This window comes from Vibrio sp. 2-Bac 85 (genome assembly GCF_037546705.1).
In the GTDB taxonomy this organism is placed as follows: domain Bacteria; phylum Pseudomonadota; class Gammaproteobacteria; order Enterobacterales; family Psychromonadaceae; genus Psychromonas.
The window spans coordinates 1-45088 of sequence record NZ_JALAAB010000023.1 but is presented as its reverse complement, the minus strand read 5'-3'; the positions used below and the strand labels follow the sequence as shown (position 1 = coordinate 45088).

Sequence of the window (45088 nt, the reverse complement as noted above, 5' to 3'; positions counted from 1 at the left end):
AATTAAGGTTTTTTATGAAAATTTTTCTGAAAGCTTATTTAATAAACAGATTGATTAAATAAGCACAATTTTGCGATGTTATTTTGTACTGATCAACTTACTAATACTGTTATTAGGGTAGAGCTTAGATGACACAGCTTTAGCGATAAGTGTACCAATAAATAATGAAAGTAATGAAATAGCGATCACGAGGGGCTCATTGTTGGTGAACAAGTAACTAATTGAGCAACCAGAAACAAATAACAGTAGAGGAATGATATAGACAATCATTGAACTTTTAACGATATCTTTATTTTCAATGAATAATTCTATTGACTCTTTAATTTCCATTCCTTGTTTATAGGGCATCGATAGATGATGAGCTCTATTTGTTAGCCCTTTCGCCACAACGCCAACCCCACAGTTGTCGTTACTACTACAAGATTTGCATGCAGACTTTGAAATACACTCTACAACTACTGTTTTTTCACCATTAATTTCTTTGATGTCAATAATGCGTCCAGTTTCTTGAATCATTATTTTACAGCCTTAATTGAAGATGCAATCTTTTCCGCTGTGAGCAACGGAATTTCGCCGATCACGTTAACTTCAACATTTCCCTGTTGTTTTGTATACAGCAAGGTCCCACCACGTTGAATAATATTTTGTTGCTTTGTCAGGTTGGTCATTTTGGTTGATATGTAAATAGACACTGAAACAATGCCATCATTAAGCATAATATATGAAATAGGATCAGTATCATGGACCATCAGTTTATGTTGGTCATCTTTTATAATTTTAAAGCCTGGAGGCAACCAAGTTAACTCCCATGGAGCCACATCTTTTACTGTAGTTTTAGGTAAATGCAGTACGTCAGGTGCTTTCTGATCACTCATCCTTTTAATCCAAGGATTAATTGACTCAGTGACATTCAATGAAACAACCATAGTTTGTTCAAGTATCAGGTTAGATTTGTTAATTGTTTCCAAACGCAGTGGTAAATAACTACCTAGATCCAACCAAATAATATAACTATAACGGTACATATCTTTGCTTGTCATTCTAATAGCAATAGATTTTTTACCTGCAATTCTGCTTTTTCCTAAAATAAGATATTCATAGTTTTTATTGCCGCTATCAAAATCAAAATTAGCAATATTGGCAAACACACTGTGGTCTCGATTTGTGACTAAGCTATAGGCTTGATTACCCTGTTGGTAATAGCTTATTTTACCATCAAATTGTAAGGACTCACGTATCCCGCCATTTAGATAACTAAAATATGCAATACGTTGTCCATCAAGAACACCATGAATAAGTTGTTTAGGCTCTATTTGATTTTGTGCTGTATTAAGATAGAGCAGCTCATAATTTAATTCTTTATAAGCTTGCTTCATCTTTTTTAAATAAGTTAACGCTGATGGTTGAACTTGTTTTGTTATGGTTTGTTGTGACGTTTCTTCTTGACTCGCAAGTAATTGCGGCGAAACTAAGAATACAATTACTGAAAATAGTACAACTAAAAATGATCGATGTTTCATCGTTAACCTTAAGGCTGTACTTGCAACTGTAGCTGATGATCTTTAAGCAGCGCTTCTAAATGTTCATTACGCTCTTTGATACCACTTTTAGTTTGTACGGGTGTAGCTTGTAAACTGACTGGTGCAGCAGCGCCACCAAAAGGTACAGTATTAAGTACAGGTGTCACACTTGGGTCTGTTACTGCATTTTGATTGATCATTAAACTACTGACCACTACAACGCCAGCCACTGAAGCTGCAATTGCATATTGCCCAAAGCGCTTCATAAAAGGCACAACATTACTTTCTACCTTTTCAGGTGTAGCAATCGGTACAATTTTATTATCTTGGGTTTCATTAACAATGGCCGCCATTACGCTGTCGGTAATATCAATTCGTAAATCCAAGCCTTCGCTTTCGTCACGCATTACATCGCCGATTAATTGATATCTTGAAAACTGTTTCTGTGACTCAGTATCATCAAGAATATGTTTAATCACCATGTCATCATGCAACTCATTATCAATGAGTGTTGATATATCTTGTGAGTATTCTTTCATTATTAATTCCAATTAATTTTCTAATAAAGGTTTTAACTGTTTATCTATCGCTTCACGTGCTCTGAAAATACGAGATCTAACGGTACCAATTGGGCAATTTTCAATTTGCGCAATTTCGTCATAACTCATGCCTTCTAGTTCACGTAATGTAATTGCTGACTTTAACTCGTCAGGCAAATCTCCAATCACTTTTAAGATCACTTGCTTTACTTCCTGAGAATGTAAAATAGCCTCAGGGTTTGCATCATCTTTTAAAGCTCCACTGCCATCATAGCTATCTGCCTCTTCTGCATCGATGTCTGATGCTGGCGGGCGGCGGCTTTGACTTGTTAAATAGTTCTTAGCTGTATTCACTGTTATTCGAAACAACCAAGTATAAAAAGCACTATCACCTCGAAAGTTGGGTAATGACTTATACACTTTAATAAACACTTCTTGTGATACATCTGGTATATCACCAGAGCTGCGCACGTAACGTGTTAATATATTGGACACACGCGTCTGGTACTTACGTACTAATAATGCAAATGCTTGTTGCTCACCATTTTGTATACGCTGTATTAATTGTAAATCTAATTCACGCTCATTCATTGAGCTTTTCTACCTATATTTATAGTGAGCTATCGATTCTCACAGTTATGACTTTTATAAAAAAAGAAAGTTCCAAATAAATTCAAAACAAAGGGATTTTTGGATAAACTCCATGAGTACTCGGAATTGTTAGTTAATCATTTTATCCAAAATAGAGCATATAATGCCATGGCAGAAAATAAAACAACAACTGAACATCAATATACTTGTGACGTTTTAATTATCGGAGCAGGCGCAGCCGGTTTATCTTTAGCATTAAAAATAGCCACTCACAGCGATGTGAGAGTATTAAGTAAAGGTAAACTTTCAGAAGGTTCAACCTACTATGCACAAGGAGGTGTTGCTGCTGTTTTCTCAGATGATGACAGTACCGACTCGCATTTTGAAGATACGCTTGTTGCCGGTGCAGGTTTGTGCGACGAAGACGCAGTTCGTTTCACAGTCAATAATGCTAAAGCAAGCATGCAATGGTTAATTGATACCGGCGTTAATTTTGATACTGAAGTTAATGACCAAGAAGAAACACAATACCACCTTACTCGTGAAGGTGGTCACTCTCACCGTAGAATCTTACACGCTGCAGATGCAACGGGTCGAGAAATTGAAGAATCATTACTGTCTGCAGTCAAAAAACATCCTAGAATTACTTTAATGGAAGGCTTTAATGCCATTGACTTAATCACCACTCGAAAATTAAATCTCCCTGCTAATAGAGTATTAGGTGCTTACGTTTGGAACCGAACAGCTGAACGTGTCGAAACGATCAAAGCACACTTTGTGACACTAGCAACCGGTGGGGCGAGTAAAGTATATCAATATACTAGTAACCCTGATGTTTCTAGCGGTGATGGTGTTGCATTAGCTTGGCGTAGCGGTTGTCGCGTAGCCAATATGGAATTTAATCAATTTCATCCAACTTGTTTATATCATGCTGACGCTAAGAACTTCTTATTAACAGAAGCATTACGCGGCGAAGGAGCGCTGTTATTACGCCCCGATGGCACTCGATTTATGCCGGATTTCGATGAACGTGGCGAATTAGCACCGCGAGATATTGTTGCACGTGCAATAGACTACGAAATGAAGCGTTTAGGTGTTGATTGTATGTACCTAGATATTAGCCATAGACCTAAAGAATTTATTGTTAAACACTTTCCGACAATATATCGCCGCTGCCTACTACTTGGCCTTGATATTGCTCACCAACCAATGCCAATTGTTCCAGCTGCGCATTATACCTGTGGCGGTGTCATGATTGATCATCATGGGCAAACTGATATCGATGGCCTATATGCCATTGGAGAAGTAACCTATACCGGCTTACATGGAGCAAATCGATTGGCTTCAAACTCACTGTTAGAATGTATTGTATACGCACATGCTTGTGCCAAAGATATTCTTAATCGTATCCCTTTTTATGAGAATAGAAAGTTTGCAACCATTCCAGATTGGGATGATAGCCAGGTTGAAAATTCAGATGAACAAGTAGTTATTCAACATAACTGGCACGAATTACGTTTATTTATGTGGGATTATGTTGGAATTGTACGTACCGATAAACGCTTACAAAGAGCATTACATCGCGTTGAACTTTTACAAAGCGAAATATCTGAATATTATAGTAACTTTAAAGTTGGTAACAATTTACTCGAACTAAGAAATTTAGTTCAAGTAGCTGAATTGATTATAAAAAGCGCCATACAAAGAAAGGAAAGTCGTGGTCTACATTATAACTTAGATTATCCTGAGCAAAATGGTGATCCAAAACCAACTATTTTAAATCCAGATAAAAACTAGTGTTAACTGGTGCTGTTGATGAGCCGCGCAAGTAACCGATACTCGCTATCAGTAACACTATCATGAAACACAATAAACCACTTCCTAGGTTTATTGTGTTTATGTTTGTTGTGCTTATCGCTCACGAATAATGCATGGTTCACTTCTACACATAAGAATAAGACCCAGCCATTATAAAATGAGCGCGCACTGATATCGCCAGTAACCTTAATGGGTTGATTAATTTCAATCTCACCGCTTTCGGATAATCGACTTGAAAAAGGCAAAAAGGGTAAGGAGTAAACAATATAGAAGGCCGTACTCAAATAAGCCAGTAGACATAAAAGACTAACCCACCCTATTCCCCATAACAGGACGAACAAAAAAGCGATGGCCAAGAAAAAGAACATCGCCAAAGCTTTGGCGATGAACGAGGGTTTATTGTGAATATTATATTTTAACGCGCTTGAGGATGACATCTACAATTTCTGCAAGTTCAGGATCAGGACAAACTTCATGCCCCATAAACCAAGCAAATAATTCAGGATCTTCACATGTTAATAAACGGCGAAAATATAATTTATGTTGATCACTTAACTCGCTATAGGCCTCTTTTACAAAAGGCATGAACAATACATCAAGCTCTAACATACCACGACGACAAGCCCATAATAAACGAGAAAGAGAAAACTCTTCTGGCATGACTGATACTTCCTTTTAAAAATATGAAAAAATGGAGGAATTTTATATAAAGTGCACAACATCATAACAACAACATTTTATTAACAGCAACTACTGACAAAATAGGTTGTGAGCTATAACATTGTAAAAAACAAATTCGTCCAATAATGAGGCCAAACATGCTAACACTTAGTCAACTTGAGAACATTAGCCAACTACCCGACTTAGTTCTTTGCCCACTTAATAGCTGGGATTTAATCAGTGTAACAGGCGAAGACCGTGTTGCCTTTTTACAAGGCCAATTAACCTGTGATTTAGAAAAATTAATTCCCGGTGAACAAACTTTAGCTGCCCATTGTAATCCTCAAGGTAAAGCATGGAGTGTTGCACGGGTTATTATTTTAGAAGATCGTATTTTATTAGTTCAACCCAGCTCTGTATCAACGGTGCAATTACCGGAATTAAAAAAATACGCCGCTTTCTCAAAAGTAACCATACAAAAAGAAACAGAGTACCAAGCATTTGGTTTAGCGGGATGTAAATCTGCACAATATATCGCAGAGCAAGTAGATACTGCTGCGACTCATGATAATAGTCGATTACTTGAGACTGGAACAGTACTAATAAAGCAACCTTACCCTTCATTACGCTATTTAGTGATCATGAAAAATGAAGCTGCCGAAGAATTATTACTCGACTTAAAAGATAAAGCTGATGTCTTCGATGATAGCTTATGGAATGCCATGAACATTGCTGCAGGCACAGGTTTTATTCAAGCAGAAACCTCTGCACAATTTGTTCCGCAAATGCTTAACCTACAAGCACTAAACGCGATTAGCTTTACAAAGGGCTGTTATATCGGCCAAGAAACTGTTGCACGAGCTAAATACAGGGGAGCGAATAAACGCGCCTTATTTATTTTGACAGGACGCTCACCAGTAAGCCCAAAAACAGGACAAACAATCGAAGTATTATTAAATAATAACTGGAAACGAGTCGGCACTATTATTTCTGCATGCCAATATGGAGATGGTCATATTGAGCTTTTAGCCGTTCTACCAAAAGACACCAATCCTGCAGATATTTTTCAAGTAAAAGAGATTGAAGGCTCTACTCTTTATTATGCTCCACTTCCTTATCAAATTACTGAAGATTAAAAATAAAATGGCCTCTGGTATTCTAGGGGCTGTCTTTATTTTCTGATACTTTCAAGTTATCAAACCATACCTGTTACCGCTCCAAATGCATTATTTTTTTATACCGGAGTGCTAACGGGTATATATTTCCAACAACATGAATTAATGCTATTATGGTCACACTTTTTTTATGGTGAAGTGTGATAAACACCAGTATTAATGGAACATAGCTTGAATCAAGAAATCATCCAATTACGTGACAAATCAGACGAGTTTTCTCGGCTACGCGTAAGATCTGCTTTAGCGTTAATGAAAAAAGATGAAGCGGATGTTTTTCAAAGTTTTCCATTATTACTCCACTTTAATACCCCTTCAATGCCCGGTTATATCGAAGGCGATGTGCCGACCGGTATTTGTCAGTTTAGCCCAACCAAAAAACACCAACTATTAGCTCAACAATTATTTGCTACCGAATTACCTGATAATGAAGCGACACATTGTGAAATTATTGGTTTATATGCAATGGGTAGTACGTCATCTATTGGGCAGTGCTCTGAAAGTGATTTTGATGTTTGGATTTGTTATTCACATACTCTTGACAGCAAACGCGTTGCGTTGCTTCATAATAAAGCATGGGAAATAACTTACTGGGCGGAAAGCTTAGGTGTCGAATTAAACTTCTTCCTCATCCCTGATAATAAGTTTCGCGTTAACAATCAATCAGAACTAAGTAATGAGTCTTGCGGTACCTCGCAACATATGTTGCTCTTGGATGAGTTTTATCGCACCTCTTTGCGTGTCGCCGGTCGACGCATTTTATGGCGTCAAATCCCGCACCAACATGAACAAGATTATGATGAGTATGTAAAAATGCTACATCAGACAGGTCAAATCAATATTGACGATTGGTTAGATTTAGGTGGGTTGCATTGCGTGCCCGCGGAAGAGTTATTTGGTGCCACGTTATGGCAATTGTACAAAGGTATTGATAACCCTTATAAAGCAACATTAAAAACTATTTTAATGGAGGCTTATTCTTGGGAATACCCAAATACTGAACTAATTTCAACCTCCTACAAAAAAAGCTTTCAAGAACAAGATTCCTATGATGAAGAGTTAGATCCTTATTGCTTAATGTTAAAGAAAGTGAGCGATTATTTAATCAGTATTAATGATTTACAACGCCTAGAATTAGTTCGAGTCTGTTTTTATTTTAAAACAGAAGAGATGATATCTAAGCCTTCTTGTAATGATAATAGCGCTTGGCGCCGAACTATATTAAACAAGCTGATTAAAGAATGGGGTTGGACTGATAATCAAATAGCAGACCTAGATAATCGTAATAATTGGAAAATTCGAGAAGTACAACAAGCCAATGATTTACTACTCGACTCGCTAATGCTCAGTTACAGCAATCTGATTAAATTTGCACGTGACAACAATATTAGTGAATCAATTAGCGCCGAAGATATTGGGATTTTATCACGTAAGCTTTATGCCGCACATGAAACGTTACCAGGTAAAGTCGCTATAATTAACCCTAATATTTCGCCTAACTTGATGGAAAATAACCTCAGCTTAATCCAAATTCCAGAACACCGAAAAAATAAAGCGGGTTGGTACTTATTTAACAGTACGTTAGATACCTTTGAGTTAGCCACTACTCCTTGTATTGGTTATTCTCCGTATTTGTCAAAATTAGTAGCTTGGAGTTATGTAAATGGACTTTATGATGAAGATACAATGCTGCATTTATATAACCAAGGTTCTGATTTAGTAGATAAAAACCTTAACCAATTTGCAAAAGATTTATATGCAGTTTTTCCTATCTATGAACCTAAAGCAAGTGATAAAGCATTAAGTGCCCCCTGTGCGATTAAACATTTATCAATATTCTTAAATGTAGAAAAAGACCCGACACGACACTGGCAAGATACTGAAGAAAGTGAGCTAAACCAAATTGATAATGTAATGGCCTATGGCGAGCACAAAGAAAGTTTGATAGGTAGTATCGACTTTATCTACCGGAATTCATGGAATGAAGTGCGTACCTTACACTTTAATAGTCAATTCTCAGTCGTTGAAGCATTGAATACCATTCTTTCAAAAATGCATCAAGATGCATCACCGCCTAACCAAATTGATTTATTTTGTTATAGCAGACATTTTAGTGAACAAATATGTCAATCTTTTGGAAGTAAGTTGAATGAGTTTATTCAATTGCGCTTACATACTGTTCATACCCGCTCCGTACAAACATTATGGACCGGTGGTAGAAAATTTGGCTTTTACTTTGAACGTAAAGGCGTTTCACTACAGCACTTAGAAAGTGCAGTAGATATCTATAGCCATATTTCTAAAAAGAAACTATCGGCGAGCACTGTAAATTTAAAGAATACACACTTTGATCAAACAGCCAATGTGATCGAATCCCATATCAGTGAAGGTCTGATTCAGTTCTTCTTTGAAAACTATAGCAGTGGGTTTAATGTTTATATTGCCAATGCAGAAAATGATATTGAGACATTTTTAAACTTTGCAGGATCTAAAAATGAGTTTGTACAGAACGTAAATCGTTTTTATGCTTCCAACAGCCATGTTTCCAGTCAACAAGATGATCAAATTAACTTTAACTTGCCACAGTTTTATGACATTACTCTAAATGAAGATAAAACCTTATCTTTAAATCCATTTAAAAGCGTAACACTTACCACTTCTAGTGAAGATTTACTGTCTGCACTTAGTAGCCAATAGCCCCACTGTAAAATTAAGCATTTACTTCAGCTCAAATTAAAAAAAGTAAGCATTAGATTGCTAGACTTCTAGCCCTCTTTACGTTCAGATTGCTATGTTAAAAGTCTCAGGGTAAAATGAAGCATATTTTTTAAAAGGTTATTATTATGTCAACAAAATGGAATGGTGAATATATTAGCCCTTATGCTGAACACGGCAAAAAGAGTGAACAAGTAAAGAAAGTGACGGTATCTATCCCTACTAAAGTCCTTAAAATATTGACCGATGAGCGCACTAGACGTCAAGTTAATAACCTACGTCACGCGACTAATAGCGAATTATTATGTGAAGCATTTTTACATGCATACACAGGGCAACCGCTGCCTGAGGATGATGAGCTAGATAAAACGCAAACAGCGCTGACAACGGACACACTAGAGAAAGAATAAATACTCCATTAGTAGCAAAAAATGCACTAGCATACTGCTTCTTTGTTGTAGGCGCCCACTGATCTTTAATTATCAATATATGATATGACAGTGTAAATTTAACGCTCGCCACCTTGCCGAAAACTGGCGAGAAGCTTTATAATAAAAAATATCAACCTCAAATTGATCTCTTCACATGCACTAAAATAATTTACCCATTATAATTTTTGTTAACTACAATTATTGATGATAATTCAGGCCATAGTCGTTGGCCGTAATGAGAGCCGTAAATATATTCTATGATTATGAATTATTTCATCGATTAACGGATTAATTGAAGAGAGGCATGAATAGTCCTATTCAATTAACAGGCATGCTTTAAATGGGGGTAATAGTGCAAGATTTTATTCAGTATATTATTTTTGGAGGTGGTTTATTTGCCGCTCTCTCTCTTTATTATTTTACATTTCATCAATCACCTAATGTAGAAAATTGGCAAGATCTGCCTTATTTGGAAGATTATTTAAAAATCCATCCTGATTGTGAAATCAAAGGGAAAAAAAATGTTAAATGTTGCTACTGCCATTCAGATAAGGTGCAATATAAAGCAGCAAAATCAAATAAAGAACATCATTATCTACACTTTTGTAGTGCTTGCAAAAAAAACTTATTTAGAAGCCGTACGTTAAACCCTAGATTCGCATAAAAAGTGCAATTTATAATACTGAAAAAAAAGCCTCGATTAAATCAATAATCAAGGCTTTGTTTATAAAAGTCAGTAGTAAGTAATTAAGCTAGAGATGCAACTGCTTCTTTAACTAATTCAGCAATTTTATCCCACTCACGATTATCAACTAAATTCGCAGGAACCATCCAAGTACCACCACATGCTATTACTGCATCAATATCTAAGTAGTTATTGATATTAGATGGTGAAACACCGCCAGTAGGCATAATGTTTACTGGGTAAACAGCGGTTAGTGATTTCAACATTGCAACACCACCAGAAGGTTCAGCAGGGAAGAATTTAACGGTATCTAATCCCATTTCCATTGCTTGCTCAACTAAAGATGGGCTATTTATACCAGGAATAATTGGCATATTACGTTGTTGACAGTATTTAACCGTTGTTGGATTAAAACCAGGGCTAACCACAAAATCAACACCGGCATCAATTGCAGCATCAACCGTTGCAGTGTTTAATACAGTACCAGCACCGATTAACATATCAGGAAATGCTTCACGCATATTTTTAATTGCTTGTGCAGCAGCAGGCGTACGGAATGTGATTTCTGCACAGGGCATACCATTTTCAACTAATACTTTACCTAGTGGTACCGCATCGTCAGCATCTTTAATTGCAATAACAGGGATAACTTTTAGAGCTTGTAGTTTTTCATTTAATGTTGTCATTTTTAATCCTATTGAATATTTTAATAAACTTTAATCGACAAAAGGTGCTGTATATTGCACATCAATTAACGCACCTTTATGCTGAATAACTGTACCTGCTAACTGGTGACCTTTTTCAGCCGCAACAATACTTGACTCACCTAATATACGTTTTGACATATAACCTGCAGCAAAAGAGTCACCAGCAGCCGTTGTATCAATTACATTTTCAGGAGATATTTTAGTCGCAGCAACACTGGTAGACTGATCACCTGTAACAATTAAACACTCACTGCCACCCTGCTTAATTACAATCTCTTGCACACCTAAAGCGCGCGTACGGGCAAGGCAATCTTCAATACAAGTATCACCAAAAAGTGCTTGTTCATCATCAAAAGTTAACAAACCTGTATGAGTAACAGAGAGAATTCGTTTAAAACTTTCGGCGGCTTGCTCTGCAGAATCCCACAATTTAGGTCGGTAATTGTTATCGAAATAAACTTTACCACCATTCGATTTATAACGACTCAATAGATCATAAAGTTTTTCGCGACTCTGGAGCGGTAAAATTGCGAGACTAATACCAGATAAATAAATTGCATCCTGAGCTAGCAATTTTTCAATAAGTTCATCACTCGCTGTTTCAAGCCAATATTTTGCAGCGGCATCATCGCGCCAGTATAAAAAGCTACGTTCGCCAGTTTCATCTGTTTCAACCATATATAAACCAGGTTGCTTAGTAGCAGAGCGTTGTACAAACTGAGCATTAATACCTTCTAAAGACCAACTATCAATCATTTCTTGACTTATTTTATCCTGACCTAATGCAGTAACGTAACTAACATTAACGGCTTTACCTTCGCTTAAGCGCGATAAATAAACAGCGGTATTTAATGTGTCACCGCCGAAGCTTTTACGCCAAACACCATTAATTTCTTGCAATTCAATCATACATTCGCCGATTAAAGCGATATTTAGCTCACCCATTAGTCACCTCTTTTATAAAAAATGGAACCATTACTACCCTCTACTCATTAAAATTATTACTCATCTCAGAGTTATTTCTGGTTTTATTTATAAAATCAGCAGTTTATTTTTAATAATGTAAAAGCATTTTATGCACAAGTTACTTCACTGTGCTTATCCATATTATGGTATTGGTTGGAGTAAACTGTTTTCAATTGCTTAACTCAACCTTATCTCTGTTTGTTTCCGTTCTTTAAATAGGGTTTAAATTGTACATTACGCATGCCATTTTGTAATACAAAAAGACACTATGTGTGATCCAGATCATCAGCGAATATAACAATCAAAATAAACACTTTAAGATCAAAAAGATAAAATAGACCAAATTATAAAAGTTTAATCTATCAATTAAACATATCTCTAAAATTTATAACCAACCCATTGAAAATAAGCAGCTAAAAAATTAAAAAAGAGGAAATAAATAATAATTTAATAGTGAGTGTTATACATTTAAAAGTATAAAAATAGAGATCTCATTCTTAAAAATAAAAAAAACTTATGATTTAAAGCCTTATTTGTATTACTTTATAACATGAATCTTTTACTTAAATATGCAATGAGGTAATAATGTCTAGCAACGTCAACGCAGTGCTTATGGACCAACAAGAAATCAAAGCAATCCAACAACAACTTGGTAAGCAAAGTTTAATGGGGCGCAGCCTTGATGCACTTATTATCGATACAGATAACTACCTTTCTTTAGTCATTGATGTACCAGGTCACAGCCCTGCAGGCGGTTATGCACATAATAAACATCAACAAAATTATAAATATATTGATCAAGCAGGTCGTTTATTTTTAATCACTGGTGAAGAAAAGTATGCACAATTTGCAGCAGATCTATTAACTCAATATGCAGATAAATATTTAGCACTAGGGTTTCAAGTACAAAGAAACACTAATCCACCAGGGCGTTTGTTTCACCAAATGTTAAATGAACATGTTTGGTTATTATATTCGAGCTTAGGTTATAGCTGTATTAAACACTGGTTAACTGAGACACAGCGCAAACACATTATTGAACAATTATTTGAACCCATGTTAGAAGTAGCAACGGTCAAATATGACTTTGATTTTGATCGCATTCATAACCACGGTGTGTGGGCAGTTGCGGCAACAGCGGCATGTGGAGCAGCAATTGAACAAGAGAAATATATTGATTTAGCGTTACATGGTTTAGCTGGTGATGACATACAAGGTGGCTTTCTTGCACAACTAAGCAATTTATTTGCGCCTTCAGGTTATTACATTGAAGGGCCTTATTACCACCGTTATGCGATTCGTCCTTTATGTTTATTAGCGGAGCTAACTCAACGATACCGTCCAGAGTTAGATATATTTAACTTTAAAGGCCAAGTGATTGGTAAAACAATTCAATCTTTATTATTTACTGCTTACCCGAACGGTGTATTCCCATCATTAAACGATGCTTCAAAAAGCATGGATATTAAAGATGAAGGTGTAGTGATTGCCGTGAGTTTATATGCAAAACATTATCCTGAAGATACAAACTTATTTGGTATTGTTAAAATTCAACAACAAATTTGGATCAGTGGTTGTGGCGTTGCTTTATCACAAGCTTACCAAGCACAAGACTCAGTTGAAACTCCTTGCTTACCAAGTGTTGAGTTAAGCGAAGGTCCTAATGGTGACAAAGGTGCACAAGGCTTTATTCGCATGCAAAATACAAAGGGTGATATTAGCCAACTCGTGATGAACTATGGTCAACATGGTATGGGACACGGCCACTTCGATACATTAGGGATGACTTACTTTAATAACAATCAAGAAGTATTACGTGATTACGGGTTTGGGCGTTGGGTGAACATAGAACCTAAATTTGGTGGTCGTTATCTTGATGAAAATAAATCTTATGCGCGCCAAACTATCGCACATAACTTAGTATCTGTTGATGCTAGCTGTCAAAACAACTTTGATGTTGATACAGCTGATAGTAAACACGGCACGCCGCACTTCTTTGTTGGTCACGGTAAAACACAAGCAATGAGCGCTTATGCTGTTGGCTTTTATCCTGGTGTTGACCAACAACGCTCACTTATTTTAATTGAGCATGAGCAATTAGAAAAACCACTGTTGATTGATTTATTCCGATTAATCAGTGAAGAAACACATCAATACGACTACTCCCTACAGTATCAAGGTCAAATCATTCGTACCAATGTTGAGCACAAACAACACGCAATATTAAATCCAATGGGTGATGATGCAGGTTACCAACACTTATGGAACGAAAGTGAAGGCCCAGCAGCAAAAGGCACAAATTTGGTCAGTTGGTTACAAGGTAGCAGTTATTACACATGGTTAAGTGCATCCTCTTCTGACGATACTTTATTCTTCACTCGTACTGGTGCTAACGATCCATCATTTAACTTACGTAGCGAAACCAGTTTAATTTTACGTCGCGAAGCTAAAAATGCACTATTTGCTAATGTGATAGAAACGCATGGTTACTTTAATGAAGCGATTGAAGCTAGCTTAGATGCACGCGGTAAAATTCATTCAATTAATATTGTTGGTTTTAACGACGATGCAACCGTTGTCGATCTTGTAGGTGACGGTATTGCACTCACAGTGATGGTTAATAATGACCGTAATGCAACAGCTGACAGTCAAACAACTATCGAATTTAATAATCAATCGTACAGCTTCCAAGGTTTTGTTGCTGTAGAAAGTAAAGAGGTTTAATCATGAGTTACCAACCATTACTAATGAGCTATGAACAAGCAGCTGACTTACGTCAATACGTAGGCACTGACTCACTAATTGGTCGCTCTATTGCTGAAGAAATTGAAGCACTTGAAGCTTACATGCCAATGGGTATTGAAATTCCAGGGCATGGTGAAGCAGGCGGTTACGAACATAACCGTCATAAGCAAAACTATATTCATTTAGACTTAGCGGGTCGTTTGTACTTAATCACTGAAGATAAACGTTACCTAGACTACGCAACAACCATGTTAGTTGAATATGCAAAGGTTTATAAGCATCGCGAGTTGAACATTAGCCGTGACTCGAATAAACCAGGTCGTTTATTTCACCAAACATTAAACGAAAATATGTGGATGCTATATTCATCGTGCGCTTACTCTTGTATTCGCCATGAGTTAACAGAAGATCAACAACAACTTATAGAAAATGACTTGTTTAAAGTCATGCTTGAAATGTTTGTTGTCACCTATGCCGAGAACTTCGATATTATCCATAACCACGGTTTATGGTCAGTAGCCAGTGCAGGTATTTGTGCTTACGCTATCAATGATCAAGCTACAGTCGACAAAGCAATCTATGGCCTAAAAGGTGACAGTGTTTCTGGTGGTTTTATTGCACAATTAACGCAATTATTCTCGCCAGATGGTTACTACATGGAAGGTCCGTACTACCACCGTTTCTCACTACGACCAATCTTCCTGTTCGCTGAAACCATTGAACGTCGTCAACCAGAGGTCGGCATCTACCAATTAAAAGATGAAGTGATTAAAACAACTGCATACGCAGTCATGTCCACAGCATTCCCTAATGGTACGTTACCCGCATTAAATGACTCATCTCGTACAATGGACATTAAAGATCTAGGTATTTTATTAGCGACTAACATCTGTTTCGACCGTTACGAGCAAAATGAAACATTATTAGCGATGGCTAAACACCAAGACCATGTTTGGGTTCATAACACTGGCGCAGCCCTATCTAATGCATTAGATAGCAATGCCGAAGTAGCAAACTTTAACTGGGGCAGCTTAAGTCTCACAGATGGCGCTGAAGGCGAGTGTGGGGGAGTAACGATTCTTCGTCATCGTGATGCCAAATCAGACGATAGCATGGCGCTACTTTGGTACGGTCAGCATGGTAGTGATGCAAAACTTCACTCGGCATTAGATCATGGTCATTTTGATGGTTTGCATTTAAGCCTATTTAATAATAACCAAGAATTCATTAATGATTACGGTTATGGTCGTTGGGTTAACATCGAGCCTAAGTTTGGTGGTCGTTACATTCCTGAAAACAAAAGCTACTGTAAACAAACTATTGCGCACAACACCGTTGTGGTTGATCAAATTAGCCAAAACCAAGGTAGTACAGCGATTGCACAACAGCATAATGGCGAAAAGCATTTCACTCTATTAGGTAATGAAACAAGTGATAGGAAACTACAAGTAATGAGTGCATTTGCTCGTGATTACTATGCTGGAGTTGACCAACAACGTACGGTTATCATGCTTGAGTCTGAAGAGTTTGAAAAACCATTGATTATTGACCTATTCCGCATCATCAGTGAAGAAGAGCATAGCTACGATTATCCTGTTCATTACAAAGGCCAAATCATTCGTACTAACTTTGAATATCAAGCACATAAAAGCTTAAGCACAGTAGGTGATGACCATGGTTACCAACACCTTTGGAATCTTGGTCAAGGTAAAGTAGAGGGTTCATCACTAACAACTTGGTTAATGGGAAATAGTTACTATTCATTGATCAGCAGTGCAAATAAAGACAGTGAAGTTATCTTTGCTCGTACTGGTGCGAATGATCCTGACTTCAACTTACGTAATGAGCCAATGTTCATTCTTCGCCAAAAAGCAGCCAACCATTTATTTGCTAACGTATATGAAACACACGGTTACTTTAATGAAGCGATAGAAGCGAGCTTAAATGCACGAGGACAAGTTGATTCAGTTACCGTGTTACATGCAGATGATACCGCTTCTGTTATTAGCCTTAATCTAATGGATAACAAGCAAATTAAAATCTGTGTAAGTAACCTTATCGATGTAGATAAACATACTCAAAATAGTGTACTCATTAAAGATGAAGTGATTACTTGGACTGGGCCTATTGCAATATTTAATGATTCGATGGCAAAGCATTAATAGCCATCTGTAATAGATAACGTTTAATAGAGAATGTGTAATGAATAGTAGGCATTTATTACCATTGTGAAGTACCTTAATAAAAGTGAAAAACCGCTGTTAGTCATAAACTAACAGCGGTTTTTTTCAATCTTAGCCTGCTACCAATACTTGTTAAGTAATCACTAGCTAAGCAATAATTAAGTAATATTAATTGCTAGTAGGAAGACGATGATTAGTGTTTTTCAATAAAATCGCATTTGCTTCGCGCGCTTTATCTGCATCACCAGCCATAATGGCGGAATAAATGGCACGATGTTCACCAATACAAGTACCGCCCTTCTCTGAAGAATGGCTGATGAAACTTCTAAACATGGTGCATAAGACGTTGGCAAACGGTAAATAAAAGCTATTACCCGTTGATAAAAAAACAAGGCGATGAAACTCCATATCAACTTCCATCCATTTTTGCGCATCGAAGTTTTTAGAAATATAATCCATTTGTTGAAAAGTCGCAGATAACAAAATTCTTTGTTGTGCCGTTGCGTTTTTTGCAGCAAGAGCCGCAGCTTCAGGTTCAATGGCTTTTCTTAATGCTAAAAACTCTTGGTAAACGACTTCGTTATCACCAAGATCAATAACCCAATCCAGTAATTGAGCATCTAAAAAATTCCAATTTTCTCTACTTTTAACACGCGTACCAACTTTAGGTTTAGATTCTAATAAACCCTTTGAAGTTAATAATTTAATGGCTTCACGCAAAGCTGTACGACTAACACTAAATTGCTCACATAAGACCATTTCACTAGGAATAATCTCATTTTGAGCCGCTTCACCAGATAAAATTTTACGTGCAATTTCACGTGCAACTTGAACATGTAGGCTGCGTTTTGATCCTGCAATCTGTATGAATGGGTTATGCATAATTTCTCTTTTCATTTAACAATCAAGGTTTATTATAGGATAAATATAAATGGTTAGATATAATTAACTAAGCCAACAACTGTAAGCGATTAATGTTATACCTAGTCAATTTTTATCTCATTATTTAATGACTGATATTATCTATTGACGGATTATCTATTGATGATTTCGCTATTGATTAATTAGCTACTGCAGATACTACACCACTTCTCTATTCACAACATATTTTTTGTGGGCTTTAACCTTGATTCAGAGAATCATGGTTAAAGAGTGTAGGCGAGATCAAACTTATATGCTCATTACTTCTCAAAATGAATTGTTTTCAAAGATTACAGATCACGATATAAGTCCTTAAATATGGCAAGTTTCTAATTGTAAAACACTAAAAATAATTACAAACAAATAAATAGACACTGCCAAAAATAAAAAACCAGCTTAAAAAGCTGGTTTTTTATTCTGGTAATAGTGATGCACTACTTATCCATATGCACATCCATTTGTGGAAATGGTATTTCAATTCCGGCTTCATCTAAAGCATTTTTAATCGCTTCCATTAATTCAAAGCGAACAGGCCAATAATCAGGTCCGTTAACCCATGGACGAACCACCAAGTTCACACTTGAGTCGCCTAACTCCGCGACTGCAACTTGTGGTTCAGGAGACTTTAAAACAGCATCATTGGCTTTAATAACAGCTTCTAACACAGCTTTTGTCTTTGCTAAATCTGCGTTATAGCTCACTCCGATAATTAAATCGATACGACGCGTAGGTTTACGAGAATAATTGATTATATTACCACCTAAAATGGCTGAATTAGGCACTACAACATATTTATTATCGGCCGTAGTTAATGTTGTTGAAAATATCTGAACAGACTCGACAACTCCCGCTGTGCCTGCAGCTTCAATATATTCCCCAGCTTTAAATGGGCGCAAAGCAATAATCAAAACACCCGATGCAAAGTTAGATAAAGAACCCTGCAATGCTAAACCAACAGCTAAACCAGCAGCACCAATAATCGCTACAAAGGAGGTAGTTTCAACGCCAATTCGCCCTAATGCAGCAATAACAACAAATGCAATAATGACATAACGTACCATATGTGAAACAAAATCAACGATCGTACTATCTAACTTACGCTTAGTTAGAATCTTATGTAATGTGCCAGCGATAAAACGAGCAACCATCAGGCCCAAAACAAGTGTTGCAATGGCAAAAACAATATTCATACAATAAGCAATAATAAGTTCTTGATTATCTGCTATCCACTCTACGCTATTGTTTAATACGTCCACATTTTGTTCAATCGTATTGGCAACTGCATCAACTGCCGATGCAACACTTCCTTCCTGTGACATTATATGACTCCTCTAATTAATTAACTTTGTAATAACTGCTTATGAAAAAACAGCCATTGACTTTTAAAATGCTGAGTTGGTTTTTGTTTGAATTGAGAACGAACGAATTGATTAATACGCCCTTCTATATAGGCCAATAACAAATTAGCTAAGACACCTTCATCCATATCAAATTTTTGACCATCTGATGTAGGACGCTCGCGCAGCGTTTGTTTTAATTGGGTTTCAAGTTTAGAAAAAACATGTTCGATACGGTGTTGTAATCGTTCATTTTCCCCTAACAATGCATCACCACTTAAAATACGTGTAATGCCGGGATTTTGCTCTGCAAAGCCCAATAAAAAATGCACAATATGTTCAATTCTCACAAAGGTATCTTTCTTTTGCTCTTTGATAAGGTTGATCTGACTAAAAATAGCGCTTTCTGTAAAGTCAATCAAACCCTCAAACATGCGCGCTTTACTTGGAAAATGACGATATAAAGCGGCCTCTGATACTCCCACTTCTGCAGCTAATTTAGCCGTTGTGATACGTTGACCAGGTTTTCCTTCAAGCATAATAGCTAGCGCACTTAAAATATCATCCTTTCGGTTTGCTTTTTTATTATTGTTTTTTGCAACCATCTTAATAACTTCCTTTGTTATCTTTACTTATCTTTTTATTTTTATTGTCATTATTTTTTTTGTAACTATTTATCTGAATGCACAACGCCACTTTTACCACGATCTGTTTCCTCAAAAATACTCACCACGTCACTACTATTTTTATAGTGATTGAAAATTAACCGCCTCATCATTTAGTGATCATTAGGTTGAACGCTAATTAACTATCGGTGCAACAACAAGGCATCAATATTCATTAACACCTTCATAACCCCCCCATAAAATCAATTATTTTACGCTATTTTCATGATCAAACCACTAAAAGCACATTAGCGATGATTAGTGCAGGGGCAGCTATATGAATTGCAATCTTTGTCTAACTCAACAATGTTGAAATACAACTTAGTCTCTATTACAGTAAAACTAAAAAAGCGCATAACTTGCTTTAGCAATAAGTGAGTTTAATTTGTGTCGTTACTAGGGCCTTGAGAAGCAGATTTAAACTGCTCACTAATAACTTTAAGTAGCTGAATAGCAACTTCTTTCTTGCTACTTAATGCAATATCAAAACGCTGTTTTTTAGAAAAAACAGTCAATGCATTATTATCGCTATTAAACCCTTGATCACTTATTGAAACATCATTTGCAGCAATTAAGTCTAAATTTTTACGTTGTAGTTTCCCTAATGCATAAGCCTCTACATCATTTGTTTCAGCAGCAAAGCCCACGCAAAAAGGACGATTAACTGACTTCGCCACATCGGCAATAATATCTGGATTTTTAACCAAGGTTAATGTAATTGAATCAGTACCACTTTGTTTCTTCATTTTTTCATCATGGACTTGCTGTGCACGATAATCAGCCACTGCAGCACAAGCAATGAATATATCTGCATCAACAATTGAAGCAAGTGCTGCTTGATGCATATCAATCGCACTTTTTACATCTATGCGTTTAATATTAGAAGGTAGAGTTAATTGAACTGGTCCAGCAATTACGGTTACATTCGCGCCCATATTTGACGCAGCTTGCGCCAATGAAAAGCCCATTTTTCCAGAACTATGATTACTTATATAACGCACAGGATCGATCGCTTCTTGGGTTGGTCCCGCAGTGATCACAACATTAACACCTGCTAAAGACTGATCCGCAGGCGCAAAAAATTTACAACATAATTGAACCAAGTCAGGTACTTCAAGTAAGCGACCAGGACCAACGTCTCCACAGGCTTGTAAGCCTTGAGCGGGCCCCCATATATGTAACCCTCGAGCTTTTAATACTTTTAAATTTTCTTGTGTTGCAGCCGCTAAATACATCTGTTGATTCATGGCTGGAGCAATCGCAATAGGCGATGGACTAGCTAAACATAAAGTTGTAAGCAACTCATCGGCCATGCCAGCGCGTAAACGAGCAATCGCATTAGCAGTTGCAGGTGCAATTAAAATTAAATCAGCCCATTTAGCTAATTCAATGTGACCCATACCAGCTTCTGCTTGGGGATCTAATAAGTCATCGTAAATGACATGACCGGAAACAGCTTGCATCGTTAAAGGGGTAATAAACTGTTTAGCTGAAGCAGTCATTACAATACGAACTTGCGCGCCTTGATCAATTAAACGACGGGTTAATTCAGCACTTTTGTAAGCAGCAATCCCACCACAAACACCCAACAGTATCTTTTTCCCTTCAAGGGGTAATATTGACAACATAAGCTTCTCAACAAAAATAATAAAAAAATGGGCGTTACAATAGCATAAAAATATTACGCAATATGTGACAACTTCAACTAGATTTAAGGCTCTTATCTTTTATTGAGGTATTCAAATTTGACATCAATAAAACAATGGCCAAAACAAGAGAGGCCTCGTGAAAAATTAATTCAGCAAGGTGCAAATAGTTTAACTGATAGTGAATTATTAGCTATTTTTTTGCGTACTGGTTGCCAAGGAATCGATGTCGTTACTTTATCTCGCCAATTATTAACTGATTTTGGATCTTTACGCGCTTTATTTTCCGCCTCTGAAAGCGATTTTTGTGTACATAAAGGATTAGGACAAGCTAAATATGTACAATTGCAGGCTGTACTAGAAATGTCGCGTCGTTATTTACAAGAACCTTTGATGAAAGGGGACCCTTTAACCAGCGCAGCACAAACACAACAATTTTTAAATGCAAAAATGCGAGATTACCCCTATGAAGTCTTCGCCGCATTATTATTAGATAGCCAACATAGAGTTATTCGCTTTCACGAATTTTTCTTTGGTACCATCAATAGTGCCAATGTACATCCACGTATTATCGTGCAAAAAGTATTGCAGGAAAATGCCGCAGCCGTCATTTTGGTCCATAACCATCCTTCAGGTGATCCAACCGCCAGTGAATCAGATAAAAAGATAACTGAAAAACTAGTGAATACACTGCAATTAATTGATGTTAAAATACTGGACCATTTCATCATTGGTGATGGAAAATACACCTCATTTGCGGAAAAAGGGTGGATTTAAAGCATTTATTGTCACAATTGTTGATCTTTTAATCTCAATCATGTATAAAATGCGCCCTCGACGCCTTTGGCGACGGCTAAAAAAGGTGTTCGACTATTTTGCTCGAGTAAAACTAATATTTTTGGAGATTTCGACATGTCTAGAGTATGTCAAGTTACAGGCAAGCGTCCAGCTGTTGGTAACAATGTATCACACGCAAAGAACCGTACACGACGTCGTTTCTTACCTAACCTACAAACACACCGTTTTTGGGTTGAGAGTGAGAACCGTTTTGTTAAATTACGCCTAACTACTAAAGGTATGCGTATCATCGACAAAAAAGGTATTGATTCAGTTTTAACTGATATCCGTGCTAATGGCGTTAAAGTTTAAGGAGCTTACAAATGCGTGATAAAATTCGTTTAAATTCAAGCGCTGGCACTGGTCATTTTTATACTACTGATAAAAATAAAAAGAACATGCCTGAAAAGTTTGAAATCAAAAAGTTTGACCCTGTAGTACGTAAACACGTTATCTACAAAGAAGGCAAAATCAAGTAATTTTGATTTAACCTTAAAAAACCCAGTTTATACTGGGTTTTTTTATACCTACAAAAAAGGAATTAGCATGCGCTTATCCAAAAAAGGCTGGAATAATGTACTTATTTTTGGTGTTTTGCTGATCATCTTTATCTTTAACTTCAGCCAAGAATTGCGTTTATCTTCCAAAACATCACAGCGTCACGTGATTGCTAATGACTTAACCATTGTAGAAATAGATACACCTGATTATGTAATAACTCGTGTAGGTCGAAATTGGCAAAGTAAGCCCAATAGAGGCATTTCCAGCACACAACTACAGAATGTAGTGAATAACTGGCAAACAGTTCCCCTTGATGTGTTAACGCTCCAAAGCTTGCCTACTTCAAGTTTTATTATTAAGTTTTTTGTCGCTGAACAAACGCAACCAATTATTGTGCAACTCCACCAGCTGCAAGATGACCAGTATATATTGCAAGTCGATGAACAACTTTTTCTATCATTACCCGCGAAACAGCTGACACAATTTTTAGGTCAGTAGTCCTCGGGTTGAAATAATTGGCTTCCTTTTTAATTAAATTCATAACTTAATTAATTATGATTTACGACTTAAATCTCGTGCGAGTATTAGTGATAGACCGATCATTTGTAAGAAAATAGACCAATTCCGTAAACTCGATATGGATTTTTTATATATGCCTTCTCTCTCTTTGTAATCTAGGTTGGTTAAAAAACGTTGATCGATCTGCTCTCTGATAAGATGTTGGTATTGATTGATTTCTCTATTTACAAACTGAAAATCATTTAATTCTGTGATGCTAAGTTTACGTTGTAAGTGAGCGGCAAAAATAGAAGACAATACAGGTATCAGCGTAGGTTTAATTTCTCCCTGTTGAGTTAACAATAATAAGGTATCTCTTTTTTGTTCAATGGCTTCCATTTGAGACCACAACAATTCAATTTGATTACTATTTTCAGTAGCTCGCATATTAAGTGCGGATAACTTTTCATTTTTTTCTTCAATAAAAAAATGTGTCACTAATGCAGATGAGATATTAAACACTAACCCAATCATTACGATCGCCCAAGTAGGAATATTCTTCATATTATTTCCTTTTAGCATTTACTAATTTTATTAATTGCACTTATTATGCGAATCTAGGGTTTTAATTAATTTTATTTAATAACGAGATCAAAATGCCAGAATTACCAGAGGTAGAAACTAGCCGTCGAGGTATTAGCCCACATATTGTTGATCAAAAAATATCCGGTGTGGTACTCCGTCATCATCAACTGCGCTGGCCGATTCCCAGTAATTTATTGATTCTATTAAAAAATAAAATTTTATTAGCAGTAGACCGACGAGCTAAATATCTACTGCTACGCTTTGAAAATGGCACCTTACTGATCCACCTTGGTATGTCTGGTAGTTTGCGTATTTGCGAATTAGGTGATTCACCTCAAAAACATGATCATGTTGACTTTGAGTTTCAGCATTGTTTATTGCGTTATAAAGATCCCAGACGTTTTGGTGCCATTTTATGGTTAGGCGAAGCACCACAGGAATGCCCTTTATTAAGCATACTCGGTCCAGAACCATTGTCAGAGGAGTTCACTGCAGAAATGCTTTATGAACAAGCTAAAAATAGAAAAATACCGGTTAAACAATTTATTATGGAACAAAAAGTAGTGACTGGTATAGGTAATATTTACGCAACGGAAGCCTTATTTAGTGCAAAAATAAGCCCCATTAGAGCGGCTAACAATATTAGTTTAAAGCGTTATCAACTATTAGTTATTGCCATTAAAAAAATCTTAGAAGAGGCGATTAAACAAGGTGGAACAACATTGAAGGACTTTGTTGGAGGAGATGGTAAACCAGGTTATTTTCAACAAACGTTACATGTATACGGTAAAACAGGGGAATTATGTCCCGGCTGTGATAAACCATTAACATCAGTGAAATTAGCAGCCAGAAACAGTGTCTATTGTAGTCACTGCCAGCATTAAAAAATAAAGGCCTGTTGCAGACACTGTAAATAATTCAGCTGCGCAACAAGGCCTTTTATAATCTATCTGAATAAATTATTTATAGTTAATTTCACCTGCAGCATCATAATCAGAAACGTTTAGAGGAGTATGCGACTCAAGGTAGTCTTTTAATACCTCAGCATCTACAAATCCAGTATTTACAAAACCTGCATGATTTGTGATTTTAGGATACCCATCGCCACCAGCTGCATTAAAACTTGGAATGGTGAAGCGATACGTTTGCATTAAATCAATTGCTTTTCCATTGATTTTCACTTCGCTTACAGAGGTCTTACTGACAACCATACTAATGCCATAGAATTGAGCATAGGCACCTGTATCAACAGGTTTAGTTGCAACCGCATTAAGATACTCTATGACTTCAGCACCTTTCATATCAACGTAGGTTAATTGATTTGCAAAAGGTTGTACTTTTAAAACATCTTTGTAGGTAACGCTACCCGCTTCGATTGAATCACGCACACCACCGGAGTTCATCACACTAAAATCAGCCTTCGCTCTTTCTTTATGTGCTTTAGCAATTAATCGACCTAAGTTGGTTTGTTTAAAACGTACCACATTGCGGTCACCTTCAAGTTTGCCATTAATTTCTGCTACTTGGTTATTTAACTCAACCTGACCTTTTTCTTGGTAAGGTGTCAAAAATGCTAATAGCGCTGGATCTTGTGCAATCTGTGATTGAATCAATACACGTTTTGACTCCCCATCCACTTTTATTTTTTTCACTAAATTAACAGGAATTAAGCGGTAATTAACTAATGCTAGTTCGCCATTTTTAAATTTATAATCTGCACGTCCAACATATTTACCCCACTCATGGGCTTGAACAATGTAAGTACCATTTTGTTTGTCTGGTACACAATCATCACCTGGTTTAAATTGACTATTAACAACATTCACTCCCTCCATACAAACCGGTTCCTGTGAATGTCCACCAATAATCATGTCCAGAGCGCCTTCAGGTAGAGAGCGTGCAAGGCTAACATCTCCAGGTGCATTAACACCAAAGCCTGCATCTTGATAATGCCCCATATGCGTTACAGCAAAAATCAAATCGGGTTGTTCATTTTTTTCAAGTTCAACGATAACCTTGGCGGCTTCTATCTTTGGATCTCGAAAGTCAATACCGCTAATGTATTCTGGATTACCAATTTTAGCAGTGTCTTCTGTTGTTAACCCAATAACAGCGATCTTTACTCCTTGTTTAACAAAAACCTGATAAGGCTGGAATAAACGCTGACCTGTTTTTTTATTATAGATATTCGCCGACAACATTGGGAAGTTTGCCCACTTTCCCTGTTTTTCAAGTACAGATAACGGATTATCAAATTCATGGTTACCTAATGCCATTGCATCGTAACCAATCATGCTCATGCCTTTAAAATCTGGCTCTGCATCTTGTAAATCAGATTCTGGCACTCCTGTGTTGATATCACCACCGGAGAGTAATAAAACACTGCCTCCTACCCCTTCAACTTCTTGACGAATTTGATCAATTAAGGTTTTACGCGCAGCCATGCCATATTCACCATGGCGGTTTTGCCAAAAGCGGCCATGATGATCGTTAGTATGTAGTACAGTTAAATCATAGCTTTTATCTGCTTGCCATTGATGTTGTGGTGCAGAAGAGCATCCCCAAAGGGCTGCACTGAAGAGGGTAGCCAATATGATAGGCTTAACGCTTGTTCTCATAATAATTCCTTTTTTATGTGTCAAGTGACTTGGTGTTTGCTATCTACTATTGAAAATGAGGTCGACCACCAGCACCATAAATACTTGTCAGGATCTGAAACGGATTAAAGTAGAGACCTTTGTCATTACAAAGGTCTCTACTTTAATTTTTATAATACCAACATTCCTGAATATGTGATTAAATATTGAGCAGAGAAAATAAACCCATTTCAAATAGAAGTGGTACATTTTAACCAACAATATTAATCAACTAGCAGAATTGGCATAGCTAGGAAGCAGTGTATGCAACTCTTACAATGCTTAACAGCATTGTCATAGAGAAATGATACAAAAAGAGATGAAAGTCCCAAATGAGTTCATTGTGATTGGGACTTTTAGAAAAATAACAGCATTTTTACTGGCGGTCGATAAATGCTTGTTGCACACATGTCGGCGCTAATAAGCTAATATCACCTTGATGTTTAAAGACTTCTTTAACAATAGTTGAAGATATAAAAGCAGTGCGTGCATGTGCAGGCAATAAAATAGTCTCTAATTCAGGATTGAGGGTGTGATTTACTTGCGATAATTGAATTTCATAATCAGCGTCAGTTCCACCACGAATACCACGTATTAATGCCTGTGCTTGATGCGTTTTTGCGAACTCAGCCAACAAACCGTTGAATGGCACAATCTCCACACCATTTAGGTGTTTAGTGGCTTCGGAAAGCAAATCACAGCGGGTTTGCAAATCAAACCAAGGTTTTTTGCTACTATTGATAGCCACCGCAACAATCACCCGATCAGCTAAACAACTCGCACGAGTGATAAGATCAAGGTGGCCATTAGTAACGGGATCAAAGGATCCAGGAAAGACAACTGTATTCATTATTTATCCTCTAGAGATATCTTATATTTTTGTTGCTCATTATCTTGCTCAACCATTGGCCAATAAAACTCAAACCAAGGATCTGATTGATCTGCCCTTAAACTCGCTTGTGGGAACTGAATCGAAAACTGACTCTGCTTAAATGCTTTTAAGGAGGTTGTGATCTCAATATCACTCGCTAACCAAAAGCACACCAAGAAAATAAACGGGTAACCGAAAAAAAATTTAAACATATTTAATGACTGCTTTTACTATTAAAAATGGCTATTTAAATAGCAACTATAGCGAAATGCGATTCAACTTAGTATTCTGAAACTATTCAAAGATTATTTTTTCACCTGATTGCTTGCTAATCGCCGCAGATAAGAAACTTAAAAACTCTGCCCCACTTCGGTCATCAATCCAGAAGCCATCTTTAAAATCATAATGATGGCCATTTTCTAATGTGGCTAACCACACTTGATGTAATGGTTGTTGGCGATTAATAATCAATTTAGTTCTATTCTCAAACTCCAAGGTTAGCAAAGCACCGTTTTGGTCATAATCTATATCAGCACCTGACGCTTCAATGTTATCTTCGATTTTTTGGTACAACATATCCGCTAATTCAAGAAATTCGCTATCCGTCATTTACTTCTCCTTTGCTTTTTACCGATGAAATGCGATTATAGAGGGCTAAAAATATTTAACTAGGAGAAGGTATGAAAAAACTGAATTTATCGTTAATAGCCCTGCTTTTTTCAAGTTTATTGATAGGTTGTGGTATGAAAGGCCCACTTTACAGAGAAGCGCCACCAGCACCTAAAGAACAACCGGTGCAAAACAACGCAACCGAAGCAGATACAACAGATGCCTTAAATACTTCACAATAAAATATGCATGAAGGCAGTGACAATAACCAATAAACTACAGAATCAACAAAAGGATTTCAAATTGGATCATTTTAATTACCATAGCGATGGCCGTCTATTAGTCGAAGACACTGCAATTGAAGATATCATCAAGAAATCAGGTACGCCAGCGTATGTATACTCTCGTGCAACTATCGAGCGTCATTGGAAAGCTTTTGATAATGCTGCGGGCTCTCATCCTCATTTAATTTGTTACGCTGTTAAAGCAAACTCAAACCTAGGTGTACTTAATCTAATGGCTCGCTTGGGTTCAGGTTTTGATATTGTATCGGTTGGTGAGTTATTGCGTGTTATTCAAGCTGGCGGAGACCCTAAAAAAGTTGTTTTCTCTGGTGTAGGCAAAACTGAAATTGAAATATCGACCGCATTACAAGCAGGGATCCACTGTTTCAATGTTGAATCTATCTCTGAGTTGTACCGTATTAACGAAGTAGCTGGCTGTTTAAACAAGAAAGCCCCTATTTCGATTCGAATTAATCCAAATATCGATGCAGGTACACATCCTTATATTTCTACAGGATTAAAAGAGAATAAATTTGGTATTGAAATAGAGCAAGCATCGACAGTTTATAATATCGCTAGTGAATTGCCTTTCTTAGAAGTAAAAGGGGTAGATTGCCACATTGGTTCTCAGCTAACTGAAATTGAACCATTCTTAGAAGCGTTAGATAAACTACTTATCTTAATTGATAGCCTAGCAACACAGGGCATTACAATCGAACACCTTGATTTAGGCGGCGGCTTAGGCGTGCCATACAATGGCGAAACACCACCACAGCCTGCACAATACATGCACGCAATTATTGAACGTATGAACGGCCGTAAACTAAAACTTATTTTTGAACCAGGCCGAGCAATTATGGCCAATGCGGGTGTTTTAGTGACTAAAGTTGAGTTTTTAAAATTAAACGACCATAAGAACTTTGCGATTGTAGATGCAGCAATGAATGATTTAATTCGTCCTGCGTTATACAGTGCATGGCAAAATATCATTCCACTTAATAATAAATTAAACGATCCTGAAACACGTCCAAGTCGTGTTTACGATGTTGTTGGCCCTATTTGTGAAACAGGTGACTTTTTAGGTAAAGATCGCTCACTAACCATTGCTGAAGGTGATCATTTAGTGATCCGTAGTGCAGGTGCTTACGGTGCAACTATGAGTTCAAATTACAACTCTCGTTGTCGCCCAGCAGAAATAATGGTTGATGGTGATAAAGCCTTTGTTGTACGTCAACGTGAAAAACACATTGAACTATGGCGCGGTGAGCATGTTTTACCTTAGTTAAAACTTATGCGCTATCTCAGGGAGTATTAACTCCCTATTTTAATAGGTTTTATTGGTAAAAGTAGAGCAAAGATGAATATTGAATTTTCTAAAATGCACGGCTTGGGTAATGACTTTATGGTTATTAACAACGTCACGCAAAATGTCTTTCTATCTAAAGAGACGATCTGCAGGTTAGCAGATCGTAACTTTGGCATAGGCTTCGACCAATTATTAATGGTTGAACCTCCCTATGATCCAGATTTAGACTTTCATTACCGCATCTTTAATGCTGATGGAAGTGAAGTAGAGCAATGTGGCAATGGCGCTCGTTGTTTTGCTCGTTTTGTTAAACTAAAAGGATTAACCCACAAACGCGTGATTAACGTCAGTACTGCAAAGGGTAAAATTCAACTAAAAATAGAACAAGATGGCAATATTATTGTGGATATGGGCAAACCTATTTTAGAGCCAGCAAAAGTGCCCTTTGAAGCGCAGAAAGAAGAAAAAACATATATTCTACGTGTTGAAGACCACACTGTTCTATGTGGTGTGGTTTCAATGGGTAACCCACACTGTGTTGTACTTGTTGATGATATAGAAACAGCTCCGGTTGAAACATTGGGTCCGTTACTAGAAGTACATGAACGCTTTCCAAACAAAGTGAATGTTGGTTTTTTACAAATAATAGACCGTGGTTATGCAAAGCTGCGCGTATGGGAACGTGGCGTAGGAGAAACCTTAGCTTGTGGCACTGGCGCTTGTGCAGCAGCTGTGGTTGGTCAATTACAAGGCAAATTAGATACACATTGCCGTATTGAATTACCCGGTGGCGAGTTGCGCTTTTTTTGGCAGCTAGGACAAAGTGTGCGCATGAGTGGTCCCGCTGAGTTTGTCTTTGATGGACAAATTCAAATATAAACAGATCCTGTTATTATTTTATAGCGCGCCATCCATAACATTGACTGTAAGGATGCAATGCTAAAACAACGATCTTAAAAAGTGCATGGTTAATTCATTTGAGAATTGGCCTATGCACTTTTTTATTATCTAGGATTGACCATGAGTTCTTTATTACCAGATACACAACGCTATTTATTACATATTGCTAGCCAACGTGGCTTAAGCCCTGTCACTATCAATAATTACCAACGTCACCTTAATGAGTTTATTGCATTATTAAAGCTTCAAAACATACAAACATGGCAACAGCTTGATACACACCAAGTACGCTTATTAGCTAAACAGTTACATCAAAATGGTATTAAAGCACGTTCCATTGCGACCAAACTTTCTGCATTACGCTCTTTTCTAGAATACCTGGTTAAGAACGATCAACTCACCTTTAATCCCGCTAAAGGCGTTGCCGCGCCAAAATTAGATAAACCGCTACCTAAAAACATCAGTGTCGACGATATGGATCAGCTATTAGATATTGATGGCGAAGACCCGCTTACCATTCGAGATCATTGTATGATGGAGCTCATGTATTCTTCTGGATTAAGATTAAGTGAGTTAGTGGGTATTAACTTAAAAGATATAAAGTTATCGGAAAAAGAGATAATGGTAACTGGTAAAGGCAGTAAACAGCGTCTATTACCTATTACTAAGAGTGCCGTTAGTACCATTAAACTGTGGTTAAAGATCAGACCTGAATTTGCGGAAGCCGGTGAAACAGCACTCTTTTTATCTAAACAAAAAAGACGAATTTCAGCGCGTAGTGTGCAAATGCGTATGGAAAAATGGGGGCTACAGCAGGCATTACCAAGCCACGTTAATCCCCACAAATTACGACATTCATTTGCAACCCATATGCTGGAATCCAGTGGTAACCTACGAGCGGTACAAACCTTATTAGGCCATGCAGACCTAGCCACGACACAAATTTATACGCATTTAGATTTTCAGCATTTAGCAGAAGTGTATGATAAAGCACACCCTCGCGCTAAGCGTAAAAAATAACATTATTAATAGGGACAAAAATGAAATTTTATAGACCCCTTCGCCCTTTCAAAGCAATTAGCTTTGATTTGGATGATACCTTATATGACAACCACCCGATCATCATAAAGGCGGAAGCGGACTTCCTTGTCTATTTACGTACAACCTATCAGCAATTAGCAGAGTTAGATGCCCGTAAATGGGGTTTATATAGAGATTTACTGATAAAAGAAAATCCGGCATTACAACATGATGTATCGCTATGGCGTAAAGAAATTATTCAACGCATCATGGTGGTTTATGGTATTGCAATGGTTAATGCTATTAAGTATGCCGATAATGCATTACAGGTATTTCTGCAATTACGCAGTGATTTCACGGTGCCAGAAAAAAGTATTAAATTATTACAACAACTCGCATTGCATTACCCTGTCATCGCATTAACCAATGGTAACGTGAATGTGAAACAGATCGGTCTCCATGATAAATTTCAATTTGTGATAAAAGCGGGCGATGGATTACGTAGCAAACCACATTTAGATATGTTTCAACAAGCGGCATCAAAGTTGGATATCAAGGTAGAGGACATATTACACGTGGGTGATCACTTGATCTCAGACGTATATGGGGCACAAAATAATAAAGCACAAGCAGTTTGGTTTAACCCTAACCATACAAAACTTGAGCGCGCCAAGTTACTACCGACTTTGGAAATGGCCGACCTACAAGACTTATTAGCTATTTTATAGCCTGCTGCTGATCCTTCAGAACAACCGTTCTGCGACTATCAATAATCGTTACCACGGTATTTCAGCAGAGGTTCTTTGGCATATACTAAAATATAGAATATTCACATTTATGCGATGTTTCGGTATAGTTCCTTTCTACTGAATAAATAAACAGGCATTTTTATGGACGTATCTTACCTTATCGATGATTTAAATGATCATCAACGCGCTGCCGTATCAGCACCAGAACAAAATATGCTGGTGTTAGCCGGCGCCGGTAGTGGTAAAACACGTGTTTTAACCCATAGAATCGCATGGCTTATGCAAGTTAATCAAATACCTACCTACGGTATTTTAGCGGTTACTTTTACCAACAAAGCAGCAAAAGAGATGCGTGGACGTATTGCTGACATTTGCCCACAGCAAATTGGTAGTATGTGGATTGGTACTTTCCACGGTATTGCCCATCGTTTATTGCGCTTGCATCATCAAGAAGCAAACTTACCAGAGCAATTCCAAATTATTGATAGTGATGACCAACAAAAGATGGTTAAGCGCATAATCAAAAGCTTAGGGTTAGATGAAAAGTATTACCCTGCAAAAGAGTTGCAATGGTACATCAACGATAAAAAAGACGAAGGGTTACGTGCTAAACATATCGACCCAGGTTTCGGCGTACAAGATAAGCACCGCTTGCAAGTCTATCAAGCCTATGAAGCCGCTTGCCAATTAGCTGGATTAGTCGACTTTGCAGAATTATTATTGCGTGCGCATGAGTTGTTGTTAAATAACGCCGCACTATTGCTTCATTATCAACAGCGTTTTCAACATGTTTTAGTTGACGAGTTTCAAGATACGAATAAATTACAATACGCTTGGTTAACACTATTAACTGATAACAATAATTACCTAACCATTGTCGGTGATGATGATCAGTCTATCTACGGTTGGCGCGGCGCAGATATTGAAAATATTCAACGTTTTTTAAAAGAGAAAACGTCACCCGTTACTATTCGTTTAGAGCAAAATTATCGCTCCACAGGCAATATCCTAAAAGCCTCAAATCAATTAATTCAAAATAACAGCGATCGTTTAGGAAAAGTTCTGTGGACTGACGGGGATGATGGCGAGCCAATCTCCATCTATAGTGCCTTCAATGATTATGATGAAGTGCGTTATGTCACTAGCCAGTTGCAAACATGGGAAAAGGCAGGTAACAAACTCAGCGAATGTGCCATTTTATACCGCAGCAATGCACAATCGCGTTTATTTGAAGAACAATTAATGGCACAGCAAATTCCTTATCATATTTATGGTGGGCAACGCTTCTTCGACCGCTTGGAAATTAAAGACAGCATTGCCTATTTACGATTAATGAATAACCATCAAGACGACGCTGCTTTCGAACGAATTGTTAACAAGCCTAAACGAAAAATAGGTAATACTAGCTTAGATAAAATAAGGATTTGTGCCCGTGAGCAAGGTTATACGCTATGGCAAGCTAGCCAATACTTAATTGAAAACAAACAATTAAGTCCTGCTGCTAAGGCGTCATTAAGTGGTTTCTTAACTTTAATTAACCGCTTTAAAAATGAAACCTCAGAATTACCTTTATTCCAAATGGTGGATCACATCAATAAACACTCAGGTTTAGAGGCGATGTATGAAGCTGAAAAAGGAGAGAAATCCCGTAGCCGAATCGAGAACTTACAAGAATTAGTGTCAGCGACTAAAGGATTTGTTATTCCCGAAGAAGAGCAAGAGATGGAAGAGTTGACTGCCTTTTTAGCTTACGCAGCTTTAGAATCAGGTGATAATCAAGCCGATGAGTTTGAAGATGCAGTTCAATTAATGACTATGCATGCAGCTAAAGGGTTAGAGTTTCCACAGGTATTTATTGTTGGAGTAGAAGAAGGCATGTTCCCTGGACAGCAATCAGCTACCGATGAAACACGAATGGCCGAAGAGCGCCGCTTATGTTATGTGGGCTTAACACGAGCAATGACAAAATTAACGCTTTGTCATGCTGAAAGTCGCCGCTTGTATGGACAAGAAAAGTTTCATCCACCATCGCGTTTTATTAGTGAGCTTCCAGAAGAGAATATTGAATATATTCGTTTAAAAACCCAAGTTCGAAGAGCACAACCCGTTGTACAGAAACCAAAGCTAGCTATCACTCAAGATATTCAGGGGTTCAAACTAGGACAACAAGTGATGCATCCCAAGTTTGGAGAAGGCACGATTACAGCGCAAGAAGGTAGTGGTGAAAATAGTCGTTTACAAGTTCACTTTATGGGTGTCGGTAGCAAATGGTTGATGACAACCTATGCTCGCTTAGAAGTCATATAATCGATGAGAGTGTCCAAGTTAATGGCTAAATAATGCGTATTGCTTGATAACGGCTATGAAGGTCTCGATGTTAATACGAGGCGCTAGCATAACGATTATCGGTGTTGGCGCTTTTATTTAAACGCAATCAACAACGTTGAAGCATAATCAAAACTGTGATTATCATTCGATAAACAAGCAGTTTTGATCTTTATAAGATGCTAAAAAATGAAAACTAATTACACTGGTTTAGTGCCTATTTTTTAATAGTTGCGCTAAGCACATAATACAGGGAGTGAATTATGCGTTCTAAACTGATCAAAGACTTTTTAGTTTATATTGAAGACTGCCATAAAGCCTTAGCCGACCTTTATCAGCGGTTGGGTGAAGAAGCCAGCGACCGAAAAACAAAATTATTATTAGAATACATGAAAAACAGAGAGCAAATCTCTCATCTCAATTTACATCAATACATTAAACTCGCTCCCGTTAGTTTATTAGACACCCTGTTAGATAACTTCTTCGACCAAAGTTTTCCACAACGCTGCAAAGACCTTGAGCTAAAAACAGATTTAGAGTTAGAAGACATTGTGACTTTAGCAATACAATTAGATATGCAATTAATTGAAGCAATGAAAGCGGTTGCTAATAACAGCCCTACTTTAGAAGCAGAAACGGCTATCGGGCAATTAACCAGTAAAGAAGAAGAAATGCTGTATCAAGTTGTTATCGCCAGTCATGAATTTGAGTACTTATAGTTTCATCTGCCGCTAATATTAAAAGTATTCCTGATATTGGACTTTTAAGGCTTGTTATTAACTTCCTCGCTAGTCTTCACCAACGATAAACGGTAGAATCTGACTACTTTATTTGTCGAATCAATTGGTGAGTTACCCATGAAAGCATTAATCCAAACCCTCCTTGAACAAGCAGTTGCTTCTTTACAGACACAACAAATTTTACCTGCCGATGCTCAACCACGCATCACGATTGATCGCACTAAAGACAAATCACATGGCGACTTTGCTAATAACTTAGCTTTAATGCTAGCAAAACCAGCAAAACAAAATCCACGCGCCCTTGCTGAGCTAATCGTAAAAAACTTACCGGCTTCAGAATTAGTGCTCAAAACAGAGATCGCAGGTCCTGGTTTTATTAATTTTTTCATCAACCCTCACTATATCGAAAAACAAATTGATAGCGCTTTTGCAGATGAGCGTTTAAATGTGCAAGTAACTGACACACCACAAACGGTAGTGATCGATTACTCATCGCCTAACCTTGCCAAAGAAATGCACGTAGGTCATTTACGCTCAACGATTATCGGTGACTCAGTAACCCGTACGCTAGAGTTTCAAGGGCATAATGTTGTTCGCCAAAATCACGTGGGTGATTGGGGAACTCAATTTGGTATGCTTTTAGCCTATATGGAAGAGTTACGAGCAAAAGGGGAAGAGATTAATAAAAACCTTGCCAACCTAGAAGTATTCTACCGCGCCGCAAAAGGACGTTTTGATGAGTCAGAAGTCTTTGCTAACCGAGCCCGTGATCTAGTAGTTGCTCTACAAAGCGGTGATAGCGAATGCTTAGCCCTATGGAAAGAATTCAAAGAAATTAGTATTGCACACTGTCAAGAAGCCTATGATCGTTTAGGGGTAAGCTTAAGTTTAGATGATGTGCGCGGAGAAAGTGCATATGATAAAGACTTGTCAGTCGTTGTCAGCGACCTAGATGCAAAAGGTTTATTACAAGAAAGCCAAGGTGCTAAATGTGTTTTCTTAGATGAATTTAAAAATAAAGAAGGCGAACCTCTACCTGTTATTATCAAGAAAAAAGATGGTGGATTTTTATATGCTACGTCTGATTTAGCAGCCATCCGCTACCGTCAATCGGTATTAAATGCGGATCGCGTTTTATACTTTGTCGATGCGCGTCAAGGGTTGCATTTCCAGCAAGTCTTTCAAGTTGCACGCTTAGCTGAGTTTGTTAAAGCAGGCACCTCACTTGAACATATGCCCTTTGGTACGGTAATGGGAGAGGATGGAAAACCATTCAAAACACGTGCAGGTTCAACACCAAAACTAGCTGACTTACTTACCGAAGCAGAACAACGTGCTTACCAATTAGTAAAAGAAAAAAATCAAGATATGGCAGAAGACGAACTACGTCATATTGCCTCAATCGTTGGCATTTCTTCTGTAAAGTATGCAGACTTATCAAAAAACCGCACCAGCGATTACACCTTTAGTTTTGATAGCATGTTAAGTTTTGAAGGAAATACTGCTCCTTATTTATTATATGCTTACACACGTGTAGCCAGTATCTTTAATAAAGCAGGTATCGAAATAAATAGTGTCACTGCTGATGTTTCATTTAGCGAAGAAAAAGAGATCGATCTAGCTAACAAACTGATGCAGTTTAATGAAATTATTGATCAAGTTGGTAAACAAGGAATGCCACACTTCTTATGTGCTTACCTGTTTGAGTTAGCCGGTTTATTCTCAAGTTTTTACGAAGCTTGCCCAATATTAATCGCAGAGAATGAAACACAAAAACAAAGCCGTTTAAAACTAGCTGGTTTAACGGCTAAAACGCTGCAACAAGGTTTAGCTCTGTTAGGCATTAACACATTGGAACGTATGTAATAATGGCCAAGGTAACACGAAGAAAACCTGCTAAACGCGGGGCAAATAAAAGAAATAATAAACGTAAACCTAATCAACAAGGGTTTCCATATATTGCTTGTTTTTTTGCGCTCGTGTTAATCGCTTTTATTGGCTATTTTGTTTTTGCTGTCGATAAACCAGCACCTCAAGTTAAGCCTAAGAAAAGCATGGTTAAAAATGAAGAAGTGCTACCTGAAAAACCCCAACCACAATGGGATTACGTTGATATATTAAAAACCAAAGAAGTAACCGTTGAAATACCTGAACAAAAAAAATCAACTCGACCTTATCAAATGCAATGTGGTTCATTTAGACATCAGGGTGATGCTGAGTCTTTGAAAGCAAAAATAGCTTTTCAAGGGCTAGAAAGTCAGGTAAAAAAGACCGGCAATTGGTATCGCGTTATTTTGGGCCCATACGAACGTAAGCGCTTAGCAGAAAAGCAACGGCATAAACTACAACGAGCCAAAATAAATGGCTGTCAAATATGGTATTGGCGTTAATCATTTTAAAGGAGAACCTAGGTTCTCCTTTTCTTTGCCTATTTCCCCTTGAATTCAATAAAAACCACCCCATTTTATATTTATCAGCCAATAATTTGGCCTACTCATTTAGTTAACAAACAACAAAAGGGTTCAATATGACGACTATTGTTTCTGTACGACGCGGTAATCAAGTGGTTATCGGTGGTGATGGTCAGGTATCACTCGGTAACACCGTAATGAAAGGCAATGCACGCAAAGTACACCGTTTATACAATGATCAAGTCATTGCAGGCTTTGCGGGAGGCACTGCGGATGCTTTTACTTTGTTAGAGCGTTTTGAAGCCAAGCTACAAGCCCACCAAGGTAACCTTGAACGCGCAGCGGTTGAATTAGCCAAAGATTGGCGTACCGATCGCATGTTAAGAAAATTAGAAGCATTATTAGCCGTCGCAGATAAAAAACATTCCTATATTATTACCGGTAATGGTGATGTAGTTAGACCTGAAAATGACTTAATTGCCATTGGTTCAGGTGGTAATTTCGCACAATCTGCAGCCATGGCTTTATTAGAAAATACTGATTTATCTGCGCAGGAAATAGTTGAAAAAGCACTCACTATCGCCGGCAACATATGTGTATTTACTAACACTAACCAAACGATTGAATGTATCGACATTGATGCTGAAATAGCAACAAAAAAATAGGAATACACATGACTAACAATATGACTCCGCAACAAATAGCGCATGAATTAGATCGCCACATAATAGGCCAAAGCAAAGCTAAACGCGCCGTTGCTATCGCATTACGTAATCGCTGGCGTCGCATGCAACTTGATGAAGATATTCGTCATGAAGTAACGCCTAAAAATATTTTAATGATAGGTCCAACGGGTGTTGGTAAAACTGAAATTGCACGCCGCTTAGCAAAATTAGCCAATGCACCCTTCATTAAAGTTGAAGCGACAAAATTTACTGAAGTAGGTTATGTCGGTAAAGAAGTTGAAAGTATCGTTAAAGATTTAGTTGAAGCTGCAATTAAAATAACAAAAGAGCAAGAATTAGCAAAAGTAACTGCAAAAGCAGAAGATTTAGCTGAAGAGCGTATTTTAGATATTCTTATTCCACCTGCTAAAACAGCAACTGAATGGGATGTGAACAATTCAGAAGTTGTTGAAGAAGGGCCTGCGAGACAGTCTTTCCGTAAAAAATTACGAGAAGGAAAATTAGACGATAAAGAAGTTGAAATTGATGTGCCAGCACCACAAATTGGTGTAGAAATAATGGCGCCTCCTGGTATGGAGGAGATGACGAACCAACTACAAGGCATGTTCCAAAACTTAGGTAATAAGAGCGAGTCTAAAAAACGTAAAATGAAAATTAAGGACGCATTAAAAGCATTAATAGAAAGCGAAGCGTCAAAACTGATTAACCAAGAAGACTTAAAAGAAAAAGCCATTTTCGCAGCAGAAAACAATGGCATTATCTTTATAGATGAAATAGATAAAATATGTAAGCGTGGTGAGTCATCTGGCCCAGATGTTTCACGTGAAGGCGTACAGCGTGACCTACTTCCTTTGATTGAAGGTTCAACAGTACAAACTAAACATGGCATGGTCAAAACAGACCATATGCTGTTTATCGCTTCAGGTGCATTCCAAGTGGCGAAACCTTCTGACTTGATCCCTGAGTTACAAGGTCGTTTACCAATCAGAGTTGAATTAGAAGCATTACGTGAAGAAGATTTAGCACGTATTTTAACCGAGCCTAAAGCTTCTCTAAGCGAACAGTACCAAGCTTTATTAGCGACTGAAGGAGTGACCATTACTTTCACTCAATGCGGTATCAATAAAATAGCGAAGTCTGCATGGCATGTGAATGAAACGACCGAAAATATCGGAGCACGACGTTTACATACTATGATGGAGCACATTATGGATGAGCTATCTTATGAAGCCACTGAACGTTCAGGTGAGTCAATTACGATTGATGAAGCCTATGTGGCTAGTATGCTAGATGAAGTCGTTCAAGATGAAGATTTAACTCGTTATATATTATAAAGTAAGCATTTATATAGTATAAATAAAAAGGCTCTGGTACCTATCGGTATCAGAGCCTTTTTTTATTTCATAAACTAGACATTGCTAATAGCATTTAATCAATATCTATTATTAGCGAGTTTAAAGTCTTATCACTACCGTTTTATTAATGAAGTATTAAAAAGGACTTTCTTTATTTAAAGTTTCGCAGAGAGAAATAATTTCAAGCGCTAAGGATGACTTGATCACTTGTTGCTGTCTATCTAATTGCATTTTATAAAAAGTTAAATCTATATCATCTTGTGCAACAGCTACTAAATCAAAAATACCCATATTCATATTTTTAGCTAAATGCAGAGATTTAATGGCATCAGCAATTAACTGATCGGTAAAGTGGTATTCGGCACTATCATTACTGAGTAAATTTTTTAATTTTATAATGCTTTCTATATCTTGATAAATAGGATGAGGTATCACCCCTAAACCAAATAATAGTTTTAAACGAACAGACAACTCACCTAAAGGCCCTGAATTATGTAGTAGTGGACCCACAACAGATTGAACAGCAAAATCATTTTTCAGAAAAATACGTTCAATTAACCCTTGAATCAGTTGTTCAAAGATATCCACTGTAGAGATAAAAAAACCACGAGCAGTCAGGCTCGTATTCAGACATTCTAGTATTTCAGTTTCTTGCAGTTGTTTTGACATAAGCTCAGCTAGGTTAGGTTGTACGAGATAGGATCTCGTACAACTATTTCTTTTAAGCCATCGCTAGGTATAGCTGTTCTATTTTGATCGCTTCATTACTATCCGCTGGTAAACCAGTGTATTTAGACAGTGTTGCAATAAAGCCAATCTCTTCTAATGACGCTTGTAATTCAATTGCTTGAGGATCGTCGCTATTTTTATATTTAAATGCAGCAGCGATACCTTTTAGTAACATATCATTAGCAGTAGCGTATTCAATTGTACCTAATAGAGGTTTAACTAAACGATCATTCTCTCCTAACTTACGGATAGGTTGGCGGCCTACACGGTCAATTTCATCATGTAGATAAGGATTCGCAAAGCGACCGATAATTTTGTCAATGTAAGCATTGTGTGCATCACGCTCAAAACCATAACGGTTAATCAATACTTCACCACTTTCTTGCATTGCTTGTTTTACCTGAGAACAAATAGCATCATCATCAATAGCATCTTTAACTGTTTCATGACCTGCTAATGCACCTAAATAAGCAGTCATGATATGACCCGTATTTAAGGTAAATAGTTTACGTTCGATGAAAGCCATTAAGTTATCAGTTTTCTGCATGCCTTCAATAACAGGTATTTCACCTCTAAATTGTTGCTCATCAACAATCCACTCACTGAAGCTTTCCACTGTCACTTCAAGAGGATCATCAGATTCAGAAGGAGGTACAATACGGTCTACGGCAGAATCCACAAAACCAACTAAACGCTCTGCTTGCTCATGGTACTTTTCATCTAAATGCTTATAGACTTCTGCTTTAAGAAAAGTCGTACCACGGATCATGTTTTCACATGCGATGATATTAAGGAATTGCTCGTTTTTTGCATCAAAACGTAATGCTAAGCCTTGTGCAATTTTGTTAGCGATAATAACTAATACATTAGGGCCAACGGCTGTAGTGATTAAATCTGTTTCACTGATAAGAGCAACTAACTCTTCACTTGTTGAATTAATTGCATTAACACCAGAAACAACTTCTGTTTTACATTCTGCACCAACTACTTTTACATTGTAAGTATTCAGTGTATTTAGCAAATTAATAACTTTTTCATCGACATCAGCAAAAGTAACTTTTATGCCAGCATCTGCTAATAATTTACCAATAAAGCCACGGCCAATATTACCCGCGCCAAAATGAATTGATTTCATTGTTTTTTCCTTATGAAAGTAATCTAAAACGAAAAACGCTGGTAAAAACCAGCGTTTTAATTAAGTCTGATTTGACTAACTTAATATACTTAATACTTTTTGAACATCTTTACTATTGATCAATGTTTCGATAGCTTCTGGGTCATCAAGAGCATTAGTTATAGTTGTGATTACGCTAATATGTTCATCATTCTTAGCAGCAATACCAATAACTAGTTTAGCGATATCATCTGCTTCATCACCAAACAGTATACCGTCTGAATATTGACATACGACAATACCCGTTTTAATAACACTTTCTTTTGCTTCAATCGTACCATGTGGTACTGCAATTGATTCACCAAGATACGTTGTTACTAGTTTTTCACGCTCAAACATACCTTCAATGTAAGCTGGTTCTGCATAACCTAATTTTACAAGTTGCTCACCTGCAAATTGGATTGCTTGTTGTTTGTTTTCAGCTTTCAAACCTAAATAAATATTCTTTTCAGTTAATTCAAATACAGGCTTTGCAGTAGGTTCTTCAACAACTGCAGCAGGTTGACTGCTTGGTGCAGGCGTTCCTGATGCTGCGATGATTTCTGCTACTAGTCCATCATAAAGAGTACTGTCTAAGAAGTTAGTTAAAGATAAATGCTTAGCTTGAGCTGCATGCTTAATTGCACGAGGAGTTAAATCTTTATGCGTAATAACAATATCAACATCACCAGGAAGGTTGTTAATTGCACAGTTAGTAACACTAATATTTAATCCTGCGGATTTAACTTTTTTGGCTAATAAACTTGCGCCCATTGCACTAGAACCCATACCAGCATCACAAGCAACAATGATTTTATTCACGTTAGCCATATCTACATTTGCACTACCTTGAGCCGCTGCTGCAGGTGCATTTTTAAGATTTTTCATTTGGTTAGAAGCTTCAGCTAGTTTATCGCCTTCATCTTCACCTAAATCTTTTTGCGTTTTCATTAATAAAGAAGCAACAAGGAAAGATACAGAGGCAGATAAAACAACAGATAAGATAACACCAATTAATGACGCTTTAGGTGTTAGCAATAATACAGCGAAGATAGAACCAGGTGATGCAGGAGAAAGAAGACCAGCATTAAATAATGTTAAAGTGAATACACCAGTCATACCACCTGCAATAACAGCAAGGATTAGACGAGGATTCATTAACACATATGGGAAGTAAATTTCATGGATACCACCAAAGAAGTGGATGATTGAAGCACCACTAGCAGTTTGTTTAGCAGTACCTTTACCAAATACCATGTATGCAAGTAATAAACCTAAACCAGGACCAGGGTTTGCTTCAATTAAGAAGAAAATAGATTGACCTAATTCAGTAGATTGTTGAATACCTAATGGCGAGAAGATACCGTGGTTGATTGCATTATTTAAGAATAATATTTTAGCTGGTTCAACAAAAATAGAAGTAAGAGGTAATAAACCTGCTTGAACTAAGAAGTTTACACCGGCAGCAAGACCTTCAGAAAGAACGAAAACAGCTGGACCGATTAAGTAGTAAGAAAGAATAGCTAAGATCATCCCGATAATACCAGATGAGAAGTTATTCACTAACATTTCAAAACCGCTCTTAATTTTACCGTGAACAGCTTTATCAAATTTACTGATTGCCCAGCCACCTAAAGGACCAACAATCATTGCACCGAGGAACATTGGAATTTCAGTACCAACGATAACACCCATTGTAGTAATCGCACCAACTACAGCACCACGATCACCACCAACTAATTTACCACCGGTGTAACCGATTAATAAAGGAAGAAGGAATTTAATCATTGGGCCAACTAAAGCAGCTAGACCTTCATTAGGGAACCAACCTGTTGGTATAAATAGTGCTGTAATAAAACCCCAGGCAATAAATGCCCCAATATTTGGCATAACCATGTTTGATAGGAACCTACCAAAGTTTTGTACTCTGATTTTACTCTCGGATGATATCATGTCATTTCCCCGTTCAATTTTATTATAAGTAATGTTAAGTAACAGTTAATTAAAAACCGTTATATTCCGTTTGATACAATTAATTTAGCACATTCAAAAAAATATAAAACAGAGCCTCACTTCATGTGAACTTGGTCACCAAAAAGAAACTAAAATCACAATTTTTGATACTTGAGTCACTTTAATAAGATGTACTATTGCGACAAATTAAATACAAAGTTATCAACTGGCTAAATTTAGTGATTTGAATCACATTTAGCATGACCTGCAAAATATCACAAACGAGACATATGTCTCGTTAAATTGCATTTAAAATGAAGTTACAATTAATTAGAGTGATATAGATCTCTTTATTAATGCTAATATTTATACAGTGTAATTTAATTACATAATTTAAAATTCCAATATCAGTAACCTAAGCACAGCATTTATGATTAAAAAAAATACAGGTAGTTACATTTTTATACAAAAAAAGTCACATGAAAAACAACAAAAAACATGATTAAAATATCAAAACACCTATTCTATTTCTAAAATACAGAACCAAAATGACCCAGCGATTTTTACTTATCCATCGGGATAATCTACATATAATTAATAATGTAATACAAAATAGTTATTCACTATTAGAGCCATAAACAAAAAGAATATCTATCGATCTAATACAAGCTTTACACTGAGATTTAATATCAGCCAATTGTTACTGTAAAACTTAGTGATGCACCTACATTTGTAAAACTATTCAAACACCCAGAAAGATTATCACTAAGGTCCTAAAACAAAATTTTTGGTATCAGTCAGGTCTGAATGATATGAATAATTGGTATTAGGTATATGACTGCAGTGTAAATAGATGCTGTTTTCACATTATTAAAAAGAATTTAATTATCAATAAAGCACTAAAAAATAACCCCTACGCATCATATTTTTTACTCTTTATCCTCGTAGGTAATTATTTTTCAACCACTAAAATAAAAAATGAATTGGCGTTATTCACTAGCATTTTTCTAGATCCCGAGCAAAATTTGCAATGAAAAAGAGGCGTAGTCATACATAAACTTGCAGATCGAAACTACAGAGCAGACAAAGTATCCCCCATGCGCTAGCAGACCATTTTTCACACAACCCTGCTGACACGATTCAAGGAGCTTATTCTAAATGCGATGAAAAGTAGATGATTTTATTAAGTCTCCATCTGCTTTGAAAAGCACTTGGCAAGAGAAATCGTCGCAGCCCTTCTTTGCTCGCAGAACATCGCTGTATTAAAAAGTCGACTTGCTATGCAAAGGCACTAGTAATGGAAAGGTGTTGCAGAACTCCTCTGCTCGTGAAGCATTACAGCCATAAAAACAATAGGACACTTAAGGATCTTCTCATTTTTATAGATATCAACCTATTCAATAGAGTGTTAGTCGAAGGAAAGTTATCACACTTAAAGATAACGACTGCGTGGCGCTTTGTTTATCTCATGCTCGCTCATTCATCACTAAACAAAGATCTAAAAGCTCCCCTGCTGACGTCAGTCAACAGGGATGGCTCTGAATATTATACAAGCTTGGTTGTTGTGTTTGGTATCTACCTGTTTCGCAGAATGCTTGATGATGGGGACAAATTGCTGTCGGGATACCACAAGGACACG

At 37.1% G+C, this 45088-nt stretch carries 43 protein-coding genes; 23 read left to right on the top strand and 20 right to left on the bottom strand.

Going from position 1 to position 45088, the window contains the following annotated elements:
- Nucleotides 1-78: 78 nt before the first annotated feature.
- The 4 genes from MT390_RS18340 to rpoE are packed head-to-tail and all read right to left on the bottom strand — an operon-like array spanning nucleotide 79 to nucleotide 2650.
- The gene (locus tag MT390_RS18340; RefSeq protein WP_499442595.1) at nucleotides 79-516 is read right to left on the bottom strand and encodes a SoxR reducing system RseC family protein; all 438 of its coding nucleotides are present in this window, start codon (nucleotides 514-516) and stop codon (nucleotides 79-81) included.
- Nucleotides 516-1520 carry a MucB/RseB C-terminal domain-containing protein gene (locus MT390_RS18335; protein ID WP_166373087.1) on the bottom strand — a complete coding sequence of 335 codons (1005 nt, stop codon included), beginning with the start codon at nucleotides 1518-1520 and terminating at the stop codon, nucleotides 516-518. The genes MT390_RS18340 and MT390_RS18335 overlap by 1 nt, the downstream gene beginning before the upstream one ends.
- 8 nt (nucleotides 1521-1528) lie before the next feature.
- The gene (locus MT390_RS18330) at nucleotides 1529-2059 is read right to left on the bottom strand and encodes a sigma-E factor negative regulatory protein (RefSeq protein WP_166373088.1); all 531 of its coding nucleotides are present in this window, start codon (nucleotides 2057-2059) and stop codon (nucleotides 1529-1531) included.
- A 12-nt stretch (nucleotides 2060-2071) separates the two neighbouring features.
- On the bottom strand, nucleotides 2072-2650 hold the full coding sequence (gene rpoE / locus MT390_RS18325) for an RNA polymerase sigma factor RpoE (RefSeq protein WP_499442593.1): 579 nt from the start codon (nucleotides 2648-2650) through the stop codon (nucleotides 2072-2074).
- A 168-nt stretch (nucleotides 2651-2818) separates the two neighbouring features.
- On the opposite strand from rpoE, the gene nadB reads away from it, so the two are divergent.
- Nucleotides 2819-4447 carry an L-aspartate oxidase gene (gene nadB / locus MT390_RS18320; RefSeq protein ID WP_166373090.1) on the top strand — a complete coding sequence of 543 codons (1629 nt, stop codon included), beginning with the start codon at nucleotides 2819-2821 and terminating at the stop codon, nucleotides 4445-4447.
- A 2-nt stretch (nucleotides 4448-4449) separates the two neighbouring features.
- Here the strand turns inward: nadB and MT390_RS18315 are convergent, their stop codons facing one another.
- Nucleotides 4450-4905, bottom strand: a complete 456-nt coding sequence (locus MT390_RS18315; protein WP_166373091.1) for a protein YgfX — start codon at nucleotides 4903-4905, stop codon at nucleotides 4450-4452.
- Entirely contained in the window at nucleotides 4877-5128 is a 252-nt protein-coding gene (locus MT390_RS18310; RefSeq protein ID WP_166373092.1) for an FAD assembly factor SdhE, read from the bottom strand. Before MT390_RS18310 ends, MT390_RS18315 begins: the two co-directional genes overlap by 29 nt.
- 158 nt (nucleotides 5129-5286) lie before the next feature.
- Between MT390_RS18310 and ygfZ the strand changes: the two genes are divergently transcribed.
- From ygfZ to MT390_RS18290, 4 genes are all read left to right on the top strand, one after another.
- A complete protein-coding gene (gene ygfZ, locus MT390_RS18305) occupies nucleotides 5287-6264 on the top strand; it encodes a tRNA-modifying protein YgfZ (protein WP_499442591.1) in 978 nt (325 codons plus the stop codon).
- 210 nt (nucleotides 6265-6474) lie between these two features.
- Nucleotides 6475-8997, top strand: a complete 2523-nt coding sequence (locus MT390_RS18300; protein ID WP_166373094.1) for a class I adenylate cyclase — start codon at nucleotides 6475-6477, stop codon at nucleotides 8995-8997.
- A gap of 146 nt (nucleotides 8998-9143) precedes the next feature.
- Nucleotides 9144-9425 carry a met regulon transcriptional regulator MetJ gene (metJ, locus tag MT390_RS18295; RefSeq protein WP_166373095.1) on the top strand — a complete coding sequence of 94 codons (282 nt, stop codon included), beginning with the start codon at nucleotides 9144-9146 and terminating at the stop codon, nucleotides 9423-9425.
- Nucleotides 9426-9798: 373 nt separating this feature from the next.
- Nucleotides 9799-10110 carry a hypothetical protein gene (locus MT390_RS18290; protein WP_166373096.1) on the top strand — a complete coding sequence of 104 codons (312 nt, stop codon included), beginning with the start codon at nucleotides 9799-9801 and terminating at the stop codon, nucleotides 10108-10110.
- An 83-nt stretch (nucleotides 10111-10193) separates the two neighbouring features.
- On the opposite strand, the gene MT390_RS18285 is transcribed toward MT390_RS18290, so the two are convergent.
- The gene (locus MT390_RS18285; RefSeq protein WP_166373097.1) at nucleotides 10194-10817 is read right to left on the bottom strand and encodes a bifunctional 4-hydroxy-2-oxoglutarate aldolase/2-dehydro-3-deoxy-phosphogluconate aldolase; all 624 of its coding nucleotides are present in this window, start codon (nucleotides 10815-10817) and stop codon (nucleotides 10194-10196) included.
- A 30-nt stretch (nucleotides 10818-10847) separates the two neighbouring features.
- Nucleotides 10848-11783, bottom strand: coding sequence for a 2-dehydro-3-deoxygluconokinase (kdgK, locus tag MT390_RS18280; RefSeq protein WP_166373098.1), 936 nt, complete (start codon nucleotides 11781-11783; stop codon nucleotides 10848-10850).
- Nucleotides 11784-12389: 606 nt separating this feature from the next.
- On the opposite strand from kdgK, the gene MT390_RS18275 reads away from it, so the two are divergent.
- Entirely contained in the window at nucleotides 12390-14528 is a 2139-nt protein-coding gene (locus MT390_RS18275; RefSeq protein ID WP_499442588.1) for a heparinase II/III domain-containing protein, read from the top strand.
- Nucleotides 14529-14530: 2 nt separating this feature from the next.
- Nucleotides 14531-16711 carry a heparinase II/III domain-containing protein gene (locus tag MT390_RS18270; RefSeq protein ID WP_499442587.1) on the top strand — a complete coding sequence of 727 codons (2181 nt, stop codon included), beginning with the start codon at nucleotides 14531-14533 and terminating at the stop codon, nucleotides 16709-16711.
- Nucleotides 16712-16900: 189 nt separating this feature from the next.
- Here the strand turns inward: MT390_RS18270 and MT390_RS18265 are convergent, their stop codons facing one another.
- The 4 genes from MT390_RS18265 to coaBC form a co-directional block, all read right to left on the bottom strand.
- The gene (locus tag MT390_RS18265; RefSeq protein ID WP_166373101.1) at nucleotides 16901-17614 is read right to left on the bottom strand and encodes a FadR/GntR family transcriptional regulator; all 714 of its coding nucleotides are present in this window, start codon (nucleotides 17612-17614) and stop codon (nucleotides 16901-16903) included.
- Nucleotides 17615-18087: 473 nt separating this feature from the next.
- On the bottom strand, nucleotides 18088-18972 hold the full coding sequence (gene mscS / locus MT390_RS18260) for a small-conductance mechanosensitive channel MscS (protein ID WP_166373102.1): 885 nt from the start codon (nucleotides 18970-18972) through the stop codon (nucleotides 18088-18090).
- 20 nt (nucleotides 18973-18992) lie between these two features.
- Complete coding sequence (slmA, locus tag MT390_RS18255; protein WP_166373103.1) at nucleotides 18993-19595, bottom strand: nucleoid occlusion factor SlmA; 603 nt, start codon at nucleotides 19593-19595, stop codon at nucleotides 18993-18995.
- 440 nt (nucleotides 19596-20035) lie between these two features.
- Entirely contained in the window at nucleotides 20036-21274 is a 1239-nt protein-coding gene (coaBC, locus tag MT390_RS18250; RefSeq protein WP_166373125.1) for a bifunctional phosphopantothenoylcysteine decarboxylase/phosphopantothenate--cysteine ligase CoaBC, read from the bottom strand.
- A gap of 126 nt (nucleotides 21275-21400) precedes the next feature.
- On the opposite strand from coaBC, the gene radC reads away from it, so the two are divergent.
- The 4 genes from radC to MT390_RS18230 all read left to right on the top strand — a co-directional run bounded on the left by radC (nucleotide 21401) and on the right by MT390_RS18230 (nucleotide 23137).
- Nucleotides 21401-22078: a RadC family protein gene (gene radC, locus MT390_RS18245; protein WP_028869452.1), complete on the top strand. Its 678-nt coding sequence runs from the start codon at nucleotides 21401-21403 to the stop codon at nucleotides 22076-22078.
- A gap of 135 nt (nucleotides 22079-22213) precedes the next feature.
- Nucleotides 22214-22450 carry a 50S ribosomal protein L28 gene (gene rpmB / locus MT390_RS18240; protein WP_028869451.1) on the top strand — a complete coding sequence of 79 codons (237 nt, stop codon included), beginning with the start codon at nucleotides 22214-22216 and terminating at the stop codon, nucleotides 22448-22450.
- 11 nt (nucleotides 22451-22461) lie between these two features.
- The gene (gene rpmG, locus MT390_RS18235) at nucleotides 22462-22617 is read left to right on the top strand and encodes a 50S ribosomal protein L33 (protein ID WP_025562982.1); all 156 of its coding nucleotides are present in this window, start codon (nucleotides 22462-22464) and stop codon (nucleotides 22615-22617) included.
- A gap of 67 nt (nucleotides 22618-22684) precedes the next feature.
- Complete coding sequence (locus MT390_RS18230; RefSeq protein ID WP_166373104.1) at nucleotides 22685-23137, top strand: hypothetical protein; 453 nt, start codon at nucleotides 22685-22687, stop codon at nucleotides 23135-23137.
- 54 nt (nucleotides 23138-23191) lie between these two features.
- Here MT390_RS18230 and MT390_RS18225 read toward each other — a convergent pair whose 3' ends face one another.
- Nucleotides 23192-23701: a hypothetical protein gene (locus tag MT390_RS18225; RefSeq protein ID WP_499442583.1), complete on the bottom strand. Its 510-nt coding sequence runs from the start codon at nucleotides 23699-23701 to the stop codon at nucleotides 23192-23194.
- Between the two features lie 92 nt (nucleotides 23702-23793).
- Between MT390_RS18225 and mutM the strand changes: the two genes are divergently transcribed.
- Complete coding sequence (gene mutM, locus MT390_RS18220) at nucleotides 23794-24606, top strand: bifunctional DNA-formamidopyrimidine glycosylase/DNA-(apurinic or apyrimidinic site) lyase (RefSeq protein WP_499442581.1); 813 nt, start codon at nucleotides 23794-23796, stop codon at nucleotides 24604-24606.
- A 75-nt stretch (nucleotides 24607-24681) separates the two neighbouring features.
- Here the strand turns inward: mutM and ushA are convergent, their stop codons facing one another.
- From ushA to cyaY, 4 genes are all read right to left on the bottom strand, one after another.
- On the bottom strand, nucleotides 24682-26340 hold the full coding sequence (ushA, locus tag MT390_RS18215; protein ID WP_299668521.1) for a bifunctional UDP-sugar hydrolase/5'-nucleotidase UshA: 1659 nt from the start codon (nucleotides 26338-26340) through the stop codon (nucleotides 24682-24684).
- A 394-nt stretch (nucleotides 26341-26734) separates the two neighbouring features.
- On the bottom strand, nucleotides 26735-27208 hold the full coding sequence (gene coaD, locus MT390_RS18210) for a pantetheine-phosphate adenylyltransferase (RefSeq protein ID WP_166373108.1): 474 nt from the start codon (nucleotides 27206-27208) through the stop codon (nucleotides 26735-26737).
- A complete protein-coding gene (locus MT390_RS18205) occupies nucleotides 27208-27441 on the bottom strand; it encodes a hypothetical protein (RefSeq protein WP_499442578.1) in 234 nt (77 codons plus the stop codon). The genes coaD and MT390_RS18205 overlap by 1 nt, the downstream gene beginning before the upstream one ends.
- A gap of 82 nt (nucleotides 27442-27523) precedes the next feature.
- The gene (gene cyaY, locus MT390_RS18200; RefSeq protein ID WP_166373110.1) at nucleotides 27524-27838 is read right to left on the bottom strand and encodes an iron donor protein CyaY; all 315 of its coding nucleotides are present in this window, start codon (nucleotides 27836-27838) and stop codon (nucleotides 27524-27526) included.
- A gap of 71 nt (nucleotides 27839-27909) precedes the next feature.
- Here cyaY and lptM point away from each other — a divergent pair, with 71 nt between their 5' ends.
- The 11 genes from lptM (at nucleotide 27910) to hslU (ending at nucleotide 39593) form a co-directional block, all read left to right on the top strand.
- Nucleotides 27910-28080: an LPS translocon maturation chaperone LptM gene (gene lptM / locus MT390_RS18195; protein WP_166373111.1), complete on the top strand. Its 171-nt coding sequence runs from the start codon at nucleotides 27910-27912 to the stop codon at nucleotides 28078-28080.
- Between the two features lie 61 nt (nucleotides 28081-28141).
- Nucleotides 28142-29404 (top strand): diaminopimelate decarboxylase, encoded by a 1263-nt coding sequence (gene lysA, locus MT390_RS18190; protein WP_166373112.1) that lies wholly within the window; start codon nucleotides 28142-28144, stop codon nucleotides 29402-29404.
- Between the two features lie 75 nt (nucleotides 29405-29479).
- On the top strand, nucleotides 29480-30307 hold the full coding sequence (gene dapF / locus MT390_RS18185) for a diaminopimelate epimerase (protein WP_499442575.1): 828 nt from the start codon (nucleotides 29480-29482) through the stop codon (nucleotides 30305-30307).
- Nucleotides 30308-30448: 141 nt separating this feature from the next.
- Entirely contained in the window at nucleotides 30449-31348 is a 900-nt protein-coding gene (xerC, locus tag MT390_RS18180) for a tyrosine recombinase XerC (RefSeq protein WP_299668548.1), read from the top strand.
- A 20-nt stretch (nucleotides 31349-31368) separates the two neighbouring features.
- Nucleotides 31369-32076, top strand: coding sequence for an HAD-IA family hydrolase (locus MT390_RS18175; RefSeq protein WP_499442572.1), 708 nt, complete (start codon nucleotides 31369-31371; stop codon nucleotides 32074-32076).
- A gap of 162 nt (nucleotides 32077-32238) precedes the next feature.
- On the top strand, nucleotides 32239-34404 hold the full coding sequence (uvrD, locus tag MT390_RS18170) for a DNA helicase II (RefSeq protein WP_499442570.1): 2166 nt from the start codon (nucleotides 32239-32241) through the stop codon (nucleotides 34402-34404).
- Nucleotides 34405-34685: 281 nt separating this feature from the next.
- Entirely contained in the window at nucleotides 34686-35141 is a 456-nt protein-coding gene (locus MT390_RS18165; RefSeq protein ID WP_166373117.1) for a hypothetical protein, read from the top strand.
- 138 nt (nucleotides 35142-35279) lie between these two features.
- A complete protein-coding gene (gene argS / locus MT390_RS18160) occupies nucleotides 35280-37028 on the top strand; it encodes an arginine--tRNA ligase (protein WP_499442568.1) in 1749 nt (582 codons plus the stop codon).
- A gap of 2 nt (nucleotides 37029-37030) precedes the next feature.
- Nucleotides 37031-37552: an SPOR domain-containing protein gene (locus MT390_RS18155; protein ID WP_166373119.1), complete on the top strand. Its 522-nt coding sequence runs from the start codon at nucleotides 37031-37033 to the stop codon at nucleotides 37550-37552.
- A gap of 137 nt (nucleotides 37553-37689) precedes the next feature.
- On the top strand, nucleotides 37690-38238 hold the full coding sequence (gene hslV / locus MT390_RS18150) for an ATP-dependent protease subunit HslV (RefSeq protein ID WP_166373120.1): 549 nt from the start codon (nucleotides 37690-37692) through the stop codon (nucleotides 38236-38238).
- Between the two features lie 8 nt (nucleotides 38239-38246).
- Nucleotides 38247-39593, top strand: coding sequence for an ATP-dependent protease ATPase subunit HslU (hslU, locus tag MT390_RS18145; RefSeq protein WP_166373121.1), 1347 nt, complete (start codon nucleotides 38247-38249; stop codon nucleotides 39591-39593).
- Between the two features lie 156 nt (nucleotides 39594-39749).
- Here hslU and MT390_RS18140 read toward each other — a convergent pair whose 3' ends face one another.
- The 3 genes from MT390_RS18140 to MT390_RS18130 form a co-directional block, all read right to left on the bottom strand.
- Nucleotides 39750-40283: an MltR family transcriptional regulator gene (locus tag MT390_RS18140; protein WP_166373122.1), complete on the bottom strand. Its 534-nt coding sequence runs from the start codon at nucleotides 40281-40283 to the stop codon at nucleotides 39750-39752.
- A gap of 52 nt (nucleotides 40284-40335) precedes the next feature.
- The gene (locus MT390_RS18135) at nucleotides 40336-41478 is read right to left on the bottom strand and encodes a mannitol-1-phosphate 5-dehydrogenase (protein ID WP_299668572.1); all 1143 of its coding nucleotides are present in this window, start codon (nucleotides 41476-41478) and stop codon (nucleotides 40336-40338) included.
- Nucleotides 41479-41553: 75 nt separating this feature from the next.
- Nucleotides 41554-43449 carry a PTS mannitol transporter subunit IICBA gene (locus MT390_RS18130; protein WP_166373124.1) on the bottom strand — a complete coding sequence of 632 codons (1896 nt, stop codon included), beginning with the start codon at nucleotides 43447-43449 and terminating at the stop codon, nucleotides 41554-41556.
- Nucleotides 43450-45088 lie beyond the last annotated feature (1639 nt).

Bases quoted from the DNA above. Each gene is read 5' to 3' on its own strand.
- metJ (WP_166373095.1), top strand. From the start codon at position 9,144: ATGTCAACAAAATGGAATGGTGAATATATTAGCCCTTATGCTGAACAC.
- MT390_RS18155 (WP_166373119.1), top strand. From the start codon at position 37,031: ATGGCCAAGGTAACACGAAGAAAACCTGCTAAACGCGGGGCAAATAAA.
- MT390_RS18340 (WP_499442595.1), bottom strand. From the start codon at position 516: ATGATTCAAGAAACTGGACGCATTATTGACATCAAAGAAATTAATGGT.
- xerC (WP_299668548.1), top strand. From the start codon at position 30,449: ATGAGTTCTTTATTACCAGATACACAACGCTATTTATTACATATTGCT.
- coaD (WP_166373108.1), bottom strand. From the start codon at position 27,208: ATGAATACAGTTGTCTTTCCTGGATCCTTTGATCCCGTTACTAATGGC.
- nadB (WP_166373090.1), top strand. From the start codon at position 2,819: ATGGCAGAAAATAAAACAACAACTGAACATCAATATACTTGTGACGTT.
- MT390_RS18275 (WP_499442588.1), top strand. From the start codon at position 12,390: ATGTCTAGCAACGTCAACGCAGTGCTTATGGACCAACAAGAAATCAAA.
- MT390_RS18205 (WP_499442578.1), bottom strand. From the start codon at position 27,441: ATGTTTAAATTTTTTTTCGGTTACCCGTTTATTTTCTTGGTGTGCTTT.
- MT390_RS18175 (WP_499442572.1), top strand. From the start codon at position 31,369: ATGAAATTTTATAGACCCCTTCGCCCTTTCAAAGCAATTAGCTTTGAT.
- ushA (WP_299668521.1), bottom strand. From the start codon at position 26,340: ATGAGAACAAGCGTTAAGCCTATCATATTGGCTACCCTCTTCAGTGCA.
- MT390_RS18130 (WP_166373124.1), bottom strand. From the start codon at position 43,449: ATGATATCATCCGAGAGTAAAATCAGAGTACAAAACTTTGGTAGGTTC.
- MT390_RS18265 (WP_166373101.1), bottom strand. From the start codon at position 17,614: ATGCATAACCCATTCATACAGATTGCAGGATCAAAACGCAGCCTACAT.
- hslU (WP_166373121.1), top strand. From the start codon at position 38,247: ATGACTAACAATATGACTCCGCAACAAATAGCGCATGAATTAGATCGC.
- MT390_RS18270 (WP_499442587.1), top strand. From the start codon at position 14,531: ATGAGTTACCAACCATTACTAATGAGCTATGAACAAGCAGCTGACTTA.
- rpmG (WP_025562982.1), top strand. From the start codon at position 22,462: ATGCGTGATAAAATTCGTTTAAATTCAAGCGCTGGCACTGGTCATTTT.
- rpmB (WP_028869451.1), top strand. From the start codon at position 22,214: ATGTCTAGAGTATGTCAAGTTACAGGCAAGCGTCCAGCTGTTGGTAAC.
- ygfZ (WP_499442591.1), top strand. From the start codon at position 5,287: ATGCTAACACTTAGTCAACTTGAGAACATTAGCCAACTACCCGACTTA.
- cyaY (WP_166373110.1), bottom strand. From the start codon at position 27,838: ATGACGGATAGCGAATTTCTTGAATTAGCGGATATGTTGTACCAAAAA.
- MT390_RS18165 (WP_166373117.1), top strand. From the start codon at position 34,686: ATGCGTTCTAAACTGATCAAAGACTTTTTAGTTTATATTGAAGACTGC.
- MT390_RS18315 (WP_166373091.1), bottom strand. From the start codon at position 4,905: ATGTCATCCTCAAGCGCGTTAAAATATAATATTCACAATAAACCCTCG.
- hslV (WP_166373120.1), top strand. From the start codon at position 37,690: ATGACGACTATTGTTTCTGTACGACGCGGTAATCAAGTGGTTATCGGT.
- kdgK (WP_166373098.1), bottom strand. From the start codon at position 11,783: ATGGGTGAGCTAAATATCGCTTTAATCGGCGAATGTATGATTGAATTG.
- dapF (WP_499442575.1), top strand. From the start codon at position 29,480: ATGAATATTGAATTTTCTAAAATGCACGGCTTGGGTAATGACTTTATG.
- MT390_RS18310 (WP_166373092.1), bottom strand. From the start codon at position 5,128: ATGCCAGAAGAGTTTTCTCTTTCTCGTTTATTATGGGCTTGTCGTCGT.
- argS (WP_499442568.1), top strand. From the start codon at position 35,280: ATGAAAGCATTAATCCAAACCCTCCTTGAACAAGCAGTTGCTTCTTTA.
- mscS (WP_166373102.1), bottom strand. From the start codon at position 18,972: ATGTCACAGGAAGGAAGTGTTGCATCGGCAGTTGATGCAGTTGCCAAT.
- mutM (WP_499442581.1), top strand. From the start codon at position 23,794: ATGCCAGAATTACCAGAGGTAGAAACTAGCCGTCGAGGTATTAGCCCA.
- MT390_RS18330 (WP_166373088.1), bottom strand. From the start codon at position 2,059: ATGAAAGAATACTCACAAGATATATCAACACTCATTGATAATGAGTTG.
- rpoE (WP_499442593.1), bottom strand. From the start codon at position 2,650: ATGAATGAGCGTGAATTAGATTTACAATTAATACAGCGTATACAAAAT.
- MT390_RS18225 (WP_499442583.1), bottom strand. From the start codon at position 23,701: ATGAAGAATATTCCTACTTGGGCGATCGTAATGATTGGGTTAGTGTTT.
- slmA (WP_166373103.1), bottom strand. From the start codon at position 19,595: ATGGTTGCAAAAAACAATAATAAAAAAGCAAACCGAAAGGATGATATT.
- uvrD (WP_499442570.1), top strand. From the start codon at position 32,239: ATGGACGTATCTTACCTTATCGATGATTTAAATGATCATCAACGCGCT.
- MT390_RS18285 (WP_166373097.1), bottom strand. From the start codon at position 10,817: ATGACAACATTAAATGAAAAACTACAAGCTCTAAAAGTTATCCCTGTT.
- MT390_RS18135 (WP_299668572.1), bottom strand. From the start codon at position 41,478: ATGAAATCAATTCATTTTGGCGCGGGTAATATTGGCCGTGGCTTTATT.
- lptM (WP_166373111.1), top strand. From the start codon at position 27,910: ATGAAAAAACTGAATTTATCGTTAATAGCCCTGCTTTTTTCAAGTTTA.
- MT390_RS18335 (WP_166373087.1), bottom strand. From the start codon at position 1,520: ATGAAACATCGATCATTTTTAGTTGTACTATTTTCAGTAATTGTATTC.
- MT390_RS18140 (WP_166373122.1), bottom strand. From the start codon at position 40,283: ATGTCAAAACAACTGCAAGAAACTGAAATACTAGAATGTCTGAATACG.
- MT390_RS18230 (WP_166373104.1), top strand. From the start codon at position 22,685: ATGCGCTTATCCAAAAAAGGCTGGAATAATGTACTTATTTTTGGTGTT.